The 56972-nt window shown below is 23.0% G+C and carries 73 protein-coding genes, 9 tRNA genes and 2 rRNA genes (2 of these 84 only partly in view); 20 read left to right on the top strand and 64 right to left on the bottom strand.

The window, feature by feature from the left end; translation table 11 throughout:
• A protein-coding gene (locus BCC_RS01550; RefSeq protein ID WP_236607826.1) for a nucleoside monophosphate kinase crosses the window boundary here: on the top strand, positions 1-114 show its final stretch. It extends 525 nt beyond the left edge of the window; only the last 114 of its 639 coding nucleotides appear in the window; the start codon falls outside the window, past its left edge; the stop codon is at positions 112-114.
• A gap of 14 nt (positions 115-128) precedes the next feature.
• Here BCC_RS01550 and BCC_RS01555 read toward each other — a convergent pair.
• Positions 129-203: transfer RNA gene (locus BCC_RS01555), tRNA-Arg, on the bottom strand.
• Positions 204-347: 144 nt separating this feature from the next.
• Between BCC_RS01555 and folD the strand changes: the two genes are divergently transcribed.
• Positions 348-1202: a bifunctional methylenetetrahydrofolate dehydrogenase/methenyltetrahydrofolate cyclohydrolase FolD gene (gene folD, locus BCC_RS01560; RefSeq protein ID WP_011672681.1), complete on the top strand. Its 855-nt coding sequence runs from the start codon at positions 348-350 to the stop codon at positions 1200-1202.
• Positions 1203-1212: 10 nt separating this feature from the next.
• Here the strand turns inward: folD and cysS are convergent, their stop codons facing one another.
• Positions 1213-2643, bottom strand: coding sequence for a cysteine--tRNA ligase (gene cysS / locus BCC_RS01565; protein WP_011672682.1), 1431 nt, complete (start codon positions 2641-2643; stop codon positions 1213-1215).
• 193 nt (positions 2644-2836) lie between these two features.
• On the opposite strand from cysS, the gene ybeD reads away from it, so the two are divergent.
• Positions 2837-3100 (top strand): DUF493 family protein YbeD, encoded by a 264-nt coding sequence (gene ybeD, locus BCC_RS01570; protein ID WP_011672683.1) that lies wholly within the window; start codon positions 2837-2839, stop codon positions 3098-3100.
• A gap of 88 nt (positions 3101-3188) precedes the next feature.
• On the opposite strand, the gene cspE is transcribed toward ybeD, so the two are convergent.
• From cspE to aroE, 5 genes are all read right to left on the bottom strand, one after another.
• Positions 3189-3398, bottom strand: coding sequence for a transcription antiterminator/RNA stability regulator CspE (gene cspE, locus BCC_RS01575; protein WP_011672684.1), 210 nt, complete (start codon positions 3396-3398; stop codon positions 3189-3191).
• 188 nt (positions 3399-3586) lie between these two features.
• A 5S ribosomal RNA gene (rrf, locus tag BCC_RS01580) occupies positions 3587-3702 on the bottom strand.
• A gap of 35 nt (positions 3703-3737) precedes the next feature.
• Positions 3738-6662 (bottom strand): 23S ribosomal RNA (locus BCC_RS01585).
• Between the two features lie 133 nt (positions 6663-6795).
• Positions 6796-6867 (bottom strand) — tRNA-Glu (locus BCC_RS01590).
• 136 nt (positions 6868-7003) lie between these two features.
• Positions 7004-7846, bottom strand: a complete 843-nt coding sequence (gene aroE / locus BCC_RS01595) for a shikimate dehydrogenase (protein WP_011672685.1) — start codon at positions 7844-7846, stop codon at positions 7004-7006.
• Between the two features lie 168 nt (positions 7847-8014).
• Here aroE and def point away from each other — a divergent pair, with 168 nt between their 5' ends.
• On the top strand, positions 8015-8464 hold the full coding sequence (def, locus tag BCC_RS01600) for a peptide deformylase (RefSeq protein WP_011672686.1): 450 nt from the start codon (positions 8015-8017) through the stop codon (positions 8462-8464).
• Positions 8465-8499: 35 nt separating this feature from the next.
• Positions 8500-9456, top strand: a complete 957-nt coding sequence (gene fmt, locus BCC_RS01605; RefSeq protein ID WP_011672687.1) for a methionyl-tRNA formyltransferase — start codon at positions 8500-8502, stop codon at positions 9454-9456.
• Between the two features lie 112 nt (positions 9457-9568).
• On the opposite strand, the gene rplQ is transcribed toward fmt, so the two are convergent.
• The 39 genes from rplQ to aroK form a co-directional block, all read right to left on the bottom strand.
• A complete protein-coding gene (gene rplQ, locus BCC_RS01610) occupies positions 9569-9931 on the bottom strand; it encodes a 50S ribosomal protein L17 (protein WP_011672688.1) in 363 nt (120 codons plus the stop codon).
• Positions 9932-9958: 27 nt separating this feature from the next.
• Complete coding sequence (locus tag BCC_RS01615) at positions 9959-10948, bottom strand: DNA-directed RNA polymerase subunit alpha (protein ID WP_011672689.1); 990 nt, start codon at positions 10946-10948, stop codon at positions 9959-9961.
• A 33-nt stretch (positions 10949-10981) separates the two neighbouring features.
• Entirely contained in the window at positions 10982-11602 is a 621-nt protein-coding gene (rpsD, locus tag BCC_RS01620; protein WP_011672690.1) for a 30S ribosomal protein S4, read from the bottom strand.
• A gap of 33 nt (positions 11603-11635) precedes the next feature.
• On the bottom strand, positions 11636-12028 hold the full coding sequence (gene rpsK, locus BCC_RS01625) for a 30S ribosomal protein S11 (protein ID WP_011672691.1): 393 nt from the start codon (positions 12026-12028) through the stop codon (positions 11636-11638).
• A gap of 18 nt (positions 12029-12046) precedes the next feature.
• Complete coding sequence (rpsM, locus tag BCC_RS01630) at positions 12047-12406, bottom strand: 30S ribosomal protein S13 (protein ID WP_011672692.1); 360 nt, start codon at positions 12404-12406, stop codon at positions 12047-12049.
• Between the two features lie 99 nt (positions 12407-12505).
• Entirely contained in the window at positions 12506-12622 is a 117-nt protein-coding gene (rpmJ, locus tag BCC_RS01635) for a 50S ribosomal protein L36 (protein ID WP_011672693.1), read from the bottom strand.
• Between the two features lie 35 nt (positions 12623-12657).
• Positions 12658-13953, bottom strand: coding sequence for a preprotein translocase subunit SecY (secY, locus tag BCC_RS01640; RefSeq protein WP_011672694.1), 1296 nt, complete (start codon positions 13951-13953; stop codon positions 12658-12660).
• Between the two features lie 48 nt (positions 13954-14001).
• Entirely contained in the window at positions 14002-14439 is a 438-nt protein-coding gene (gene rplO / locus BCC_RS01645) for a 50S ribosomal protein L15 (RefSeq protein WP_011672695.1), read from the bottom strand.
• 11 nt (positions 14440-14450) lie between these two features.
• Positions 14451-14627 carry a 50S ribosomal protein L30 gene (gene rpmD / locus BCC_RS01650; RefSeq protein ID WP_201763722.1) on the bottom strand — a complete coding sequence of 59 codons (177 nt, stop codon included), beginning with the start codon at positions 14625-14627 and terminating at the stop codon, positions 14451-14453.
• Between the two features lie 21 nt (positions 14628-14648).
• Positions 14649-15143, bottom strand: a complete 495-nt coding sequence (rpsE, locus tag BCC_RS01655; RefSeq protein WP_011672697.1) for a 30S ribosomal protein S5 — start codon at positions 15141-15143, stop codon at positions 14649-14651.
• 18 nt (positions 15144-15161) lie between these two features.
• The gene (gene rplR / locus BCC_RS01660; protein ID WP_011672698.1) at positions 15162-15530 is read right to left on the bottom strand and encodes a 50S ribosomal protein L18; all 369 of its coding nucleotides are present in this window, start codon (positions 15528-15530) and stop codon (positions 15162-15164) included.
• A gap of 1 nt (position 15531) precedes the next feature.
• A complete protein-coding gene (gene rplF, locus BCC_RS01665) occupies positions 15532-16071 on the bottom strand; it encodes a 50S ribosomal protein L6 (RefSeq protein WP_011672699.1) in 540 nt (179 codons plus the stop codon).
• A 37-nt stretch (positions 16072-16108) separates the two neighbouring features.
• On the bottom strand, positions 16109-16501 hold the full coding sequence (gene rpsH / locus BCC_RS01670) for a 30S ribosomal protein S8 (RefSeq protein ID WP_011672700.1): 393 nt from the start codon (positions 16499-16501) through the stop codon (positions 16109-16111).
• A 53-nt stretch (positions 16502-16554) separates the two neighbouring features.
• On the bottom strand, positions 16555-16860 hold the full coding sequence (rpsN, locus tag BCC_RS01675; RefSeq protein ID WP_011672701.1) for a 30S ribosomal protein S14: 306 nt from the start codon (positions 16858-16860) through the stop codon (positions 16555-16557).
• 18 nt (positions 16861-16878) lie between these two features.
• Positions 16879-17418: a 50S ribosomal protein L5 gene (gene rplE / locus BCC_RS01680; protein WP_011672702.1), complete on the bottom strand. Its 540-nt coding sequence runs from the start codon at positions 17416-17418 to the stop codon at positions 16879-16881.
• Between the two features lie 18 nt (positions 17419-17436).
• Positions 17437-17754, bottom strand: a complete 318-nt coding sequence (rplX, locus tag BCC_RS01685) for a 50S ribosomal protein L24 (protein WP_011672703.1) — start codon at positions 17752-17754, stop codon at positions 17437-17439.
• A 21-nt stretch (positions 17755-17775) separates the two neighbouring features.
• Complete coding sequence (gene rplN, locus BCC_RS01690; RefSeq protein ID WP_011672704.1) at positions 17776-18147, bottom strand: 50S ribosomal protein L14; 372 nt, start codon at positions 18145-18147, stop codon at positions 17776-17778.
• Positions 18148-18285: 138 nt separating this feature from the next.
• Positions 18286-18540, bottom strand: a complete 255-nt coding sequence (gene rpsQ / locus BCC_RS01695) for a 30S ribosomal protein S17 (protein ID WP_011672705.1) — start codon at positions 18538-18540, stop codon at positions 18286-18288.
• Positions 18537-18734: a 50S ribosomal protein L29 gene (gene rpmC / locus BCC_RS01700; protein WP_011672706.1), complete on the bottom strand. Its 198-nt coding sequence runs from the start codon at positions 18732-18734 to the stop codon at positions 18537-18539. Before rpmC ends, rpsQ begins: the two co-directional genes overlap by 4 nt.
• 2 nt (positions 18735-18736) lie before the next feature.
• Positions 18737-19147 (bottom strand): 50S ribosomal protein L16, encoded by a 411-nt coding sequence (rplP, locus tag BCC_RS01705; protein WP_011672707.1) that lies wholly within the window; start codon positions 19145-19147, stop codon positions 18737-18739.
• 21 nt (positions 19148-19168) lie between these two features.
• Complete coding sequence (gene rpsC / locus BCC_RS01710) at positions 19169-19876, bottom strand: 30S ribosomal protein S3 (protein ID WP_011672708.1); 708 nt, start codon at positions 19874-19876, stop codon at positions 19169-19171.
• On the bottom strand, positions 19854-20228 hold the full coding sequence (gene rplV / locus BCC_RS01715; protein ID WP_011672709.1) for a 50S ribosomal protein L22: 375 nt from the start codon (positions 20226-20228) through the stop codon (positions 19854-19856). Before rplV ends, rpsC begins: the two co-directional genes overlap by 23 nt.
• A gap of 17 nt (positions 20229-20245) precedes the next feature.
• Positions 20246-20530, bottom strand: a complete 285-nt coding sequence (rpsS, locus tag BCC_RS01720) for a 30S ribosomal protein S19 (protein WP_011672710.1) — start codon at positions 20528-20530, stop codon at positions 20246-20248.
• A 19-nt stretch (positions 20531-20549) separates the two neighbouring features.
• Complete coding sequence (gene rplB, locus BCC_RS01725; protein ID WP_011672711.1) at positions 20550-21371, bottom strand: 50S ribosomal protein L2; 822 nt, start codon at positions 21369-21371, stop codon at positions 20550-20552.
• 19 nt (positions 21372-21390) lie between these two features.
• The gene (gene rplW / locus BCC_RS01730; protein WP_011672712.1) at positions 21391-21693 is read right to left on the bottom strand and encodes a 50S ribosomal protein L23; all 303 of its coding nucleotides are present in this window, start codon (positions 21691-21693) and stop codon (positions 21391-21393) included.
• Positions 21690-22295: a 50S ribosomal protein L4 gene (gene rplD, locus BCC_RS01735; protein ID WP_011672713.1), complete on the bottom strand. Its 606-nt coding sequence runs from the start codon at positions 22293-22295 to the stop codon at positions 21690-21692. Before rplD ends, rplW begins: the two co-directional genes overlap by 4 nt.
• A gap of 20 nt (positions 22296-22315) precedes the next feature.
• Positions 22316-22942: a 50S ribosomal protein L3 gene (gene rplC / locus BCC_RS01740; protein WP_011672714.1), complete on the bottom strand. Its 627-nt coding sequence runs from the start codon at positions 22940-22942 to the stop codon at positions 22316-22318.
• 50 nt (positions 22943-22992) lie between these two features.
• A complete protein-coding gene (gene rpsJ / locus BCC_RS01745) occupies positions 22993-23304 on the bottom strand; it encodes a 30S ribosomal protein S10 (RefSeq protein WP_011672715.1) in 312 nt (103 codons plus the stop codon).
• Positions 23305-23471: 167 nt separating this feature from the next.
• On the bottom strand, positions 23472-24656 hold the full coding sequence (tuf, locus tag BCC_RS01750) for an elongation factor Tu (RefSeq protein ID WP_011672716.1): 1185 nt from the start codon (positions 24654-24656) through the stop codon (positions 23472-23474).
• A 63-nt stretch (positions 24657-24719) separates the two neighbouring features.
• The gene (gene fusA, locus BCC_RS01755) at positions 24720-26825 is read right to left on the bottom strand and encodes an elongation factor G (protein ID WP_011672717.1); all 2106 of its coding nucleotides are present in this window, start codon (positions 26823-26825) and stop codon (positions 24720-24722) included.
• A gap of 78 nt (positions 26826-26903) precedes the next feature.
• Positions 26904-27374, bottom strand: coding sequence for a 30S ribosomal protein S7 (rpsG, locus tag BCC_RS01760; RefSeq protein ID WP_011672718.1), 471 nt, complete (start codon positions 27372-27374; stop codon positions 26904-26906).
• A 20-nt stretch (positions 27375-27394) separates the two neighbouring features.
• Positions 27395-27769: a 30S ribosomal protein S12 gene (gene rpsL, locus BCC_RS01765; protein ID WP_011672719.1), complete on the bottom strand. Its 375-nt coding sequence runs from the start codon at positions 27767-27769 to the stop codon at positions 27395-27397.
• A gap of 86 nt (positions 27770-27855) precedes the next feature.
• Positions 27856-28149: a sulfurtransferase complex subunit TusB gene (tusB, locus tag BCC_RS01770; protein ID WP_011672720.1), complete on the bottom strand. Its 294-nt coding sequence runs from the start codon at positions 28147-28149 to the stop codon at positions 27856-27858.
• A gap of 12 nt (positions 28150-28161) precedes the next feature.
• On the bottom strand, positions 28162-28521 hold the full coding sequence (gene tusC, locus BCC_RS01775) for a sulfurtransferase complex subunit TusC (RefSeq protein ID WP_011672721.1): 360 nt from the start codon (positions 28519-28521) through the stop codon (positions 28162-28164).
• 22 nt (positions 28522-28543) lie between these two features.
• Positions 28544-28936, bottom strand: a complete 393-nt coding sequence (gene tusD, locus BCC_RS01780; RefSeq protein ID WP_011672722.1) for a sulfurtransferase complex subunit TusD — start codon at positions 28934-28936, stop codon at positions 28544-28546.
• A gap of 290 nt (positions 28937-29226) precedes the next feature.
• Positions 29227-30243, bottom strand: a complete 1017-nt coding sequence (trpS, locus tag BCC_RS01785) for a tryptophan--tRNA ligase (RefSeq protein WP_011672723.1) — start codon at positions 30241-30243, stop codon at positions 29227-29229.
• 54 nt (positions 30244-30297) lie between these two features.
• A complete protein-coding gene (gene rpe, locus BCC_RS01790; protein WP_011672724.1) occupies positions 30298-30960 on the bottom strand; it encodes a ribulose-phosphate 3-epimerase in 663 nt (220 codons plus the stop codon).
• 108 nt (positions 30961-31068) lie between these two features.
• A complete protein-coding gene (gene aroB, locus BCC_RS01795; protein WP_011672725.1) occupies positions 31069-32172 on the bottom strand; it encodes a 3-dehydroquinate synthase in 1104 nt (367 codons plus the stop codon).
• Between the two features lie 59 nt (positions 32173-32231).
• Positions 32232-32765 carry a shikimate kinase AroK gene (gene aroK, locus BCC_RS01800; protein WP_041749180.1) on the bottom strand — a complete coding sequence of 178 codons (534 nt, stop codon included), beginning with the start codon at positions 32763-32765 and terminating at the stop codon, positions 32232-32234.
• A gap of 196 nt (positions 32766-32961) precedes the next feature.
• Between aroK and BCC_RS01805 the strand changes: the two genes are divergently transcribed.
• Positions 32962-33048: transfer RNA gene (locus BCC_RS01805), tRNA-Ser, on the top strand.
• A gap of 85 nt (positions 33049-33133) precedes the next feature.
• Here BCC_RS01805 and BCC_RS01810 read toward each other — a convergent pair.
• Positions 33134-33715 carry an NfuA family Fe-S biogenesis protein gene (locus BCC_RS01810; RefSeq protein WP_011672727.1) on the bottom strand — a complete coding sequence of 194 codons (582 nt, stop codon included), beginning with the start codon at positions 33713-33715 and terminating at the stop codon, positions 33134-33136.
• Between the two features lie 90 nt (positions 33716-33805).
• Here BCC_RS01810 and BCC_RS01815 point away from each other — a divergent pair, with 90 nt between their 5' ends.
• Positions 33806-34594 (top strand): alpha/beta fold hydrolase, encoded by a 789-nt coding sequence (locus tag BCC_RS01815; RefSeq protein WP_011672728.1) that lies wholly within the window; start codon positions 33806-33808, stop codon positions 34592-34594.
• Positions 34595-34642: 48 nt separating this feature from the next.
• Here BCC_RS01815 and ssb read toward each other — a convergent pair whose 3' ends face one another.
• On the bottom strand, positions 34643-35188 hold the full coding sequence (gene ssb / locus BCC_RS01820) for a single-stranded DNA-binding protein (protein WP_011672729.1): 546 nt from the start codon (positions 35186-35188) through the stop codon (positions 34643-34645).
• Positions 35189-35455: 267 nt separating this feature from the next.
• On the opposite strand from ssb, the gene dusA reads away from it, so the two are divergent.
• The 6 genes from dusA to BCC_RS01850 all read left to right on the top strand — a co-directional run bounded on the left by dusA (position 35456) and on the right by BCC_RS01850 (position 41521).
• Entirely contained in the window at positions 35456-36436 is a 981-nt protein-coding gene (gene dusA / locus BCC_RS01825; RefSeq protein WP_148209412.1) for a tRNA dihydrouridine(20/20a) synthase DusA, read from the top strand.
• A 286-nt stretch (positions 36437-36722) separates the two neighbouring features.
• Positions 36723-38096, top strand: coding sequence for a replicative DNA helicase (gene dnaB, locus BCC_RS01830; protein ID WP_011672731.1), 1374 nt, complete (start codon positions 36723-36725; stop codon positions 38094-38096).
• A 356-nt stretch (positions 38097-38452) separates the two neighbouring features.
• Positions 38453-38845: a Holliday junction resolvase RuvX gene (gene ruvX / locus BCC_RS01835; protein ID WP_011672732.1), complete on the top strand. Its 393-nt coding sequence runs from the start codon at positions 38453-38455 to the stop codon at positions 38843-38845.
• Between the two features lie 78 nt (positions 38846-38923).
• Positions 38924-40060: a radical SAM family heme chaperone HemW gene (gene hemW, locus BCC_RS01840; RefSeq protein WP_041749183.1), complete on the top strand. Its 1137-nt coding sequence runs from the start codon at positions 38924-38926 to the stop codon at positions 40058-40060.
• A gap of 197 nt (positions 40061-40257) precedes the next feature.
• The gene (gene mutY, locus BCC_RS01845; RefSeq protein WP_011672734.1) at positions 40258-41289 is read left to right on the top strand and encodes an A/G-specific adenine glycosylase; all 1032 of its coding nucleotides are present in this window, start codon (positions 40258-40260) and stop codon (positions 41287-41289) included.
• A complete protein-coding gene (locus BCC_RS01850) occupies positions 41273-41521 on the top strand; it encodes an oxidative damage protection protein (protein WP_011672735.1) in 249 nt (82 codons plus the stop codon). The genes mutY and BCC_RS01850 overlap by 17 nt, the downstream gene beginning before the upstream one ends.
• On the opposite strand, the gene sbcB is transcribed toward BCC_RS01850, so the two are convergent.
• Positions 41518-42945 (bottom strand): exodeoxyribonuclease I, encoded by a 1428-nt coding sequence (sbcB, locus tag BCC_RS01855; RefSeq protein WP_011672736.1) that lies wholly within the window; start codon positions 42943-42945, stop codon positions 41518-41520. The genes BCC_RS01850 and sbcB overlap by 4 nt on opposite strands.
• Positions 42946-43015: 70 nt before the next feature.
• Positions 43016-43088: transfer RNA gene (locus tag BCC_RS01860), tRNA-Asn, on the bottom strand.
• A 173-nt stretch (positions 43089-43261) separates the two neighbouring features.
• Here BCC_RS01860 and BCC_RS01865 point away from each other — a divergent pair.
• Positions 43262-43334 (top strand) — tRNA-Ile (locus BCC_RS01865).
• Positions 43335-43420: 86 nt separating this feature from the next.
• Here the strand turns inward: BCC_RS01865 and BCC_RS01870 are convergent.
• The 6 genes from BCC_RS01870 to pgi form a co-directional block, all read right to left on the bottom strand.
• Positions 43421-43825, bottom strand: a complete 405-nt coding sequence (locus tag BCC_RS01870; RefSeq protein ID WP_011672737.1) for a hypothetical protein — start codon at positions 43823-43825, stop codon at positions 43421-43423.
• Positions 43826-43858: 33 nt separating this feature from the next.
• On the bottom strand, positions 43859-44308 hold the full coding sequence (gene rplI, locus BCC_RS01875) for a 50S ribosomal protein L9 (protein ID WP_011672738.1): 450 nt from the start codon (positions 44306-44308) through the stop codon (positions 43859-43861).
• A gap of 57 nt (positions 44309-44365) precedes the next feature.
• Positions 44366-44593, bottom strand: a complete 228-nt coding sequence (rpsR, locus tag BCC_RS01880) for a 30S ribosomal protein S18 (RefSeq protein ID WP_011672739.1) — start codon at positions 44591-44593, stop codon at positions 44366-44368.
• Between the two features lie 58 nt (positions 44594-44651).
• Positions 44652-45035, bottom strand: a complete 384-nt coding sequence (gene rpsF, locus BCC_RS01885; protein WP_011672740.1) for a 30S ribosomal protein S6 — start codon at positions 45033-45035, stop codon at positions 44652-44654.
• 201 nt (positions 45036-45236) lie between these two features.
• Positions 45237-46145, bottom strand: coding sequence for a tRNA (adenosine(37)-N6)-dimethylallyltransferase MiaA (gene miaA, locus BCC_RS01890; RefSeq protein ID WP_041749185.1), 909 nt, complete (start codon positions 46143-46145; stop codon positions 45237-45239).
• A 189-nt stretch (positions 46146-46334) separates the two neighbouring features.
• Positions 46335-47975: a glucose-6-phosphate isomerase gene (gene pgi / locus BCC_RS01895; RefSeq protein ID WP_011672742.1), complete on the bottom strand. Its 1641-nt coding sequence runs from the start codon at positions 47973-47975 to the stop codon at positions 46335-46337.
• Between the two features lie 170 nt (positions 47976-48145).
• Here pgi and orn point away from each other — a divergent pair, with 170 nt between their 5' ends.
• Together orn and BCC_RS01905 are read left to right on the top strand one after the other, a co-directional pair.
• Positions 48146-48691, top strand: a complete 546-nt coding sequence (gene orn / locus BCC_RS01900) for an oligoribonuclease (protein ID WP_011672743.1) — start codon at positions 48146-48148, stop codon at positions 48689-48691.
• 93 nt (positions 48692-48784) lie between these two features.
• Positions 48785-48857 (top strand) — tRNA-Gly (locus BCC_RS01905).
• 217 nt (positions 48858-49074) lie between these two features.
• Here BCC_RS01905 and rpmE read toward each other — a convergent pair.
• Positions 49075-49284: a 50S ribosomal protein L31 gene (gene rpmE, locus BCC_RS01910; RefSeq protein WP_011672744.1), complete on the bottom strand. Its 210-nt coding sequence runs from the start codon at positions 49282-49284 to the stop codon at positions 49075-49077.
• 226 nt (positions 49285-49510) lie between these two features.
• On the opposite strand from rpmE, the gene hslV reads away from it, so the two are divergent.
• Together hslV and hslU are read left to right on the top strand one after the other, a co-directional pair.
• Complete coding sequence (hslV, locus tag BCC_RS01915; protein ID WP_011672745.1) at positions 49511-50047, top strand: ATP-dependent protease subunit HslV; 537 nt, start codon at positions 49511-49513, stop codon at positions 50045-50047.
• Between the two features lie 13 nt (positions 50048-50060).
• Positions 50061-51395, top strand: a complete 1335-nt coding sequence (gene hslU / locus BCC_RS01920) for an HslU--HslV peptidase ATPase subunit (protein ID WP_011672746.1) — start codon at positions 50061-50063, stop codon at positions 51393-51395.
• Between the two features lie 145 nt (positions 51396-51540).
• Here the strand turns inward: hslU and zapB are convergent, their stop codons facing one another.
• Positions 51541-51783 (bottom strand): cell division protein ZapB, encoded by a 243-nt coding sequence (zapB, locus tag BCC_RS01925; RefSeq protein WP_041749144.1) that lies wholly within the window; start codon positions 51781-51783, stop codon positions 51541-51543.
• A 266-nt stretch (positions 51784-52049) separates the two neighbouring features.
• On the opposite strand from zapB, the gene BCC_RS01930 reads away from it, so the two are divergent.
• Positions 52050-52796, top strand: a complete 747-nt coding sequence (locus tag BCC_RS01930; protein ID WP_011672747.1) for a ferredoxin--NADP reductase — start codon at positions 52050-52052, stop codon at positions 52794-52796.
• Between the two features lie 117 nt (positions 52797-52913).
• On the opposite strand, the gene BCC_RS01935 is transcribed toward BCC_RS01930, so the two are convergent.
• Both BCC_RS01935 and dapF read right to left on the bottom strand, forming a co-directional pair.
• Positions 52914-53825 carry a hypothetical protein gene (locus BCC_RS01935; RefSeq protein ID WP_011672748.1) on the bottom strand — a complete coding sequence of 304 codons (912 nt, stop codon included), beginning with the start codon at positions 53823-53825 and terminating at the stop codon, positions 52914-52916.
• A gap of 538 nt (positions 53826-54363) precedes the next feature.
• On the bottom strand, positions 54364-55209 hold the full coding sequence (dapF, locus tag BCC_RS01940; protein ID WP_011672749.1) for a diaminopimelate epimerase: 846 nt from the start codon (positions 55207-55209) through the stop codon (positions 54364-54366).
• Between the two features lie 79 nt (positions 55210-55288).
• Between dapF and cyaY the strand changes: the two genes are divergently transcribed.
• Entirely contained in the window at positions 55289-55630 is a 342-nt protein-coding gene (cyaY, locus tag BCC_RS01945) for an iron donor protein CyaY (protein WP_011672750.1), read from the top strand.
• A 12-nt stretch (positions 55631-55642) separates the two neighbouring features.
• Here cyaY and BCC_RS01950 read toward each other — a convergent pair.
• The 4 genes from BCC_RS01950 to rho all read right to left on the bottom strand — a co-directional run.
• A tRNA-Pro gene (locus tag BCC_RS01950) sits at positions 55643-55716 on the bottom strand.
• 60 nt (positions 55717-55776) lie between these two features.
• Positions 55777-55849: transfer RNA gene (locus BCC_RS01955), tRNA-His, on the bottom strand.
• A 37-nt stretch (positions 55850-55886) separates the two neighbouring features.
• Positions 55887-55961 (bottom strand) — tRNA-Arg (locus BCC_RS01960).
• Between the two features lie 215 nt (positions 55962-56176).
• On the bottom strand, positions 56177-56972 hold the 3' portion of the coding sequence (gene rho, locus BCC_RS01965) for a transcription termination factor Rho (protein ID WP_011672751.1). 467 nt of this gene lie beyond the right edge of the window; only the last 796 of its 1263 coding nucleotides appear in the window; the start codon falls outside the window, past its right edge — the gene reads right to left on this strand; its stop codon occupies positions 56177-56179.

Here is a 56972-nt window from a genome sequence, read left to right on the forward strand (position 1 = left end):
TGGATAAAAAAAAAAAAAAAAATAAAATTTATTGAAATACATGCAAATCAATCAATTAAAATTGTAAATAAAAAAATTATTTATAATATAAATAATAATAATATAAATAAATAATTATATATTTTTTTTGCGCTCTACAGGATTCGAACCTGTAACCTACAGCTTAGAAGGCTGTTGCTCTATCCAAATTGAGCTAAGAGCGCTTAAAAATTATATAAATAAAAATTTATATTATTATACTAAATAAGTGATTAAATAACAATAAATAAATTTTTACTAAAAATAAGATTAATAATAAAAAATATTTCTATAAAATAGAAAGAAAAAAATTAGGTTATATAAAAAATATGGAAACAAAAATTCTTGATGGATTAAAAATTTCAAAGAAAATTATAAAAAAAATAAAAAAAAAAATAGAAAAAAGAAAAAAAAAAAGAAAAAAAATTCCTGGTTTAGCTATGATTGTAATTGGAAATAATCCAGCTTCATTAATATATGTTAATAAAAAAAGAGAAGCATGTAATCAAGCAGGATTTTTTTCTATATATTGGCATTTATCAAATCAAATAGAAGAAATAGAATTAATTAATTTAATTAAAAAATTAAACAAAAACAAATGTATTGATGGTATTTTAATTCAATTACCATTACCTATTAAAATAAATTATTTAAAAATAATTACCAGTATTGATCCGAAAAAAGATGTAGATGGTTTCCATCCTTATAATTTAGGATCTTTATGTCAAAATAATCCTCAATTTAGATCATGTACTTCTAAAGGAGTAATTACATTACTTAAAAAATATAAAATCAATATACATGGATTATATGCAGTAATTATAGGATCATCTAATATAGTTGGAAAACCTATGTATATGGAATTATTATTAGCGGGATGTACAGTAACAATTGTAAACAAAAATACAAAAAACATAAAAACATATGTTAAAAAAGCTGATTTAGTTGTGATTGCTATTGGTCAACCAAATTTTTTATATGGACATTGGATTAAACTAGGAGCTATTGTAATAGATATTGGAATTAATTATTTGTATAATAAAAACAAATATAAAATTGTTGGTGATGTACATTTTAAATCTACTTCAGTAAAAACGTCTTATATTACTCCAGTACCAGGAGGAGTAGGTCCTATGACCGTAGTATCATTATTAGAAAATACACTACAAGCGTGTATAATGTAAAAATATTTAATTATATAAATCTATAATATGAAGAATAAGAATTATCTTCTACAATAACACCTAAACAAAACAATTTTTTTCTAATAATGTCTGATAAATTCCATTGTTTTTTAGATCTATAAAAATTTCTCATATGAAACAATTTTTCAACTATAATTAATAAATCAGTTGATTTATTACAAAAATTATCTTTTAAAAAAAAATTTTTAGGATCATTTTGAAATAAACCTAAAATTTTTCCTAAATAAACTAAATCAGATGCTAAAATATTAGCTAAATAAGTATTATTTTTTTTATTTTTGTAAATTAATTTTGATATTTTTTGCAAAATACTACATGCTTTGGGTGTATTAAAATCATCATTCATTGCACTAAAAAATTTTCTTTTTATTTTATTTCTTAAATGATATTCATAATCAATTTTTGTATTAATAGTTACAACACAATCTAATAAAGATCTATAAATCTTAATAAAAATATTTTTCATCATTAATAAATTTTTTTCAGAATAATAAAGTGGGTGTCTATAATGAGTAGCAAGAAAATACCATCTAATAATTTCAGAATCATATTTTTTCAATAAATATTGAATAGAAACAGAATTAGAAAATGATTTTGACATTTTATGATTTTTATTAATAACCATACCTGAATGTATCCAAAAATTAACAGAAAAAGAATTATTCATACTTTTTAATTGTGCTATTTCATTTTCATGATGAGGAAATAATAAATCAATCCCTCCTCCATGAATATCTACTACTCCATCTTTAAAAAAATTATTAATTATAGAAGAACATTCAATATGCCATCCTGGACGACCAGCTCCCCAAGGGGAAGACCAATTTGTACATGTATCTATTGATAATTGATTACTATGTTTCCAAAGAACAAAATCATTAATGTTATTAATATAATTTTTTTCTTTACTAATAGTAGTAAAATTTTTTTCTGAACAATTAAACATTCTATTAGATAAAAATCCATATTCCTTAAAATTATTAAGTTTAAATAAAATATCTTTATTATCAGAAACATAAGCATAATTATTTTTTAATAATAACTTAATAGAAGAAATAATATTAGATATGTGTTGTGTAACTCTAGGTTCTTGATCAGGTTTAATTAAATTTAAAGATAAAAAATCTTTATGCATTAATTTAATCATACGATTAACTAGAATATGAATTGATTCATTATTTATTTTTGCTTTATTAATAATTTTATCATCAATATCAGTAATATTTCTTATATAAAAAGTATTATATCCTAAATATTGTAAATAACGTATGATAATATCAAATATAATAAATGTACGAGCGTGTCCTATATGACAAAAATCATATGTAGTGACTCCACAAACATAAATATTAATTTTCTTATTCAATAAAAAATCAAAAATTTCTTTTTTTTTTGTTAATGTATTAAAAATTCTTAACATATAAATTCTCTTAACAATTATTTATTATTTTAAGTATTTAAAATTATTAAAAAATTTTATAACAGTAGAAATTTAAAAATATTTAAAAAAATTTAATTTTTTTTAAATAAAATTATATAATTTTTTTATAAATCCAATTAAATATAATATATAATATATAAATAATATATATATATACTATTCGGATATAAAAATGACAAATAAATTAAAAAAAATGTTAAAATTCCCTTGTACTTTTACTTATAAAGTAATCGGATTAGCGCAACCAGAATTGACTAATAATATTATAAAAATTATACAAAATCATATACCTGGAGATTACGCACCTCAAATAAAATCTAGTAATAAAGGAACATATTTATCAATTTCTATAACTATTTGTGCTAAAAATTTTAAACAAATAAAAAATTTATATAATGAATTAAGCAAAATTCACTTAGTTAGAATGGTTTTATAAATTAAATTTGCGATGCGGTATCATAATATTCCGCACCGCAAAAGTACTACTAAATCAATTAGTATAATAAAACTTTTTTCGGTTTAAATTAAACACTAACAACATTAGCAGCTGACGGCCCTTTTGCGCCTTCGGTAATTTCGAACTCAACACTTTGACCTTCTGCCAAAGTCTTAAATCCGTTGCTTTGGATAGCAGAAAAATGAACAAAAACATCTTTGCTTCCATCTTCAGGAGTAATGAAACCAAAACCTTTAGATTCATTAAACCATTTTACATTACCTTTTATCTTGGACATCTATACATTACCTTAGAGTGAAAATATAAACTAAAAATTATACCTAAACATAATATATTATACATAGTAATAAAATATTTTACTAAAAAATCTTATTACTAAAAATAATTAAATTAAATAATACATTTACAGAATATAGATATAAATAAGAATATAAAAATTTTAAAAATATAATTAAAAAAAACAAAAACTGGCAATGTCCTACTCTCACACAAGGAGACCTTGCACTACCATTGGCGTTGAAATGTTTCACTTCTGAGTTCGATATGGTTTCAGGTGGTTCCAGATCACTATGATTACCAGATTTTATTTTTTTTAGAAAAACACCTCTGGTGTTGTAAGGTCAAGCCTATTGGGTAAATTAGTACTAGTTAGCTGAACATATCGCTATGCTTACACACCTAGCCTATCAACGTCGTAGTCTACAACAACCCTTCAGAAGGGTGAAAAAAACATCACTACCTTCAGGGAAAACTAATCTTGAGGCGAGTTTCGTGTTTAGATGCTTTCAGCACTTATCTCTTCCGTATTTAGCTACCGGGCAATGCCATTGGCATGACAACCCGAACACCAGGGATACGTCCACTTCGGTCCTCTCGTACTAGAAGTAGCCCCTCTCAATTTTCCTACGCCCACGGCAGATAGGGACCGAACTGTCTCACGACGTTCTAAACCCAGCTCGCGTACCACTTTAAATGGCGAACAGCCATACCCTTGGGACCTGCTTCAGCCCCAGGATGTGATGAGCCGACATCGAGGTGCCAAACACCGCCGTCGATATGAACTCTTGGGCGGTATAAGCCTGTTATCCCCGGAGTACCTTTTATTTGTTGAGCGATGGCCTTTCCATACAGAAACCACCGGATCACTAAGACCTGCTTTCGCATCTGCTCGCATTATCACGCTTGCAGTTAAACTGGCTTATGCCTTTGCACTAACCTTACGATGTCCAACCGTAATTAGCCAATCTTTGTACTCCTCCGTTACTCTTTGGGAGGAGACCGCCCCAGTCAAACTACCCACCAGACACTGTCTCTGTACCGGTTTACGGTACAAGATTAGAAAATCAATGTTTATAGGGTGGTATTTCAAGGTCGATTCCATTAATTCTAGCGAACTAACTTCATTATCTCCCACCTATCCTACACAATAAAAATCAATGTTCAATGTCAAGTTATAGTAAAGGTTCACGGGGTCTTTCCGTCTTGCCGCGGGTACACTGCATCTTCACAGCAATTTCAATTTCACTGAGTCCTGGATGGAGACAGCCTGGCCATCATTACGCCATTCGTGCAGGTCGGAACTTACCCGACAAGGAATTTCGCTACCTTAGGACCGTTATAGTTACGGCCGCCGTTTACCGGGGCTTCAGTCAAAAGCTTCAGGTTACCCCTAACTTCATCAATTAACCTTCCGGCACCGGGCAGGCGTCACACCGTATACTTCCACTTTCGTGTTTGCACAGTGCTGTGTTTTTAATAAACAGTTGCAGCCAGCTGGTATCTGCGACTAACTTAAGCTTCAAAAGTAAATTTTTACACTTACATGTTAGCGTGCCTTCTCCCGAAGTTACGGCACTATTTTGCCTAGTTCCTTCATCCAGGTTCTCTCAAGCGCCTTAGTATACTCTACCTAACCACCTGTGTCGGTTTCGGGTACGATTTATATTTTACATATAAGTTTAGAGGCTTTTCTTGGAAGCATGGTATTAGTTACTTCATTATTTACATAATTCGTATTCATATCTTAGGCTAACAAAAAATCGGATTTTCCTAATTTTTTACCCTACATATTTAAACCGAGACAACCAACACCCGGATAACCTAACCTTCTCCGTCCCCTCTTCACAGTAAAAAAAAGTACTGGAATATTAACCAGTTTCCCATCGATTACGCCTATCGGCCTCACCTTAGGGGTCGACTCACCCTGCCCCGATTAACGTTGGACAGGAACCCTTGGTCTTTCGGCGAGCAGGTTTTTCACCTGCTTTATCGTTACTCATGTCAGCATTCGCACTTCTGATACCTCCAATGTTTTTTTCAAAACATCTTCACAGGCTTACAGAACGCTCCCCTACCCAATAAAAAAAATATTTATTGCCATAGCTTCGGTACATAATTTAGCCCCGTTATATCTTCCGCGCAAGCCGACTAGACCAGTGAGCTATTACGCTTTCTTTAAATGATGGCTGCTTCTAAGCCAACATCCTGGCTGTTTATGCCTTCCCACATCGTTTCCCACTTAATTATGACTTAGGGACCTTAGCTGATGGTCTGGGTTGTTTCCCTCTCCACAACGAACGTTAGCACCCGCTGTGTGTCTCCCGTGATAAAATTTTTCGGTATTCGTAGTTTGCGTTGGTTTGGTAGGCCAGTATGGCCCCCTAGTCAAAACAGTGCTCTACCCCCGAAAATTAATTCACGAGGCGCTACCTAAATAGCTTTCGGGGAGAACCAGCTATCTCCCGGTTTGATTGGCCTTTCACCCCTAACCACAAGTCATCCGCTGATTTTTCAACATCAGTCGGTTCGGTCCTCCAGCAGGTTTTACCCAGCCTTCAACCTGCTCATGGCTAGATCACCGGGTTTCGGGTCTGTATCTTGAAACTATAAAATAATTCGCCCATTTAAGACTCGGTTTCCCTACGGCTCCCTTAACAGTTAACCTTGCTACAAAATACAAGTCGCTGACCCATTATACAAAAGGTACGCAGTCACTTATAAAAAGCTCCTACTGATTGTACGTATTTGGTTTCAGGATCTATTTCACTCCCCTAACCGGGGTTCTTTTCGCCTTTCCCTTACGGTACTAGTTCACTATCGGTCATTCAGGAGTATTTAGCCTTAGAGGATGGTCCCCCTATCTTCAAACAAGATTTCTCGTGTCCCGTTCTACTTTTTGAATACCAGAAAAAAAATACTTCATATACAGGACTATCACCTTTTATTGTTAGATTTTCCAAACTATTCTACTATATTTTTCTTCTTTTATTATTCTAGGCTGATCCCATTTCGCTCGCCGCTACTATGGGAATCTCAATTGATTTCTTTTCCTCAAGGTACTTAGATGTTTCAGTTCCCTTGGTTTGCTTTATTAATCTATTTATTCAATTAATAATGATGTTTAAACATCAGGTTTCCCCATTCGGAAATCATCGGATAATAACGCTTCATATCAACTTACCGATGCTTATCGCAGATTAGCACGTCCTTCATCGCCTCTGAATGCCAAGGCATCCACCAAATACGCTTATTTTGCTTAACCTTACAACCCACAGGTGTTTTTCTAAATTTTAATCATATTCAAATTTTTAAAGAACATAAAAACAAAACATATTTAAATTACAAAAAGATTATAACATATTTTTTTTTTTTAGTATAGAAAAATATTCAAATTTTGTCCTCTAGGGGATTTGAACCCCTGTTGCCGCCGTGAAAGGGCGGTGTCCTAACCACTAGACGAAGAGGACTAAAAATAAAAATTAATAAAAATATTAATGTATAATAATACAGAATACACAAAAAGAGTCAAGTTTTTTTATTATATTTTTAATAGATATTTTTTTATATAAAAAAATATTTAAATTATTTGAAATAAAAAAACATTTATATAATAGATTTTAATAAATTAATATTTTTTTTAATGTTTGGTAGTATGTTAAACCATATATAACATGAATATGCTGCTTGTGCTACTAACATTCCTAAGCCATCAGAATATTTTCTACTACCTAAATCTCTACAAGTAGATAAAAAAGGGGTTAATTTTTTATTTTTTGAATAAGAAATATCATAACATTTTGTATTTGGAAATATCAAATTTTTTGGAAATTTAGGAGAGAAATTATATAACCCGCATGAAGTGGCATTAATAATAATATCAAATTTTTTTGTATATAAATTTTTATCAAAAACAAAAATTTTTCCAAATTTTTTAAATTTATTTACTAAAATACATGATTTACTAATTGTTCGATTTAAAATAAAAATACAACATTTTTTTTTTAATAAATGATATACAATAGAATATACAGCTCCACCTGAACCTAATATTAAAATAAAAGAATTTTCTGTGATATATTTTAAACGATTTAAATCATAAATTAATCCAATTCCATCCGTGTTGTAACCAATAATATTATTATTTGAACTTTTTTTTAAAACATTTACCGAATTAGAAATTTTTACATATTTAGTATTTTTATTTGAAATTTGAAATGATTTTTTTTTAAAAGGAACAGTAATGTTGCATCCAAAACCACCATTTTGAAAAAAATTTTTTACTATAACAAAAAAATTTGATTTTGTACATAAAAAAGAGTTATAATTATAATTAATTTTTATCTCTTTAGAAAAATTTTTATGTATTAATGGAGATAAAGAATGCTCTATGGGATTTCCGAACAAAGCAATATGAATTTTTTTTTCACAATATTTACTATTTTGCATTTTAAATTCCTAAAAATTTTAATAAAATCAAAAACAATAATATAAAAAAAAATTATTATATTTATATTAATAAATAGTTAATTAAATATTCTGGTAAATTAACTTAAAATTTAATAAAAATATTTTATTTATATAAATATTTATAATAAAATAATATAAATAATATTTATGTCAATACGTAAAATACTACAATTTCCAGATTATCGTTTACGATTACTATCTAAACCTATTAAGATTATAAATAAAAAAACAAAAAAAATAATCTATGATATGTTTGATACAATGTATGCTAATAATGGTATTGGGTTAGCTGCTCCCCAAATAAATATTTTGAAACAAATCATTGTTATTAGTTCTCTAAAACCTACAATGTCTGAATTAGTTTTAATTAATCCAGTAATTTTAAAAAAAAATAAAAAATATATAAATACAATTGAAGGTTGTTTATCAATTCCTAAAAAAACTGCTAAAATAAAAAGATCTAGTTGTATAAAAATACAAGCAATAAATACTTACGGAAAATCATTTACATTAACAGCAAAATCATTGCTATCAATATGCATTCAACATGAAATAGATCATTTAATTGGAAAATTATTTATAGATTATATTAATTAATACCAAAATTTTCTATAATAATTATTATTAAACATATGTTAAAAAAAAAAACAAAAATAATTTTTGCTGGAAGCGATAAATTTTCATTAGCACATCTTCGATCATTATTTTTTTCCCAAAATATTATTTCAGCTGTTTTAACAAAACCAGATAATCAATATTTTAAAAAAAAAAAAAAAGCATTTTCTTCTGTAAAAAATTTTTCTATTAAAAATAAAATAAAAATATTTCAACCAAAAGATTTATATGAAGAAAAATTTTACTTAAATATTAAAAAAATAAATCCTGATTTATTAATTGTATCATCTTATGGAATGATAATTCCAAAAAAAATATTACAACTATTTCCTTTAGGAGGTATTAATGTACATGCTTCTTTATTACCAAAATGGAAAGGAGCTGCTCCTATACAACGATCTATTCTTCATGGTGATAAAAAAACTGGAATTAGCGTTATAAAAATGAATTCAAAAATGGATTCTGGAAAAATAATTTATCAATTATCTTGTCCTATATATTATAATGATAATACTAAAAAATTATCTATCAGATTGATACCTATTTCTTTACAATGTATGTATCAAGCATTAAATATTATCTTAAGTAAAAAAAAAAAAAAATTTCATAAGCAAAAAAGAAATCAAGAAACTTTTGCATTAAAAATAAAAAAAGAAGAAGCAATTATTTCATGGTCACAAACTGTTATAGAAATAGATCGAAAAATTCGAGCGTTTAGTTTATGGCCGATTTGTAAATTTTTTTTTAAAAAATTATTAATACAAATTAAAAAATCATCAATTATTTCTATTAAAAAAAATAATTTTAAAAATGGAGAAATAGTTAATATCACAAAAAAAGGAGTACAAGTAAATACAAAAACTGGTATATTAAATATAGAAAAAATTAAAATTCCAGGAAAAAAAACAATGTATATACATGAAATATTAAATTCAAGAAGAAAAATGTTTATTAAAAATAAAATATTAAAATAATTCTTCTATAATTAAAAATTATATATTTTTTTAAAAAAAAGAACGGCATAAAAATGCCGTTTTTATTTAACTAATATATTAAAAAATAAATTATTTTTATAATATAAAATTTTTAAAAATTACGACCAACTAATTCTACATAAGCAATGATAGAATTATCACCTTTTCTAAATCCACATTTTAATATACGTAAATAACCCCCTGGACGAGAATAAAAATGTGGACCTAATTCATGAAATAGTTTTTTTACTGTAAAAATATCACGAACACGAGAAAATACAATTCGACGATTAGCAATCGTATCATATTTTGCTATTGTAATAATAGGTTCTATAAAACGACGTAATTCTTTTGCTTTAGATAAAGTTGTTTTTAAATATTCATACTTTACTAAAGAACAAGTCATATTTTTAAACATAGATTTTAAATGACTTCGTGTTCTATTTAATAATCGTCCAATTTTTCTATGTCTCATAATTATTTCCTTTAAAATTTTAAAAATTTAATCTTCTAAAAGACTTTTAGGTGGCCAATTATCTAATTTCATTCCTAATGATAATCCACGTGATGCTAATACATCTTTAATTTCAGTAAGTGATTTTTTACCTAAATTTGGAGTTTTGAGTAATTCTACTTCTGTTTTTTGTACTAAATCACCAATGTAATGAATGCTTTCTGCTTTCAAACAATTAGCAGATCGTACAGTTAATTCTAAATCATCTACTGGTCGTAATAAAACAGGTTCAAATTCTGGTTTTTCTTCTTTAATTTCTGGCTCACGAACACCTCTTAAATCTACAAAAGCTTCTAGTTGTTGAGCTAAAATAGTAGCTGCTTTTCTAATTGCATCTTCAGGATCAATAGTTCCATTAGTTTCCATTTCTATAATTAATTTATCTAAATCAGTTCTTTGTTCTACCCGGGCAGATTCAACTGTATACATAATACGTTCTATTGGGCTATAAGTAACATCAAGAAAGAGTTTTCCAATAATATGTTCATTATCATAATTTTCTTTTCTAGATTTTGCTGTAATATATCCTCTTCCTCGTGTTACTTTCATTCTAATATCAATTGATGCATCCGAACAAGTAAGATTACAAATAATGTGTTTGTTATTTATAATTTCAGTAGAATTATCATGATTAATATCTTTAGCTAAAACTGGACCAATCCCGCTTTTTTTTAAATATAAAGTGACTTCATCTTTTCCAAATAATTTTATTGATAAACCTTTTAAATTTAAAAGAATATCTAATATATCTTCTTTTACTCCTTCCTTATGCATATATTCATGTAAGATTCCATCTATTTCAACCTCTGTAACTGCACATCCTGAAATAGAAGATAATAAAATTCTTCGTAAAGCATTTCCTAAAGTATGTCCAAAACCACGTTCTAATGGTTCTAAAGTAATTTTAGCATGTGTGGCACTAATTTGTTGAATATCAACTAATCTAGGTTTTAAAAAATCTTCTACAAAACCTTGCATTATTATTTCTCTCTTAATAGAATATATAAAATGTTACTTCGAATATAATTCTATAATTAAATGCTCATTAATATCCGAAGATAAATCATCACGTTCTATAGAACGTAAAAATACGCCTTCCATGTTTGGATAATCTATACTTAACCAACTAGGTTTTTCTTTTTGTTTCATAATTTCTAAAGAAGCTTTAATTCTTAATTGATTTTTAGACTTTTTAACAACTGATATTTTATCATCAATAGATACTTGAAAAGAAGGAAAAGAAACAATTTTATTATTAACACAAATAGATTTATGATTAATTAATTGACGTGCTTCTAAACGAGTAGTTCCAAAACCTAATCGATATACAATATTATCCAAACGACTTTCTAATAAAAATAATAAATTTTGTCCTGTGTTTCCTTTTAATTTTGATGCTTTCTTATAATAATTATGAAATTGTTTTTCTAATATTCCATATAAACGACGTAATTTTTGTTTTTCTCGTAATTGTTTTGCATATTCCGATAAACGCAATTTTCGAGATCCATGTTGACCAGGAGCTTGATCAATATTACATTTAGATTCAATAGTACGCACTCCAGATTTTAAAAATAAATCTGAATTTTCACGTCTACACAATTTTAATTTAGGACCCAAATATTTTGCCATATTAATATCTCTTTTAAAAACTTAAATAAAAAATTACACTCTACGTTTTTTTGATGGACGACAACCATTATGAGGAATAGGTGTAACATCTATAATATTTGTAATGCGAAAACCAGAAGAATTTAATGCTCGAATAGTAGATTCACGACCAGGACCAGGACCTTTTATCATAACTTCTAAATTTTTTATTCCATAATCTTTTACACGATCTGCACATTTTTCTGCAGCTACTTGTGCGGCAAAAGGTGTCGATTTTCTTGATCCTCTAAATCCAGAACCACCCGAAGTTGCCCAACCTAAAGTATTACCTTTACGATCTGTAATAGTTACTATAGTATTATTAAATGATGCATGAATATGAGCAATTCCATCTAAAATTTGTCTTTTAATACGTTTTTTTGGTTGATTTAATTTTTTTTTTGACATAATAAATTATTTTTCCAATTATCTACTTTTTATTAATTTTCTAGGACCTTTCCGAGTACGGGCATTTGTTTTTGTTCTTTGACCTCTAACTGGAAGATGTTTACGATGACGTAATCCTCTATAACAACCAATATCCATAAGTCTTTTAATATTAATAGTTTTTTCTCTACGCAAATCACCTTCTACTAAAAATTTTGATATTATTGAACGTAATGATTCAATTTTTTCTTTTGTTAAAGAATTAATTTTTACATCACATCTAATACCTATAGAAAAACAAATTTTTTTAGATAAAGATATTCCAATACCATAAATACTTGTTAAAGCTACTAAAATATGTTTTTTATCAGAAATATTTATTCCCGCAATTCTAGTCATTCACACTACTCCAAGAGTAAATAGCATAAAATATATACATTTAAAAAATGTATATAAAATTTTTTATAATAAATAAATTTTTTTAAAAAAAAAACATTATTATCCTTGTCTTTGTTTATGTTTTGGATCATTACTACAAATAACACGAATTATATTTTTTCTACGAATAATCTTACAATTACGACATATCTTTTTTACTGAAGCTCGAACTTTCATTACTTCTCCAAAATTAACATAAAAATATATAATTTTTAATTTTTTAAATATAAATGTGATTTTTTTAATATTTTTTTATATTGAGTTGACATCATTAATGTTTGTGTTTGCGTAATAAATTCTATTAAAACAACTACTACAATTAATAAAGAAGTACCACCAAAATTAAAAGGTACTTTAAAAAAGTAACGTACAATATCAGGAATTAAACAAATAAATACAGTATATATTGAACCAATAGTTGTTAATTTAAAAACAATATTTTTAATATATTCTGCAGTCTTTAAACCCGGTCTAATTCCAGGAAGAAAAGCTCCAGATTTTTTTAAATTATTAGCAGTATCTTGAACATTAAAAATTATATTAGTATAAAAAAAACAAAAAAATATTATTAAGATAATATTTACAATTAAATAAATACTATGTTTAAATTTTAAAAAATCAAAAAAATATATTATTTTTTTATAATCGTTAAAAACATAACGCAAATAAGTTAAAAGTATTGATGGGAAAACAATTAAACTAGATGAAAAAATAACAGGTATTACTCCAGCCATATTTAATTTTAATGGTAAATAACTATGATGCGCAGTATACATTCGTCTACCTTGTTGACGTCGAGCATAACATACAATAATTTTACGTTGACTTTTTTCTATAAAAACTACAATAAAAATTACAAAAAAAATAATTAATAGAAGAAAAAAAACATAAAGAAAACTAAAATTTTTAATTTTTATTAATTTATAAGTTCTTATAACAGAAGCTGGTAAACCAGATATTATACCTGAAAAAATAATTAAAGAAACTCCATTACCTACACCTTTAGTAGTAATAAGTTCTCCTAACCACATTAAAAATATAGTACCGGTAACTAAACTAACAACCGCAATAATATAAAAATAACAATCTGCAAAAACTATAATATTTTTCATTCCAGGAAGAAATGGTAAACTAATTACTACTCCAATTGATTGTATAATTGAAAGAAAAAATGTAATATATTTTGTATATTGATTAATTGTTTTTTTTCCTATATCTCCTTCTTTTTTTAAATTACGTAAATATGAACTAATCAATGTTAATAATTGTACTATTATAGAAGAAGAAATATATGGCATTACACCTAAAGCAAATATTGAAGCTCTATTTAATGATCCTCCTGAAAACATATTAAACATAGTTAATATAGAACTATTTTTATAAATAAAAAATTTTTCTAAAACTTGTATGTTAATACCTGGAATAGGAATGAATGAACCTATTCTAAATATCATTATTGCTATAAAAACAAAAAAAATTCTTTTTCGTAAATTATATAATGTAGACATAGTATATTTTCTATTAAAAATGAATTGTTTAAATAAATAATTATATTTTTAACTTTTAACTACTCCTCCAGCTGATTCTATACATAAACGAGCTCCCTTAGTTACAGACAAACCAGAAATTATTATAGGTCTATTAATCAATCCAGATTTGATAATCTTAACATATTTAATATTCTTATTAATTAAATTTATTTTTTTTAAAATAGATAAATTAATATATTTTAAATTATGAAAACAATCTAATTCAAATAATCTAATTTCATCAAAAAATTTTTTTTTCTTAGAACGAAAACCAAATTTTGGAATTCTTCTATATAATGGTGTTTGCCCTCCTTCAAAACTTTTTCGTATTTTTCCACCTGATCTAGATTTTTGACCTTTATGTCCACGTCCTCCTGTTTTTCCCCAACCTGAACCAATTCCTCTACATATGCGTTTTTTAGACCTTTTTTTATATACAGAATTTGATAATGAATTTAAATACATAAAGAATTCCTCTATTTAATAGATATCATATAATATACTTTCTTAATCATTCCACGAATAGCTGCTGTATCTTTTCTTTCAACAGTATCTCCAATATTACGTAAACCTAATCCTTTCATAGTTGCTTTATGTTTTGGTAAACGACCAATTTGACTTTTTATTTGAGTTATTAAAATAGTTTTCATAATAAAAATATTCTCATGTTATTTTTAAATTATTGTAATAATTTTACCTCTTTTTTTAGAAATCATTTCCGGTGATCTAATTTTTTTTAATCCGTTTAAAGTCGCCCTTACAACATTGATAGGATTAGTAGAACCATATATTTTAGCTAAAATATTTTGAATTCCCGCAACTTCAAGAACAGATCTCATAGCTCCACCAGCAATAATTCCAGTTCCTTCAGATGCTGGTTTCATAAAAATGAAAGAACCTGTATGTAAACCTGTAACTGAGTGTTGAATAGTATTTTTAAATAAAGGAATTATAATCATATTTTTTCGTGCTTTTTCCATTGCTTTTTGAATTGCAGAAGGAACTTCTCTAGCTTTTCCATAACCAAATCCTACTTTTCCTTGATTATTTCCAACAACAGTTAAAGCAGTAAAAGAAAAAATTCTTCCTCCTTTTACTGTCTTAGAAACTCTATTTACAGAAATTAATTTTTCTTTTAACTCAATTGATAACTTTTTTTCATAATGCATATTTATATTCCTATAATTTTAGAAAATTAAACCTGATACACGGGCTGATTTAGCTAATTCTTCTATTCTACCGTGATATTTAAAGCCTGATCTATCAAAAAATACTTTTTTGATTCCTTTGATTAAAGCTCGCTCTGCAATTAATTTTCCAATTATTTTTGCAGAAATTTTATTTCCTGTATAGATATTATTTATATTTAATTTTCTAAATTCTAAAGTAGATGCACATACTAAAACAAAAGAAGTTTTACATGAAATAATTTGAGCATAAATATGCTTTGAAGTACGGTGAATTACTAAACGAAAATCACGATTACTTCTTATTTTTTTACGTATTTTAGTATAACGTCTAATCCTAGTTTTTTTTTTGTTTACATAACCTTTCATTTTACTTTTTTTTTGCCTCTTTAATACGTATTATTTCATTTAAATAACGAATACCTTTACCTTTATAAGGTTCTGGTTTTCGATACGAACGTATATTAGCTGCTACCTGACCTACTAATTGTTTATTAATTCCTGATAATACGATTTCTGTTTGAGATAATAAATTTGCTGTAATTAGATTCGGTAACTGATAAGAAATAGAATGTGAAAAACCCAAATATAATTTTAAAATATTATTATTTTCTAAAATAACTCTATAACCAATTCCAAATAAAATTAATTGTTTCTTAAAACCTGTAGTTACTCCAATAATCATAGTATTAACTAAAGCACGACAAGTACCTGCTTGCATCCAACCATATGAACTTGATGAATGATTATGAGAAAAAAATAAATAACTATTCTTTTTTATAATTTTTATACATTTATGTATATTTTTTTTTAAAATACCTAATTTTCCATGAACAATCACTTTTAAATCTTGTAAACTAATATTTACATTTTGAGGAATCTTTATTGGTGATTTTGCAACACGCGACATACTTAATTTTCTCCATCATTATGAATTAAAAAAAAAATTAATCTACGTAACATATGATTTCTCCACCTAAACCTTTTTCTCTTGCTATACGATCAGTCATAACACCTCTAGAAGTCGAAATAATAGCAATTCCTAAATTATTCATAACAATAGGTAAATTACGTTTATTACAATATCTACGTAAACTTGGACGACTAATACGTTTGATATTTTCAATAACAGATTTACCATTAAAATATTTTAAAAAAATTTTTAATACTTTATTATTATTTTTTTTTATTTTATAATTTATAATATATCCTTCAAATTTTAATACTTTTACAATGTTTTCTTTTAATCTTGAAAAAGGGACTATTACAAAAATTTTATTTGAAAATTGACCATTACGAATACAAGTAATCATATCTGCTATTGGATCTTGCATACTCATAAATATACCTTATTTATAATAAATATATCTTAATTAATAATTTTTATATAAGTTTACCAACTTGCTTTAGTCAAACCGGGAATTTCACCTCTCATAGCTGCTTCTCGTAATTTCATTCTACTTAATCCAAATTTACGTAAAAAAGCATGAGGACGTCCAGTTTGTCTACAACGATTACGTTGTCTAGATGGACTAGAATCCCTAGGTAAAGTTTGTAATTTTAACATAGCATTCCAACGATCTTTTTCAGAAGAAAATTTAGATTTTACAATTTTTTTTAATTTCTCTCTAATCAAAAAATACTTTAATGCTAATTTTTTTCTTTTAAATTCTCTTGCTTTCATTGATTGTTTTGCCATATAAATACCTAAATAATTTTATTTTTGAAAAGGAAAATCAAATTCAGTTAATAAACATTCACCTTCTTGGTTAGATTTAGAATTTGTAGTTATAGTAATATCCATTCCTCTAATAGAATCAATTTTTTCATAATTAATTTCTGGAAAAATAATTTGTTCACGGATACCTAAACTATAATTCCCTCTACCATCAAAAGATTTACGTGACATACCTCTAAAATCACGAATTCTTGGTATTACAATAGTAATTAATTTATCAAAAAAATCCCATTTTCTTCTTCCTCTTAACGTTACCTTACATCCAATAGGATAACCTTTACGAATTTTAAAACTAGCAATTGATTTTTTAGCAATAGTAATAATTGGTTTTTGACCAGAAATCTTAGTTAAATCATCAATTGCATAATCTAATATTTTCTTATTTATTATAGATTTACCAATTCCCATATTTAAAGTAATTTTTATAATTTGTGGAACAGCCATTATACTAGAATAATTAAATTTTTTTATCAAATTAGGAATAACTTTATTTTTATAATATAAATATAATCTTGACATAATATATTTCCTATATTTTTACTGTATTAATTCTTTATTAGATTTAAATCTACGCTTTTTCTTACCGAGATGCCAAAAAAATTCAACTTTATCTGATTTTTTAAGTTTTTTATTAAAAATTGATACATTAGAAATATGAATAGGTAATTCTTTTGAAATAATTCCTCCACTCTGTTGCTTTTCAGGAATAGATTTTTGATGTTTTTTTACTATATTAATTCCTTCAACAATAACAGTATTATTGCTACGATATATTTTTTTTACAATACCAACTTTACCTTTATCCTTTCCAGTTAAAACAATAACTAAATCATTAGAACGTATTTTATATGACATATTAATTATCCCTTAAAAATTTTAAAGAACTTCTGGTGCTAGAGAAATTATCTTCATAAATTTTTCTACTCTTAATTCTCTTGTTACTGGACCAAAAATACGAGTACCAATTGGTTGATTTGTAGTATCATGAACAATTACACAAGAATTATTATCAAAACAAATCATAGAACCATCTGTTCTTCTAATACCTTTTTTAGTACGTACTACTACAGCTTTTACTACTTCACCTTTCTTTACTTTACCTCTAGGTATAGCTTCTTTAATAGCTACTTTTATTATATCTCCAATATTAGCATAACGTCTACGAGAACCACCTAGAACTTTTATACACATCACAAGACGAGCTCCGGAATTATCAGCAACATTTAAAATAGTTTGTACTTGTATCATATATATGTCCTGTTTATTTTATAGTAAAAAAATTTATTATAGTGTAATATAAAAGAAAATTTCATAATTATATAATAGAAGACATGAATCAAATTATTATATACGATTTCATGCCTTCGTTTATAAAAATAAAAAATTTTAAACAATAGATTTTTCTAAAATATTTACTAAAATCCAAGATTTTGTCTTTGATATAGGTCGACATTCACGAATTGTTACTATATCTCCAATATTACAAATATTTTTTTCATCATGAATACACAATTTAGTTCTTTTTTTAATAAATTTTTTATATATAGAATGTTTTATTTTACGCTCTACAATAACTACGGCAGATTTATTCATCTTATTACTTACAATATAACCATTTAAAAGATTTTTTTTTTCATTCATAAAGTATGATTAATCCTTTTATTTAAAACTGTTTTTATACGTGCAATATCTTTCTTATTTTTTTTTACTAAATGTGTTTTTTTTAATTTTCCAGAAGATAATTGAAGACGAATATTAAATTGTTCTTTCAATAAATCTAATAAATTTTTTTTTAAATGATTTTTATCAATATTGTTTTTTTCAATAATATTCATTTTTATAATACCAATTTAGAAACAAAAATAGTTTTTATAGGTAATTTAGAAGATGCTAATTTAAAAGCGAAACGACATTCTTCTTCAGAAATACCATCAATTTCATATAGTATTTTACCAGGTTGAATTAAAGCAACCCAATATTCAACATTACCTTTTCCTTTTCCCATTCGTACTTCTAATGGTTTTTGTGTAATAGGTTTATCTGGAAAAACACGAATCCATATTTTTCCTTGACGTTTTACTGATCGAGACATTGTTCTACGAGCTGCCTCAATTTGTCGAGCAGTTAATCTACCTCGTTCAATAGATTTTAATCCATAAGACCCAAAATTTACTTTATTATCACAAGATAAACCTCTATTTTTACCTTTATGCATTTTACGAAATTTAAAACGTTTTGGTTGCAACATAAATATAAATTCTCCCATTATTTATTTTCGATATTTTTGAGATACCTTTTTTACCGAAATAAATGGTTTTTTATCTTTCTTATTAGATACAACTAACATTCCATCTAATATTTCACCTTTGAAAATCCATACTTTTACTCCAATAATTCCGTATGTTGTATGAGCTTCCGAAGTATTATATTCAATATTAGCTCGTAATGTATGAAGTGGAACTCTTCCTTCTCTATACCATTCTCTTCGTGCAATTTCTACACCTCCTAATCGTCCACTTACTTCTATTTTAATACCTTTAGCACCTTGCCGCATAGCATTTTGAACTGAACGTTTAATAGCTCTACGAAACATGACTCTTCTTTCTAATTGAGAAGAAATATTATCTGCTACTAACTTTGCATCTAACTCTGGTTTACGTATTTCTGAAATATTAACTTGAGCTGGTACTCCAGTAATTTTTGCAATTTCAATTCGTAATTTTTCAACATCTTCACCTTTTTTACCAATCACAATACCAGGACGAGCAGTATAAATCGTTACTCTAATATTTTTAGAAAGTCGTTCAATAATAACTTTTGAAACTGATGCTTTAATTAATTTTTTCTTTACATAACTACGTACTTTAAAATCACTGTCTAAATAATTTGAAAATTCTTTTTTACTAGCAAACCAAATAGAATTCCAAGATTTAATAATACCTAATCTCATTCCATTAGGGTGTACTTTTTGACCCATTATAACCCTCCGGGTTTTTTTTAATATCTGATAATATTACTGTAATATGACTAGTTCTTTTTAAAATACGATCTGCTCTTCCTTTTGCTCGTGGCATCATTCTTTTCATACTAGAACCACTATTAACAAAAATTTTTGAAATAATTAATACTTCTTTATTATAACCATAATTATGTTCAGCATTAGATAATGCTGATTTTAATAATTTTTTAACTAATAATGCTGCTTTTTTTTTTACACTTGATAAGATCTGTAATGCTAATAAAGCTTTTTTACCACGAATAATATTAGCAATTAAACGTATCTTTTGTGCAGAAGAACGAACTTGATTATATTTAGCTAAGACATTCATGTTATCATCTCAAAAATTTATTTAATAGGTTTTTTAATCTTTTTATCTGCTGTATGTCCTCTATAAGTACGTGTAATAGAAAACTCTCCTAATTTATGACCAACCATTTCTTCTGTAATAAATACAGGTACATGTTGACGTCCATTATGAATAGATATTGTTAATCCGACCATATTAGGAAAAATTGTAGAACGTCTAGACCATGTACGAATTGACTTCTTATTCGTTAATTTTAATGATTTTTGAATCTTTTTTAATAAATGAATATCAATAAAAGGACCTTTTTTAAGAGAACGAGGCATATATTTTCATCCTATATAATTATTTATTTCTATGACGAACAATAAATCTTTCTGTTCGTTTATTTCTACGTGTTTTTTTACCTTTAGTTTTTAATCCCCATGGACTTACAGGATGTTTACCGAAATTTCTACCTTCACCACCACCATGAGGATGATCTACAGGATTCATTGCAGTACCACGAACAGTAGGTCGTATTCCGTATCTACGGGAAGCACCGGCTTTTCCTAAAATACGTAACATATGTTCTGAATTCCCTACTTCTCCTATAGTAGCACGACATTCAATATGAATTTTTCTTAATTCACCTGAACGTAAACGTATAACAACATATTTATTTTCTTTAGATATTAATTGCGCATAACTTCCAGCAGATCGTGCAATTTGACCACCTTTTCCAGATTTTATTTCAATATTATGTAGAATTGTTCCAATAGGAATTTTTTTTATTGGTAAAGCATTTCCTAATTTAATTGGAACTAAATTTCCAGATTCTATAATATCTCCAACTTTAATTCCTTTAGGTTCCAAAATATAACTTCTTTTACCATTCTTATATAAAATCAATATAATATTAGATGATCTATTAGGATCATATTCAATTCTTTGCACTACTGCTGGAACATTATCATAACGTCTCTTAAAATCAATACAACGATATAATTTTTTATGTCCCCCCCCTATATGACGGGTAGTAATACGTCCATAATTATTTCTTCCACCTGTTTTTACTTTTTTCTGCAATAATGATGCAATAGGTCGACCTTTATATAAATTTGGACAAATTACTTTTACTACATGACGTCTTCCAGGAGAAGTTGGCTTGCATCTTACAATAACCACGTATATCCCCCTCTCATTTTTATTTTGAATGACCTAAAAATTCTAAATTTTGACCTGTATGTAAAATAACATACGCTTTTTTCCAATTACTAAATTTACAAATTTTGTTTTTTTGACGTTTTCTTTTACCTTTTACTATTAATGTATTAATTTTATATACCCGTACTTTAAAAAATTTTTCTATAGCCAATTTAATTTCATATTTTTTTGAATTTTTTAATACTTTTAAAACAACAGTATTATTTCTTTTCATATTATCTGATGTTTTATCAGATACATGTGCGGATAAAATAATTTTTAATAATCTTTCAATATGAGTCATTTAAACATAACCTCAATTTTCTTAATTGCTGATAAAGTAATTAATACCTTTTCATATGAAATTAAAATAACCGGATTAATAGATTTTACATTTATTACACATACATGATATAAATTTCTAGATGCATATAATAAACTTGTATTTTTATGAGCAGTAATAATTAAAACACTTTTTAAATTTATTAATTCTAATTTTTTTAACAAAATTTTTGTCTTAGGAAATTCAATTATAAACTCTTTAAATAAAAAAAATCGATTTTGTCTAATTAATTCTGATAAAATACTTTTAATAGCATAACGATACATCTTTTTATTCATTTTAAGTTTATACTTTTTAGGCTTAGCTGCAAAAGTAACACCACCAGATCTCCAAATAGGACTTCTTAATGATCCTGATCGTGCTCTTCCCGTTCCTTTTTGTCTCCATGGTTTTTTACCTGATCCTGATACTTCTGAACGACTTTTTTGTGCCTTACTCCCTTGTCTTCTACGTGCTAAATAGCACACTATAATTTGATGAACTAAAGGTTCGTTAAACACTTTATTAAAAATAGATTCAGATATATTATATATTTCATTTGTATCTTGAAACATTAATTCCATTGTTTACAACTCCTTATATATTATTTAATGGAAGGTTTAAGTAATATATCACTTCCTATACTACCTGGAATAGAGCCTTTTATTAAAATTATTTTATTTATATCATCAATTTTAACAATTTTTAAATTTTGAATAGTTGTACGCTGATCACCTAAATGACCCGACATTTTTTTACCTTTAAACACATGTCCTGGAGTTTGATTTTGCCCAATAGATCCTGGAACGCGATGAGAAAGAGAATTTCCGTGAGTAGCATCTTGCATTCTAAAATTCCAACGTTTAACAGTACCAGCAAAACCTTTTCCTTTTGAAATACCAGTAATATCTAATTTTTTAATATTCTTAAAAAAATTAATAGTAATTTTTTGTCCAGATGAATAATTAGAAGAATTTTTACATTTAAATTCCCATAAACCTCTACCAACTGAAACATTAAATTTTAAAAAATGACCATATTCTGATTTTAAAACTTTTTTTTCTTTTTTAAATCCTGTAGTTAATTGAATTGATTCATAATTATCATTTTCTATTGTTTTAACTTGTACAACAATATTATCTAGTATTTCAATTGCAGTTACAGGAATAGAAGTATATTCTTCAAAAAAAATTCGTGTCATACCTAGTTTTTTACCTACTAAACCTATCATAAATTATTTACCTTAAATTCTCTAAAAATAATTAATTTAATTTCTTAAAACTACCCTAAACTAATTTGCACATCTACACCTGCAGCTAAATCCAATCGCATTAATGCATCAACTGTTTTTTCTGTTGGTTGTACAATATCAATTAATCTCTTATGCGTTCTAATCTCATATTGATCACGAGCATCTTTATTCACATGCGGTGATACTAAAATTGTAAATCTTTCTTTACGAGTAGGTAAAGGAATAGGACCTAAAACTTTTGCTCCAGTTCGTTTAGCTGTATTAACAATTTCTAAAGTAGATTGATCAATTAAACGATAATCAAAAGCTTTTAAACGAATACGAATTCTTTGATTCTGCATAAATATAGAACTCCTTATTTAATAAAATTCACTTTTATATATTTATTACATGTCAAAAATATTTTTTTAATAAGTTAATTATTAAAAAAATTATGTCAAGAAAAGAGAAAACCTCTAATCTTGACAAAATATTAAAATATTGATATATAATAAAATTTATATCTATATTATGCAATAACTTTTGTTACTACACCAGCTCCTACTGTTCTTCCACCTTCTCTAATTGCAAATCGTAATCCTTCAGCCATAGCAATTGGATGAATTAATGTAACTACCATATTAATATTATCACCCGGCATAACCATTTCTATATTTTCAGGAAGCTCAATTGAACCTGTAACATCAGTAGTACGAAAATAAAATTGAGGACGATATCCTTTAAAAAATGGAGTATGTCTACCTCCTTCTTCTTTAGATAATACATAAACTTCAGATTCAAATTTTACATGAGGATTAATAGTTCCAGGTTTTGCAAGAACTTGTCCACGCTCAATATCTTCTCGTTTTGTTCCTCTTAGTAAAATTCCTACATTTTCTCCAGCTCTACCTTCATCTAATAATTTACGAAACATTTCTACACCAGTACATATTGTTTTTGTAGTAGATTTTATACCAACAATTTCAACTTCTTCACCAACTTTTAATATACCTCGTTCAATACGTCCAGTAACTACAGTTCCACGACCAGATATAGAAAAAACATCTTCAATTGGAAGCAGAAATGGTTCATCAACAGCTCTTACAGGAATAGGAATATATTTATCTAAAGAATTAGCTAATTCAATGATTTTATCTTCCCAAATTTTTTCACCTTCTAATGCTTTTAAAGCTGAACCACGAATAATAGGAATATTATCTCCTGGAAAATCATATTGAGTTAATAAATCACGAACTTCCATTTCTACTAATTCTAATAATTCTTCATCATCAACCATATCACATTTATTTAAAAAAACAATTATATGAGGAACACCAACTTGTCTACCTAACAAAATATGTTCTCTAGTTTGAGGCATAGGACCATCAGTAGCAGCTACTACTAGAATAGCTCCATCCATTTGTGCAGCACCAGTAATCATATTTTTTATATAATCAGCATGTCCAGGACAATCTACATGAGCATAATGACGTAATTCAGTATCATATTCAACATGTGAAGTATTTATTGTAATACCTCTAGCTTTTTCTTCTGGAGCATTATCAATTTGTTCAAATGCACATGCTTTACCACCAAATCTTTTTGATAAAACTGTAGTAATAGCTGATGTTAAAGTAGTTTTTCCATGATCTACATGTCCAATAGTTCCGACATTAATATGTGGTTTAGAACGATTAAATTTTTCTTTTGACATTACTATTCCTTAATTTAATACATAATATTAATTATTTAAAATATTTATTTTTATAAAAAAATTTTATTGTGTAGAAACAATACTATCATAAATACTTCTAGGAGCTTCAGTATACTTTAAAAATTCCATAGAATAAGATGCTCTACCTTGAGTTTTAGATCTTAAATCAGTAGCATATCCAAACATTTCAGATAATGGAACAAAAGCTTTAATACTTTTTCCGCCTATCATATCATCTACCATTCCTTCAATAATTCCTCGACGTCGATTAATATCACCAATAACATCACCCATATATTCTTCCGGAGTTTCTACTTCAACATGCATAATAGGTTCTAATAAAATAGGATTAGCTAATTTAAAAGCAGATTTAAAAGCATGAGAAGCTGCTAATTTAAAAGCTAATTCTGAAGAATCAACATCATGATATGAACCATCATGCAATCGAACACCAATATCAACTACTGGATAACCAGCTAAAGGTCCAGATTTTAATTGTTCTTGTATACCTTTATCAATAGATGAAATATATTCACCTGGAATTACACCACCTTTTATATCATTAACAAATAAATATCCTGATTTATTTGGTTTTAAAGGAAAAATATCAATTACAACATGTCCGTACTGTCCTCTACCACCGGATTGTTTAATATATTTTCCTGAAACATTTTCAATTTTATTTAAAATTGTTTCACGATATGCAACTTGTGGTTTTCCTATATTAGCATCTACTTTAAATTCTCGTCTCATTCTATCGATAATAATTTCTAAATGTAATTCCCCCATTCCAGAAATTATTGTTTGATTAGATTCATGATCTATTCTCACTCGAAAAGAAGGATCTTCTTTAGCTAATCTATTTAATGATAAACCCATTTTTTCTTGATCTATTTTAGTTTTCGGTTCTACAGCAATTGAAATTACTGGTTCTGGAAAATCCATTTTTTCTAAAACAATTGGATGATTAACATCACATAAAGTATCACCAGTAGTTACATTTTTTAAACCAATTGCAGCAGCAATATCTCCTGCTCGAACTTCTCTTATTTCCTCTCTTTTATTAGCATGCATTTGCACAATGCGCCCAAATCTTTCTGTATGATCTTTTACAGAATTTAAAACTACATCACCTGAACGAACAATACCAGAATAAACACGAAAAAAAGTCAAATTGCCAACAAAAGAATCAGAAGCAATTTTAAATGCTAATGCAGAAAATGGTTGTTTATCATCTGCATATCTATAATTTTTAATAGAATCTTTTTGATTTATAAAATTTTTAGTTTTATAACTATCTTTTGGAGAAGGTAAATATTCAATAATTGCATCTAATAATGCTTGTACTCCTTTATTCTTAAAAGCTGAACCACATGTAATCAAAATAATTTCATTATTTAAAGCTCGCTTTCTTAATCCTATTTTAATATCTTTTTCTTCTAAATCATCATATTGTAGATATTTTTCCATTAATTCATCATCTGCTTCAGCAGCAACTTCGACTAAATTCATATGCCATTTATTAGCGAGTTGTAATAAATCTTTTGGAATATCATAATATTTAAAAGTAATACCTTGATCATGTTCAGACCATCTTATAGCCTTCATTTTTACTAAATCTACTATACCTTGAAAATTTTCTTCAGAACCAATAGATAACTGAATCGGAACAGAAATAACATGAAGACGAGTGCTAATTTGATTAACAACTTTTAAAAAATCTGCTCCTGTTCGATCCATTTTATTAATAAATGCAATTCTTGGAATTTTATATTTATTAGCTTGTCTCCAAACTGTTTCTGATTGAGGTTGAACACCACCTACAGCACAATAAATCATTACTACTCCGTCTAATACACGCATAGATCGTTCAACTTCAATAGTAAAATCAACATGACCAGGAGTATCAATTATGTTAATTCTATGCGATAAAAATTGTTTAGCCATTCCGGACCAAAATGTAGTAGTAGCTGCTGAAGTAATAGTAATTCCTCTTTCTTGTTCTTGTACCATCCAATCCATGGTAGCTGCACCATCATGAACTTCACCTAATTTATGATTAACTCCAGTATAAAACAATATACGTTCAGTGGTAGTTGTTTTTCCTGCGTCAATATGTGCACTAATGCCAATATTTCTATATTGAGTAATAGGTGTTATACGTGCCATAAACATCCTCTAATTAATATATTTTAATACTTATTTACTAAAATATTTATTTAAATTACTTTAAAATACTAAATAATACTACCATCTATAATGTGCAAATGCTTTATTTGCATCAGCCATTTTATGTACTTCTTCTCGTTTACGAACTGCCGCTCCTTTATTTTCTAACGCATCTAATAATTCATTTGTTAAACGAATAGACATAGATCTATCTATACGTTTTCTTGCAGCATCAATGATCCATCGCATAGCTAAAGCATTTCTTCGAACAGGACGAACTTCTACAGGTACCTGGTATGTAGAACCACCTACACGACGTGATTTTACCTCTACTACTGGTTTTACATTATCCAAAGCTGCAATAAAAATATCTAATTCTTTTTTTTTTACTTTTATTGATAATTGATGTAAAGCTGAATAAACAATATTTTCTGCAATAGATTTTTTTCCATTAATCATTAATATATTTATAAATTTTGCTAATAATTCTGAAGAAAATTTAGGATCAGGTAAAATTTTCCGCTGTCCTATTATACGACGACGTGGCATAATATTTTTTCCTTAATAATTTATACTTTTAATTTTTTAACACCATACTTAGATCTACCTTTTTTACGATCTTTTACTCCTGAACAGTCTAAAGCACCTCTAATAACATGATAACGCACTCCAGGTAAATCTTTTACTCTTCCTCCACGAATTAAAATTACAGAATGTTCTTGTAAATTATGTCCTTCTCCCCCAATATATGCTGTTACTTCATGACCATTAGTTAAACGAACACGACATACCTTTCTTAATGCAGAATTTGGTTTTTTAGGTGTAGTAGTGTAAACTCTAGTACATACTCCTCTTTTTTGAGGACATTTAGATAAAGCTGGAACATTACTTTTTGTTACTTTTCGAACTCTAGAAAAACGAACTAACTGATTAATTGTTGACATATATAATCCATCATATTTTAAATAATAATTAATATTAGAAATATTTTATATTAAATTTATTAATTTTTAAAAAAATAATTAATAAATTACCAAGTAATACTTTTATTATGTCCAGCAGTTAATAAAACAAAAACACTATAATCTGTTATAATTAAGCTGTTTTTTTTTGCTATTTTTAATAAACCTCTTGCAAATAAATCATTTTTTAAAAAATATATTAAATTAAAATTTTTATATATTTTTTTAAAAATATCGTCCTTAACTATAGTACTTAATATTACTCCATCTTGAATACAAATTAAATCATCCAATGTAGTACTTAACATTAATAATGAAGGTATAGAGATAGAGTATGGAGAACTTATTAAAATATGTAACATATTATGTGTGTATCACCATTTCAAAATATAATCAAATGAATTAATTTTTCTTCTCAAACATATATTATTTAAAAATTTTACCGGTAATAAAAAATTATCATTTTCTTTTAAACCACGTTTATATGCTGAATATTTACAAAAAAAAAAATCTTTTATATCATATAATGACAAAATTTTAAAAGAAAGAGAATAATTATAAGAATTAATATATTCTGGTTTTTGATTTAAAAATAATTGTAAAACACCATCATCAATAAAAAATAGTGCAATTTTTTTAGTAGTTAAAGAACATGAAAGAACAACATCAAGACCTTCTTTACTAATAGAATTTCCATATGGTGAATTTGAAAAAATAAATGCGATAGATTTCATAAAATTTAATATAATAAAAAATTTAAAACTGTATAATACGATCATAATCATGAATTGAATAAGATAATTCACTTAAACTCATCCATTGAAATGAAGAAGAAAAAAAATTATATTTATATCCTAACTTTAAAGTTGATGTATGTGTATTAGATAATAATCCTCTTTTATAAGCAGCACTAGGACATACACATAGCTTAAAATTATATTTTTTTTTTAAATTGATCCATTCATTTAAAATATTAAATTCATTTTCTTCAGTAGGAATCATACAATTAGCATTATAAATACCAGAAGCGTAAAAAAAAACTTTTTTTACGCGATAATTTAATAAAAATAAAGATTTAGCAAACATATAAGCAGTAATAGAATTTTGCATGCTATATGGTGGCGCACAAACAAAAATTAAATAATTCATAAATAGCCATTTTTTTAAAAAAAATTTTTTTAAAAAATTATTTAAAATTTAAAACTAAATAAAATACTTATTTTAAGTAATAAATTTATATAAAATAATAATTAATTTTATCATAAAAAAATTATTTTTAATAAACAAAAAATACATTGTTTATATTTAAAAATTATTTTTATTAAAAAAATATTAAATTTTCATTATTTAAAAATCTTTATAATATTAAAAATCTATTTATATTAAATAATTATCTAATTTAAAAAACAATTTTAATTTTTTAAAAAAAATATTTAATATTAAAATCCTAATTTTTTATAAATTTTAAATAAATTTTTTAAACTATCATTTAATGCATATTTTTTTCCTAAATTAATAATATCAATTAAATAATCTTTATTTTTTCTAAAATAAAAATATGATTTTTGTATATTAGAAATTGTATCACATACAACATCTGATAAATTTTTTTTAAAAATTGAATATTTTGTATATTTAAATTCATTTTCTAAATTAAAAATTGTTTTTTTTGTAATTGATGAAAAAATTGATAATAAATTAGAAATACCAGGTTTTTTTCGAGTATCATATATAATTTTGGCTGATTTATCTGAATCAGTTAATGATTTTTGTAATTTTAAACGTATTAAATCAATATTATCTAATAAAAAAATTGTATTCTTTATATTGACATCTGATTTTGACATTTTTTTTTTCGGTTCTTGTAACGCCATTATTTTAGATCCAATAGATTTAATTAATATTTTAGGAATAACAAAAATATCTTTATATATACGATTAAAACGATATGCAATATTTTGTACTAATTCTAAATGTTGTTTTTGATCTAAACCGATAGAAACAAAATTTGTTTTATATAATAAAATATCTGCTGCCATTAAAACTGGATAACAAAATAATGCTAAATCAATTTCTTTATTATTTAATAATTCTTTTTTTTTTTTAAATTGAGTCATACGAGATAATTCCCCGAAATAAGTAAAATTACTCAAAATCCAATATAACTGACTATGTGTATGTACTTGAGATTGAACAAAAATAATACTTTTTTTAGGATTAACTCCACATGATAAATATAAAGCAACTAAATCAAGAATTTTGTCAAAAAATTTATATTTTTTACTTGCTTTTTGAATAGTATTAAGAGCATGTAAATCTGAAATACAAAAAAAACATTTATATTTTTTTTGTAAATTATACCAATTACACATTGTTCCACAGTAATTACCTAAAGTTAAACTACCTGAAGGTTGAATTCCAGTAAACATAATTTCTTTTTCTTTAGAAAACTTCATATATAAATCCTTAATAATATTTTATTATATATTTTAATTTTTAAAAAATAAAAATTAAAAAAAAATATTTTGAAAATTTTTTATTGTTTTTAAATAATTTTTAAAATTAAAAATTGCACTTCCAATTACTAAATAATCTGCTCCAGAATCAATAATTTTTAAAATATTTGATTGATTTACTCCACCATCTACAGATAATAAAATATTACTTTTTTTTTTATTAATTAAATAACGTATAGGTTTAATTTTTTTAAAGGTATTTTTTAAAAAAACTTGACCTCCAAAACCGGGATTAACAGCCATTACTAAAATTAAATCTAATTCTTTAATAATATAATCAAGACAATTTAAGGAAGTAGAGGGATTTAAAGCTAAACCAACGTTACATCCTATTTTTTTAATTAATGGTATAGTTCTAGGTAAAGGATTGGTTGTTTCAGGATGAATAGTAATAAATTTAACATTTAAATCAGCAAATAAAGGAATTAAAGAATCACCGGAAGAAGCCATTAAAGGAACATCAAAAAAAACGGGAATATTATTATTTTTAACAGATTTTAATATCATAGGACCAATAGTAAAATTTGGAACATAATGATTATCCATTAAATCAAAATGAATTAATTGACAACCAGCACGTAAAAGCTTATGTAATTCATTTCCTAAATAACAAAAATCTGCAGATAAAATTGATGGAATAATTAAAAATTTTTTCATTTATTTTCTCTAAAATATTTATTTATTATTTTTAACAAATTTTATTTTTAAAAATATTTTTTTCTCAAAAAATAGTATAAATATTAAATTTATATTTAATTTTATAAATTAAGAAAAAAACCTTCTTTCTTGACAAGCCGTAATAGAATCTAATAAAATATTTTCTTTAATAGAAGAAATTAATTTAACTTTTCCAATTGATACTGGTATGACAAGTCGAAGATTTTTATTTATAACCTTCTTATCTCTCATCATTAATTTTAAATAATCAAGAGGTAACATAGTACTAGGTCCTATAATAGGTAAACCAATGTTATTAAATATGTTAATGATGTTTAATAACTCTGATTTTTTTAAATATTTTAAATAAAAAGATAAATAAGATGACATAATGATTCCAACAGAAACTGCATTACCATGCAACCATTTTCCATAACCAGTAAAAGTTTCTATAGCATGCGCAAAACTATGACCTAAATTTAAAAACACTCGATTACCAATTTCTTTTTCATCATTCTCAATAATTTTAACTTTTAACTCACAACATTTTTTAATACAATATAATAATTCTTTTTTTTGTAAATTTAATACTTTAAATAAATTATTTTCTAACCAAATAAAGAAAATTTTATCAAAAACAATTGCATATTTAATAATTTCTGCGATTCCTGAAAGTAATTCTTTTTTAGGTAAAGTTGATAAAAATTTTATATCTATAAATACTCCCTTTGGTTGCCAAAAAGAACCAATCATATTTTTACCTAAAATATGATTTACTCCTGTTTTTCCACCAATTGATGCATCTACTTGAGATAATAAAGTAGTTGGAATTTGAAAAAAATTTACACCTCTTTGAAATATAGAAGCAACGAATCCAGTAATATCGCCAATAACTCCTCCACCAAGAGCTATTAAATTTAGATCTCTACCATATAAATTATTTAATAAAAATGAAATAATTTTCTCTACTTCATATAAATTTTTATAATTTTCCCCATCATTAATAGAAAAATAATGAATTTTATTCAAGATTTTATAAAAATATTGATTTTTATTCTTTAAAATTTTTTTTTCTATTTTTTTATTTGTAATTAATACATTATTTTTATTTTTTAGAAAAATTGATGATATAAACATATTATTGAATATATATTCACCAATATATATATTATAACTATAATTATTTAAATTAACATGTATTGTTTCTATCATAATAAACTCAGTTTTAATATAATTTAAGAAATTTAATATTTTTAATATTAGTATTTTTTTTAAATAAAATTTAAATTTGAAATATAACTTAAAATTTTGGATAGAATAAATTTTACTTTTTTATTACTAGTATCTACTATAAAATTAGATATACTTCTATATAATGGATCTCGAATTTTAAATAATTGACTTAATAATTTTTTATTTTTATTAATATTATTTGATAATAATGGTCTATTTTTATCTATATTCGTTCTAATTAATTGTTCATCAATAGAAGTACGTAAATAAATTACAAAACCTCTATTAATTAAAAAATTTCTTGATTTTAATGATAAAATAGATCCTCCACCAGTAGCTAATACTACACCAAATTTATTAGTTAATTTATTAATCATCTTTTCTTCTCTAATACGAAATTTTGATTCGCCTTCAACATCAAAAATCCAATCTATATTTGCCCCAGCTTTTCTCTCAATTTCGATATCAGAATCATAAAATTTCATGTTTAATTGTTTAGCTAAAAAACGTCCAATAGTACTTTTTCCTGCACCCATTGGCCCTACTAAAAAAATATTTTTTTTTTTTTTTATATACATATAAATATTCCTAGAACAAAAAAATAATGATATATTTTATAATATTTTTATGTAAAAAATATTTTTAAAAATATTAATAATATCAAATATATTAAATATTAATTATATTATAATAAAAAAATTTAACAAATTAATATAAATGTTGATTTTAAAAATATTTTTTTATATCATAAAAAAAATTATATAAAATGGTGAGATGTCCGAGTGGTTTAAGGAGCATGTTTGGAAAATATGTATACTAAAAATAGTATCAAGGGTTCGAATCCCTTTCTCACCATAAAATTTAAATAATTACATTTTAATTATATAAATAATAATTTATATTTTTATAAATTTTAATTTTTTTAAAAAAAATATACATATTAATAATATGAATGTTTTCCGGAAATATGATGAGTAACATCTTCTACACTAGAAATTTCAGGAAAATTCTTAATTAGTTTTTTTTCAATTCCTTTTTTTAAGGTTATATCTATCATAGAACAACCATTACAACCTCCAGAAAATTTTAAAAAAACTACACCAGAATCAGTAATATCATATAAAGCAACAGAACCACCATGCAATAATAATTTTGGATTTATTTGAGTAGTCAAAAAATTTTTTATACTATTTTGTAATTGAGAAAAATTTTTTGATTTATTTAATATTTTTGCATATGGTGCTTTTAATGTTATCTTGGTACCTAAATCATTTTTTACCAAATCAATAATAGAATCTTTCAAAAAAGGAAGCATTAATTTATGTATATACACATCAAAAAAATCGAAAGAAAACTTATGATCATTTTTTTTGTCTATATCATTCATGTCACAATATGCCATACCACATTCAGCATACATAGTTCCAGGAGAATCTACAAAAATTCTAATATTAGTTCCCAATTCTTGTTTTGATAATAACTTAATAATATATTTTTTTGCTTTTTTAGAAATTTTTATCATAGAAACTCTCTATATAATATGTTATTATTATTTTTAAAAAAATAAATTTATATAAAAAATTATATTTATATCATTTTACAAATTTTATATATGAATCAAAAAAAAAAAATTAATTTATTTACTATTGAAAAAGGAAAAATTCACTTAGTATTTTTTCATGGTTGGGGATTAAATTCTCTTATATGGAAAAAAATTATTCCAATTTTAAAAAAAAAATTTACTCTGTATTTTCTTGATTTTCCAGGATATGGTAAAAATATTGATTTTCCAATAATGAATTTTAATCAATTATCTGATTATTTATTTAAAAAAATAAAAAAAAAAGTTATTTTAATAGGTTGGTCTTTAGGTGGACAATTTGCACATTATTTAAGTTTCAAATATCCAAATTTTATTTTAGCTGTTATTTATATAACTTATACACCATTTTTTATGAAAAAAAAAAGAAAAAAGAAAAAAATATTTAAAAAAATAAAAAATGATATAATTTTAAATTATAAAAAATTTTTATATGATTTTATTAATCTACATATTTTATATAAAAAAAAAAAAAATCTTTTATATTTTAAAAAAAAATTTTCTTTTTTAAAAAAATATCCTAATCCAAAAAAAGAAGCAATTGAAATAGGATATAAATGGTTAACTAAAATTGATCAAAGAAAAAAAATACTATCTAAAAATATCCCTACATTAAAAATATATGGTGAATTAGATAATCTTATATCAATTAGAATATATAAAAAATCAAATAATTTAAATAATTTAAATAAAATTAAAAAAAATTATTATTATATAATTCCTAAAGCTAGACATGCACCATTTTTATCTCATCCTAAGATTTTTTGCAAAATAATTAATAAATTTATCAAAAAATTATAAAATAATATACCAAAATATAGTAATTAAAAAAAATTATTTACTGCAATATCAAAAAGGAATATCTTCATCATCAAAATCAATTTTAGATGTAGAATCTACTAAATGAGATTTTTGTTGTTGATATTCATTTTTTAATAAATTATCATCAGACAATTTTTTTTTATGTATACTTCTAGATGTATTTTTATCATTTAAAAAATCATCTTGAGAATTTTTAACTGAAGATTTAAAAGAATTATTAGTATTACGAGATCCTAACATTTGCATAGAACCAGTAACACTAACCACTATCTCCGTAGTATAACGATCTAATCCATTTTGATCTTTCCATTTACGTGTTTGTAATGATCCTTCTATATAAACTTGTGAGCCTTTTTTTAAATATTGACCGGAAATTTCAGCAATTTTACCAAATAAAACAACTCGATGCCATTCGGTTTTTTCTTTATTTTCACCCGTATGTTTATCTTTCCATGTATCTGACGTAGCTAAAGTAATATTAACTACAGTACCACCATTAGGCATATACCGTATATCAGGATCCTGCCCTAAATAACCAATTAAAATAACTTTATTTACACCTCTACTTGCCATACTTTTAATCCAAATTTTATTAATATAAAAAATATAATTAATAAAAATTATATCATAAAATTAAATTATTAAATAACTTTTAATATTCTAATTTAATTAAATTGATATTAATATTAAAATATTAAATACACTTTTTTTTTATATATTAATTTTTATATTTTAATAAAATTAAAAATTTAAATTTATTTAAAAATAAAAAATATGATATTCTTATATATTATAAATATATTATATCATATTCACTATATTAAAATTAATAATATTAAAATGAAAAAAAAATATTCAAATAAATTCTCAGTTGCTCCAATGTTTAAATATACTGATCAACATTGCTTATATTTTTATAGACAACTAACAAAAAAAACATTTTTGTATACAGAAATGATAACTATACAAAAAATGTTATTTTCTAAAAAATTATTTAAAAAAAAACAAATCAAAAAAAATAATCCTATAGCAATACAATTAGCAGGAAATAACCCACTATTTCTTTCATTATGTGCAAAAAAAGCATATTTTCTAGGATTTAAAGAAATAAATTTAAATATTGGTTGTCCATCTAAAAAAGCTAAATCTGGAAATTTTGGTATATATTTAATGAATAATCCTATTTTAGTATATAATTTAATTAAAGCTATATATTTAACTGTACCTATACAAATTAGTATAAAAATTAGATTAGGTACTAATGAAAATAAAAATTATAGATTTCTTAAAAATTTTATTCAATTAGTTTCAAAAAATAATTACTGTATAAAATATATTATACATGCAAGAATTGCTAATTTGCAAATAAATAGTCCAAAAAAAAATCGAAATATTCCGTTACTAAATTATTCATATGTGTATAAAATAAAAAAAGATTTTCCACATTTAATAATTATTATTAATGGAGGGATAAAAACAATTAATGAAATTAATGAACATTTAAAAAATGTTGATGGAGTAATGATGGGAAGGGAAATATATAAAAATCCATTATTTTTAAGAAAAATTGATAAAAAGATTTTTTTTCAAAAAAAACAAATAAAAATAAAAAAATTCATAAAAAAAATGTCAAATTATATTAAAAAAAAAATTATTAAAGGTGTTCCTGCAATAAAAATTATAAAACATATGCTAAACATTTTTTATAAACTACCACAAGCAAAAAAATGGAAACATGAATTAATACAAAAAACAATTTATAAAAATCAAATAGATGATATATTTAATAAAATACATAAATTATTTGATAAAAAATTTTAATCTTAATTATTTAAAATTTAAAAAATAAAAAATCACTTAAATATTATAAGAAAATATTTAAAAAAATTAAATCAAAAAAAAAAAATTTTAAAAATATTTGTATTATTCTAAACTTTACATTTTCTACATATTACTATTATTTTAAATTTTTTAAAATATCTGAAATATATAATTTTTATTAAATATAAAAATTTTTATAAAATATCAATTTTAAATGCCAAAAAAATTATTTTATATAATAATTTTATATATATTTTAAAAATTTATATAAGAGAATCAATTATTTATGATAGAATCAATAATAAATAAAAAAACAGAACTCAAAATACCTCCATATTCACTAGAAGCTGAACAATCAGTGTTAGGAGGATTAATGTTAGATAATCAAAAATGGGATATAATTTCTGAATATATTGTTATGGAAGATTTTTATAATCGACAACATCAGTTAATATTTTGTGAAATGAAATATCTAATTGAAAAAGGATCTCCCATAGATTTAATCACATTATCAGAACCATTAGAACAAAAAGGAGAATTAAATAATGTTGGGAGATTTTCTTATTTAGCTGAAATTTCAAAAAACACACCAAGTATTACAAATATATTAGCATATGCAGAAATTATTAGAGAAAGAGCTATTATTAGAGAAATTATTTTAACAGCAAATAATATAGCAAATGCAGGGTATTACCCAAAAGGAAGAAAAAGTACGGAATTATTAGACTATGCTGAATCTAGTATTTTTAAAATTTCAGAAATACGTTCAAAAAATAATAATGGACCTAAAAATATAGAAACAATTCTTGATTCAACTATTCAATCTATTGAAAAACTTATTAAACAGCCAAATAATGGAATTACGGGATTAAATACTGGATATCATGATTTAAATAAAAAAACATCTGGATTACAACAATCTGATTTAATAATAATTGCTGCAAGACCATCCATGGGAAAAACTACATTTGCTATGAATTTATGTGAAAACACAGCTATGTTATATAAAAAACCAATTTTAATATTTAGTTTAGAAATGCCTGGAGAGCAAATTATGATTCGTATGTTGGCTTCATTATCACGTGTTAATCAATCAAAAATTCGAACAGGAAAATTAAATAATGAAGAATGGAGTCGAATATCTAGTACTATGCAAATTTTATTAAAAAAAAAAAATATTTATATTGATGATTCTTCAGGTCTTACACCTAATGAAGTTCGTTCACGTTCACGGAAAATATATCGTGAAAATAATGGACTAAGTTTAATTATGATAGATTATCTTCAATTAATTAAAATACCATCATTATCAGGAAATAGAACCTTAGAAATGCAGAATTTCAGAACATTAAAATCATTAGCAAAAGAATTAAATATTCCAATTATTGCTTTGTCTCAATTAAATAGATCATTGGAACAAAGATCAGATAAAAGACCGGTAAATTCAGATTTAAGAGAATCTGGTTCATTAGAACAAGATGCAGATTTAATCCTATTTATTTATAGAGATGAATTATATCATGAAAATAGTGAATTAAAAGGAATTGCTGAAATTATTATTGGTAAACAAAGAAATGGTCCAACTGGAACAATACGATTAATATTCAATGGTCAATGGTCTAGATTTGATAATTACGCTCATACGAAATATCATTGTTAATAAAAATAAAAAAGCATTTATATTGAATAATAATATTAATATAAGTAAAATACTTATATAAAAATATAAAAAACTAATTATATAAACTATCAATTATTTTAAAAATTTTTATTATATTTTTAAAATACTATTTTGTATTTATAAATTTTATGTATGTTAATTAATAATTTTAAAAATTTTTCTATCATTATATTAATAATGTAATAAATATATAATATATTTATTATATAATGATAGATTAAATTATATTAAAATAATAATGATATAAATTTACTATATAAAAATTATATAATAATAAAATATATACTAAAAATATACATAAATTTTATAAAATAAATACTTTCTTACATTAAAAAATGATTATTTTATGTTTTGATTATGGAATTAAAATTATTGGTATTGCTATTGCTGAAACAAAATTAAATTATTCAACACCTATAAAATCTATTTTTAATAATAAAAAAAAAAATTTTTGGAATCAAATTAACATAATAATTAATATGTGGAAGCCAAAATATATTGTTATAGGATATCCTTATAAAATAAAAAAAAAAATCAATAAAAAAATAAAAAAATTTGCTAAAGAAATAAAAAAAAAATTTAAAATAAATTTTTTTTTATGTGATGAAAATTATTCAACTACAGAAGCTTTATTATTCTTAAAAGAAAAAAAAAAAAAAAAAAAATATTGCTTACATTCAATATCAGCTAAAATAATTCTTGACAGCTGGATAAGAAAAAACATATAAAAAATTTATAAAAATTTATTATTTATTGTATATCAACTATTATTTATATTGAACTAATTAAAAATGAATAAAAAAAAAATATATAAATTACCACCAATCAGTTTATATATCCATATACCCTGGTGTATAAAAAAATGTCCATATTGTGATTTTCATTCATATAAAAAATCTAAAAAAATATTTGAAAAAAAATATATAAAAAACTTATTTCAAGATTTTAAAAATGATAAAAAAAAAATTTCAAAAAGAAAAATTTTATCTGTATTTATAGGAGGTGGAACACCTAGTTTATTAAAATTATCTTCTATAAAATATTTTATAAAAAAAATAAAAAAAAAAATAATAAAATCTAAAAAAACAGAAATAACCATAGAAATAAATCCAGATACAATAAATTCTAATCAATTAATAAAATATTATAATTTTGGAATTAATAGAACATCTATAGGAGTTCAAACTTTAAATAATAATTTACTAAAAAAAATTGAAAGAACTCATAATAAAAAAAAAACAATAAAACTAATAAAATCAACAAATAAAATAAAAAACAGAAATTTAAATATTGATATTATATACGGATTACCAGAACAATCTATTCAAGATTCTTTAAATGATTTAAAAATAATTATAAATTTTAAACCCGAACATATTTCATGGTATTTATTAGATATAGAACCTAATACACCATTTTATACAAAAAATATTAAATTACCATCTCTTAAAAAAACAAGAAAAATGCAAAAATTAGGAAAAGAATTATTAATAAAATCAGGATATCAACAATATGAAATATCTTCTTTTGCAAGAAAAAAAAAATATAGATGTATACATAATTTAAATTACTGGAATTTTGGAGATTACATTGGTATTGGGTGTGGTGCACATGGAAAAATAACTAAAAAAAACAAAGATATTGTAAGAACAATCAAAACTAAACAAGATAGTCAATATATAAAAAAAAAATATATACAAAAAAAATATATAGTTTCTAAAAAAGATATTCCATTTGAATTTTTTTTAAATAAATTTAGATTATTGAAACCTATATTACATCAAGATTTTGAAAATACAACAAATATAAAAAAAAGAAAAATAAAAAAAAAAATTTCTATAGCTGAAAAACATGGATTTTTACAAACAAAAAAAAAATCATGGATTATTACTAAACATGGAAAAAAAAAACTAAATTCTTTATTATCAATTTTTTTAAAATAAATCAAAATTTAAAAAATTTCTATTTTTATATAAAATTAATATTTTATTTAAAAAACAATCATGTTATTTCTTCAAAAAATGTTTTATAAATAATTAAATATTAATTTAATTATTAAATATTTAAATAAATATGAATTTTTTTATTTGTATAATTTAATATCTATAAAAATTTATCAATAATAAATATTAGGTATACTATGTTCTTTTCACAAAAAATACTTAACTGGTACCATTTTAATGGAAGAAAAAACTTACCTTGGCAAAAAAAAAATATCTATTATATTTGGATATCTGAAATTATGTTACAGCAAACACGTGTTCAAACTGTAATTCCATATTTTCAAAAATTTAAAAAAAAATTTCCTACAATAAAAAAATTAGCTGATTCTAACATTAATAAAGTATTATATTTATGGAGCGGATTAGGATATTATCAAAGAGCACATAATCTGCATAAAACAGCAAAAATAATAAAAAAAAAATATTATGGAATATTTCCTACAAATATAAATGAGATAATAAAATTACCTGGAATCGGAAGATCAACTGCTGGTGCAATTTTATCATTTACCTATAATTATAGATATGCTATTTTAGATAGCAATATAAAAAGAGTATTAATTAGATTTCATTTAATAAATATTAATAATTTTAAAAAAAATCAATTAGAAAATAAATTATGGAATATTATTGATCAATACATTCCATTACATAATGCTAGAAAATTTAATCAAGCTATGATGGATTTAGGTTCCTTAATTTGCAAAAATAAAAATCCAAATTGTTTTTCTTGTCCATTAAAAAATAATTGCAATTTTTTTAAAAAAAAAATTATTTTTTTTAAAAAAAAAGAAAAAAAAAAAAAAATTGGTATATTTTTTTCAATTATAAAATATAAAAATTCAGTAATTTTAATAAAACAAAAAAATATTTCTATATGGAAAGGATTATTCTATTTTCCGTTAATAACTTTTAAAATATCAAAAAAAAAATGGGAAAAAATAAAAAAAAAAAATACTTCTAAAACAAAAAAATTATTTTTTACACATTGTTTAAGTCATATAAAATTATTTATTATTTGGCAAATTATTAGAGTTAAAAAAAAAAAAAACTATAAAGAAAAAATATGGATGAATATAAATTCAAAAAAAAAAATAGGAATACCTACTCCAATAAAAAAAATATTATTACAATTAAAAAAAAAAAAAAAAAATGAAAAAAAAACGTAAAATTTTTTGTTCTTTTTTAAAAAAAGAAACGGAAGGATTAGAATATCAATTTTTTCCTGGAAAAATTGGACAACAAATTTATGAACAAATATCTAAAAAAGCATGGAATATATGGCTAGAAAAACAAACAAAAATAATAAATGAAAAAAAATTAAATATGTTTATTGAAAAAGATAGAATATTTTTAGAAAAAAAAATGAAAAATTTTTTTTTCAAAAAAAAAAAAAATTAAATTAAATTATTTATATAATTAATATTTCTTTTTATATATTTAAATAAATCTTCCAGTAGAATAAAATTCTTATCATTTTTATTAAATTTTAATTGAAATTTTTTAATCTTTTCAAAATATTCTTCTAATTTAATAAAATTAATTTTATTTTTACAATAAAATTGCCATTTTTTTATTTCATTAAAATTTAATAATTTAATAAAATTTCTTGCTTTTAAACGAAAAAATAATTTTTTAATTCTGTTATCTAAAAAATTAGCACTCCAGCCCATCCATTTTTTAGGTTCATTTTTATGAATAAAAGATAATAAACAACGATCAGAATTTAAAAAAAAATTATTATATAACATTAAATCAATATCATTTATTTTTTCTTTTTTCTTATATGAAAAACACGATATAATCCAATTTTTTATTAAAAAATTATTTTTTAATAAAAAAAAATTTTTTTGACATTTTAAATAATCAATATTTAATCTAATACAATGTTTCAAGGAAACTGAATTATAAGAAAAAAAAAGAGGTGATTTGCTTATTGAAACAACTTTAATACCAACATTAAATAATTTTTTTATTGAAATTAAACATGTAGAATATTTTTTATATAAATTAAATATTTTTTTAAAATCACTAGATAAATCAAAAATAACTATATTATTCTTATATAAAGGATGTAAACCAATATACATTATACAACCAAAATTATAATTAATAGATCCGAAAAAACTAGAAATATAAAAAAATGGTTTATTTATATTATTCAATAAAAAAGAAGATATATATTTTTTTTTAGAAATCATATATAAATATAAAAAAAAATTTTTATATTTAGAAAATAAATATTTTGTAATTAAAAAAGTTGCATATACATCAGAATATGCATCATGAATATGAATATGTTTGATATTATTAACTAACGTAATATCAGATAATTTAAAACTAACTGTTCCATTACTATTATAATACCAACACATAGATTTTGGTAAAAAAATATAAAACGCACGTAAAATATTTAATATATCCCAACTAAAATTATTATTTTTCCAACTCCATTCATAAGGATCAAATAAATTTCTATAAAAAATATTACGAGTAATTAAATTATCAAAATTAATATTATTATATCCAATAATACATATATTTTTTTGTGAAAAAATATCATGTATTTTTTTAGAAAGAAAATACTCATTTAAACCATATTTATAAGTATACTGAGGTAAAATTTTTGTAATTAAAATAGCTTCTGGATCAGGTAAATAATCAATAGGGGGGTAGCAAAATAAAATGGTTTTTTTTATAATATAAGAAAATTTATTATCTGTTTCAATACTACAAAATTGAGAAACTTTATCTAAAGCAACGTTTTTTCCGAAAGTTTCATAATCATAAAATATAATTTTTTTTTTTGAAAAATATTCACAAATTTTTTATTATCCTTAATATCAAGAAATATTAACTAAGTAACTTATAATAAAATTACATATAATATTTTTTCTCCCCCGACTGGACTCGAACCAGTGACATACGGATTAACAGTCCGCCGTTCTACCAACTGAACTACAGAGGAATAAATAATTATATATCACGTAAAAATTTTTATGTCAACAAAAATATTATTTTTTAGTAGAAAAAAAAAAAAAAGATTAATTTATATAATTTTTATAAAAAAAACATAGATAAGTATGTAAATTTGTTTTATAATATATTTTAAATTAAAAAATATTTTTTATAAAAAATAAAGGCCTTTTAGCTCAGTGGTTAGAGCAAACGACTCATAATCGTTAGGTCGCTGGTTCAAATCCAGCAAGGGCCATATTATTATGTTTTTCATATATAAATATTTATTATTAATAATATATATATCCTTATTTCATAAATATTTTATATTAAATTTTATTTTTATAAATATATAAATTTAATTTTTTTATTTGAAAAAATAAATACTTTTGCAATTTTATCTCCAGGTTTAATACAAATTTTTTTTTTACTACAATTCCAAAAAGAAATCTTTAATTCTCCAGGATTAAAAAAATTTATAAAATTATAAAAATTTCCTAAAACTATTTTTTTATTATTTTTACATTTAAAAAAAGATTTAATATTAATATTAATATTATTTTTAAATATATATAATAATATTCCAGTTGGAATTAAAAAAGTTTGATTAATATCAATATATATTTTTTTTTTTATACATGCTCGTAAAAAAAAACCTGATATATCACCAGATATAATTTCAGGAAATGGAAAAACAGTACCAATTCTGGTATCAAAAATTTTAACATTAATATTTAATTTTTTCATACTTATTTAAAAAAAAATTTTAAATTAAAAAATCTATTTTGATAGAATAACTACTTTAAATTCTGTAGAAATATTTTTATATGGTGTAAATAAAACTGTATGAGACCCCAAATAATGTAATAAACCATTAGGTAATTTAATTTCATTTTTTTTAATCAATAATCCAAGAGAAATTAATTGTTTTGAAATATCTTTTACACCAATAGAACCAAAAATTTTTCTTTTTTTACTAGATTTCATAAAAAAAATAATAGCTCCAATAAGTTTAATAGCTTTAATTCTACTATTAGCATAATCAATTTTTTTAGCTTCTTGTTGTTCTTCAAAAAGTCGTTTTTTTTCAAAAATTTTAATATTTTCTGAAGTAGCTAATAATGCTTTTTCAAGAGGTATCAAATAATTTCTTGCATATCCATTTTTTACAGTAATTAATTGACCCTTTTTACCTAATTTTTCTAATGCATGTAATAGAATTACTTTCATAATATATAAACCTTAAAAATCAAATATTTTAATAAAAAAGTCATTAAAATTAATTATTTACTTATGTTGATCAGTATAAGGTATAAATCCAAGAAAACGAGCTATTTTAATAGCACGAGATAATTGTCTTTGATATTTTGCTTTAGTTCCAGTAATCCTACTAGGAACTATTTTTCCATTTTCAGTAATATAATTTTTTAATATCATAATATCTTTATAATCTATTTTTTTAATACCTTCAGCAGTAAATCTACAAAATTTTCTACGACGAAAGTAACGAACCATAATATTAATTTCCTGATTAAAATAATAATATTAATTTTTAATATAAAAAAAAATTAAATTATTTTTTTTTTATATTTTTATTTATTTTTATTACAGAAGAATTTAATTCTTTTTTATTTTCTTCTTTATTTTTAAGAATAGGAGAAATCTTTTTGTGTGCCTTAGTACGAGTAAGAATAAAATATCGAATAATATTTATATTAAATTTAAAACTATTTTCTAATTCTTTAATACATTCACTAGATACTTCTATGTTCATCAAAAAATAATGTGCTTTTTTTAAATTTTTAATAGTATAAGATAATGATCGTTTTCCCCAATCTTCAAAACGATGTATAATTCCTTTATACATATGTATTAATTTATTGTATTCTTCAATAATGATAAAAATTTTCTTGTTTTTTTCCGGATTAATCATCAAAATTATTTCATAATGACGCACAAATAAAACTCCTTTAAAATAAATATACCTAAAAACATCTATTTTAAATAAACATAAAAACCATTTTTATTTAAATGTTTATTAAAAATTTTAATTCTTAAATTATATCATTAATATATTACTTTTTATAAAAAAAAATATATTTTTTAAAAAATAATTTATAAATTTAAAATTTTTAAAAGAATACCCAACTATTTCATTTTATAAATTTCTATTTAATATTTTATATATTTTAGTAATTAATAAATCTTTTTTATTGTCTTTAATAAAAATAATATTTGGCCATTTTTTCAACCATGTTAATTGATGTTTTACTAATTTATGAGTAGATTTAATTGTTTCTTTAATCATTTGAAAATATGTATATTTATTTTTTAAATATAATAACATTTGTTTATAACCAATACTATTCATTGATGGTAATTTCGGATCTAAAAATTTCTGATTATATAAATTTTGTACTTCTTTTTTAAATCCACTTTTTAACATAAAAAAAAATCTTTTTTCTATTTTTTTATATAAATGCTCTTTATTATCTGGAATTAAACCAAACTGAAAAACTTTATATGGTAATTTATTATGAAAAAATTTAATTAATTCACTTAATGGAAAACCACCAGATACAAAAAAAACTTCAACTGCTCTTAAAACACGTTGAACATCATTAATATGAATTTTTTTACTAGAAATCGGATCTATTTTTTTTAATAAATTAAATAAATTTTTTTTTTTTTTTAAACAAATATTTTTAAATATATATTTTCTAATTATAGAATTAGAAGGAGGTAAATTAGCAAATCCGTTTAATAAAATTTTAAAATATAACATGGTACCACCCACCAATAGGGGAATTTTTCCAGATTTTAATATATTTTTTATTTCTTTTAAAACATCATTATAAAAATTTATTACAGTATAAATATTTTTAGGTTTTACAATATTAACTAATTTATAAGAAAAATTTTTTAAATCAGATTTATTTGGTTTATCAGTACCAATATTTAATCCTTTATATACTAATTTAGAATCTACACTAATTAATTCTATTAAAGGAAATTTTTTTTTAATTTCTAAAGCTAATGAACTTTTACCTATTGCTGTAGGACCCATTAAGAAAAACAAAAATTTTTTTTTATTCATATCTTTATATATTCTTTTAATACTGAATATTTATTAAGTATTTTAAAAATTAATTAATAATTTAATTAAAATTTAATTATTAATTAATATTTTATTAATTTAAAAAATATTATTAATTAATAATTATTATATATTATATATTATAAAATAATTATAGAATTAAATTCTATTCCAATATTTATATAAATTAATCAAACCTATAGTAGAACAATCATAAACATTTATTTTTTTTTTTTTAAATAAATTATTATAAATATTATTTGCTACAGTTTTTCCTAATTCTACTCCCCATTGATCAAAACTAAAAATATTTAAAATAACACCTTGAACAAAAATTTTATGTTCATATAAAGCTATTAAAGACCCTAAAGAAATAGGAGTAATTTTTTTTAAAAAAATTGAATTACTAGGTTTGTTGCCAAAATAAGTTTTATGAGAAAAAATAAAATTTTCTGAAGAATATTTTAAATTCATATTCATAATATCTTTATTAATATTTCCAAATGCTAAAGAAGCTGTTTGTGCTAAGAAATTTGATAATAGTTTTTTATGATGATCATTAATCAAATTATGACTAATTGCTGGAATTATAAAATCACATGGAACCATTGTAGTTCCTTGATGTAAAAGCTGAAAAAATGAATGTTGTCCATTAGTACCTGTACTACCCCAAATGATAGGACAAGTATTCCAAGTAACTAATTTTCCATTACGATCAATAGATTTACCATTAGATTCCATATAACTTTGTTGTAAATATTCTGGTAAAACATGCAAATATTTATCATACGGAAATATAGCCTCTGTTTCTGTATTAAAAAAATTAGTATACCAAATACTAATTAAAGCTAATATAATAGGAATATTTTTAGAAATCTTTGTATGTAAAAAATGTTGATCCATTAAATATGCGCCGTATAATAATGATTCAAAATTCTTAAAACCTATTGATAAAACAATAGATAATCCGGAAGAAGACCATAAAGAATATCGACCACCTACCCAATCCCAAAATTTAAAAATATTTTCATATTTTATCCCAAAATTTATAGCAGTTTTTATATTTTCACATAAAGCAAAAAAATGTTTAGAAAAATATTTTTTATAATTTGTTTTTAAAATACACCATTTTTTTAAATAATTTGCATTACTAATTGTTTCATCTGTGGAAAAAGATTTAGAAGCTATTAAAAATATAGTAGTTTCTAAATTAATTTTTTTTAATACTTCAGAAATTTCTGTACCATCTATATTCGAAATATAATGAATATTTAAATGATTTTTATAAATTTTTAATGCTTCAGTAATCATATAAGGACCTAAATAAGAACCACCTATTCCAATATTAACTACGTCAGAAATAGATTTTCCAGTAAAACCTTTCCAAGATCCATCAATGATTGATTCAGAAAAACATTTTATCTTTTTTAATTCTATTTGAATTTCATTCATAATATCAATATTATTTAAAATAATTTTATTATTTAATCGATTACGTAAAGCTACATGTAAAACTGGACGATTTTCTGTTTTATTAATTATTTTTCCTAAAAACATATTTTTTATAGCATCATCTAAATAACATTCTTGGGCTAATTGAAACAAAAGTTTTAATGTTTGAGAAGAAATTCTATTTTTCGAAAAATCTATTAACATAAAATCTTTAAAAAAAACAGAAAAATTTGCAAATCTATTTTTATCTAAACAAAAAAAATCTTTTATATAAATATTTTTAACATCAAAAAAATGATTTTGTAATTTTTTCCATGCATGTGTTTTCATAGGATTAATATTTTTCATAATCTACCTCTCTTAGTTTTAAATTATTTTTACAACTAACTAAACTTCATATATAATAAATATAAAAATTTTTTATATTTATTAAATAAAATAATTAATTTTAAATTTAAATTACTTATTTATTAAAAATAAATATCATTTAAAAATAAATATACTTTTAAAATATAAAAATGAACCAAAAAAATGAAAATCTAATTTGGGTTGATTTAGAAACGACAGGATTAAACCCAAAAATCCATAAAATTATAGAAATTTCTACCATTATTACAGATAAAAATTTAAATATTTTAGAAATCGGACCTAATATTATTATTTTTCAAAAAAAAGAATTTTTAAGAAAAATATGTCATAATTTTTTCCAAATACATAAAAAAAATGGATTAATGAAAGAAATTAAAAATAGTAAAGAAGATGAAAAAAGCGCAGAAAAAAAAACACTAAAATTTTTAAAAAAGTGGATTCCAAAAAATATTTCTCCTATATGTGGAAATACTATTTCCTTAGATAGGAATTTTCTATTATATCATATGCCAAAATTAAAATCATATTTTTACTATAGAAACATAGATGTAAGTTCTATTAATGAATTAATAAAACGATGGAAACCTAAAATTTTAAATAAAATTAAAAAAAAAAAAAATCATCGAACAAAATCAGATTTAATTGAATCAATACAAGAATTAAAATTCTATAAAGAAAATATCTTTATATTATAAATAATATTTTATTAATTAAATAATAACAAATACTATTAAAATATTTCTTGCAAAAAAAAAAAAATTTTTATATAATTAAAATAATAGTTTATTGCGGGAATAGCTCAGTTGGTAGAGCACAACCTTGCCAAGGTTGGGGTCGCGAGTTCGAATCTCGTTTCCCGCTTAAAATTATTAATATATAACTATTCAAAAATCAAATAAAAAATGTAATTTTTAATTTATTTTTAATAATTATATTTATATTTTATTAAAAAAAATTTTAAATCTTTCATATTTTAAAAATTAAAAGATAAATAATTTAATTTTAAATAAATATCCTTATTTTCTAAATATAATATATGTATATTATATACATTTTTTAAAAAAAAATATTCTTATATTTATATTTCAGAAAAATTAAAACGCTTCTTAAATCTTTGTATACGTCCTTTTTTATTCATTGTTCTTTGTTTACCAGTATAAAAAGGATGACATTGAGAACATACATCTAAAGACATATCACTACTTTTTGTAGAAAAAATCGGAATTGTATATCCACATGAACAAGTAGCAAAAATTTTTTTATATTCAGGATGAATATTTTTTTTCATTACATATTCTCTAATTAAAATACTACATACTAGATTAAATAAAAATTGAATTTCTTTAAAAAATTTAATTTATAAAATAAATTTAAAAAATATTATTTTTAATACTTTATATTATATATAATATATGCAATATTTTTTAAAATCAATATTTTATTGAATAAAATATATATACATTTTGTACAATTATTTCTTTAAAATAAAAAGAATATATTTAAAAAGGTTGTTTATGACTACTATATTAAGTGTGAGAGTACAAGGAAAAGTAGTTATTGGTGGGGATGGACAAGCTACTTTCGGACATACTGTTATGAAAAGCAACGTAAAGAAAGTTCGTTCAATTTATAAAAATCAAGTTATTGCTGGTTTTGCTGGAGGAACAGCCGATGCTTTTACTTTATTTGAATTATTTGAAAAAAAACTAGAAAAATATCAAGGACAATTACAACGATCTGCAATAGAATTAGCGAAAGATTGGAGAACTGATCGTTTATTAAGAAAACTTGAAGCGCTATTAGCAGTGGCAGACAAAAAAAATTCTTTAATTATTACAGGAACTGGTGATGTAATACAACCTGAAAATGATATTATTGCTATAGGTTCCGGAGGACCATATGCTCAAGCAGCAGCTTATGCTTATGCTTTAGTATATAATACAAATTTAAAAGCATCGAATATAGTAAAAAAATCACTGCAAATCGCTTCAAACATTTGTATCTACACTAACCAATCATTTACTATAAAAGAAATAAAATCAGAAAAGTAATAAGGATACTTACATGTCAGAAATGACTCCAAGAAAAATTGTAAAAGAACTAAACAAATACATTATTGGACAAAATAATGCTAAACGTGCAGTAGCTATTGCTTTAAGAAATCGATGGAGAAGAATGCAATTAAATTCAGAATTACGTAATGAAATTACTCCTAAAAATATTTTAATGATCGGACCTACAGGAGTAGGTAAAACAGAAATTGCACGTAGACTAGCAAAACTAGCTAACGCACCTTTTATTAAAGTAGAAGCAACAAAATTTACTGAAGTAGGATATGTAGGAAAAGAAGTTGATTCTATAATTCGTGATTTAACAGATTTAGCAATAAAAATGATTCGTTTACAAATAATTAAAAAAAACAAAAAACATGCTAAAAAAAGAGCAGAAGAAAGAATATTGAAAATATTAATTCCTGTACCGAAAGATAATTGGAATGAAGAAAATTTAAAAGAAAAGCCAGAAAAAACAATTCAAATTTTTAGAAAAAAACTACAAGAAGGAAAATTAGATAATAAAGAAATAGAAATACAAATTGCTGCAACACCAATTGGAATTGAAATTATGTCTCCTCCGGGAATGGAAGAATTAACTAATCAATTACAATCTTTATTTCAAAATTTAAGTGGAAAGAAAAAAAATTTACGAAAATTAAAAATAAAAGATGCAATGAAAATTATTATTGAAGAAGAAGCAGCTAAATTAATTAATTTAGAAGAATTAAAAGAAAAAGCAATTTATTCAGTTGAACAAAATAGTATAGTTTTTATTGATGAAATTGATAAAATTTGTAAACATCATTCTTCAGCATCAAATTCTGATGTATCACGAGAAGGTGTGCAAAGAGATTTACTACCATTAATTGAAGGATGTACTGTTTCAACTAAACATGGATCAGTTAAAACTGATCATATATTATTTATTGCATCAGGAGCTTTTCAAACGTCTACTCCTTCTGATTTAATTCCAGAATTACAAGGAAGACTTCCTATACGTGTAGAACTAAATGCTCTTACTGTAGATGATTTTGAAAGAATTCTAACTGAACCAAACGCGTCTATTACTACACAATATAAAGCATTAATAAAAACGGAAGGAGTAGATATAATTTTTACAAAAAAAGGAATACGAAAAATTGCAGAAGCTTCTTGGAAAATAAATGAATCTATGGAAAATATTGGAGCACGAAGATTATATACTGTATTAGAAAAATTAATGGAAGATATTTCTTTTAATTCTAATGAAAAATTTGGACAAAAAATTTATATTGACGAAAAATATGTTAATCTACATTTAGATAAACTAATAGAAAATGAAGATTTAAGTCGATTTATTTTATAATAAATATACTTTCAAATATATATATATATATATTTAAATGATTACCTATCTTAGACTAATTTATCTATGATAGGTAATCATTTAATTAGAATTAAATATTTTAATATTTATTAAAAGTAAAAATAATATCTTTATAAAAATAATACTAATTTAGATTATTAATTTTTTTTAATAAAGATTTTAATTTATTTTTCCATTTTATTCTTTCTTCTTGAATCATAATATTTTTTTTTTCTATATTTTCTTTTAAAGAGCTAACTGTTTGTAATTTATTTTTTAATTTTCTATTTTTTAATTTTAAATCATTTATTTCTGATTTTAGTAATTTAATATAATTTACTGATTCTTTTACTTTTTTTTCTAAATCAGAAAATGCTTTTAAAACCATAATAATACCATTTTAAATATTTAATATTTATTAAATCTATATAATATATATTATATATGTATTTTATAAAAATAAACTTATAAATAATTACAATTTATTAAAATAAAAATTAATAAAAAAAAATATTTATAAAAAATTTTTAAAATTTATATATAATAAAATTATTTAATTGTATATATTTAAAATTAAAAAACAATATAATAATGAAAAACTATTTATAAAAATATTTTTATAATATAAGTATCTTTATTCTGGAAAAATTTTATATGAATCCATGGTTAGAAATAAAATTAATTGCTATAAAAAAATGGAAAAACAATTTATTTTCATTAATTGTACAAGCACCTATTAATAAATTTATAGCCGGACAATTTACTAAACTTTCTTATATAAAAAAAAATAAAAAAAGAATACAAAGAGCGTATTCATTTGTTAATAGTCCAAATAGTAAAAATTTAGAATTCTATATCTTATTAATTAAAAATGGGTTATTAACACCAAAATTATATGATATAAAAAATAATAAAATTTTTATTTCAAAAAATTCCTTTGGTTTTTTTACTATTTCAGAATTACCTAAAAAAGAAAATTTATGGATGATTGCTACTGGTACAGCAATAGGTCCTTATTGTTCTATTTTAAAATATGAAAATATATTAAAAAAATTTAAAAAAATCATATTAATACATGCAGTTAAATATAGTATTGATTTAAATTATTTAAATTTATTTAAAAAAATAAAAAAAAAATATAAAAAAAACATAAAAATAAAAATAATATTAAGTCAAGAAAAAAGAAAAGATTATTTATTTGGTCGTATACCGAATTTAATTGCATCTGGAGAATTAGAAAAATCAGTCAAAGAACCATTAAATTCTAAAAATTCACATGTAATGTTATGCGGAAATCCTAATATGATTAAAGATACACAAAAAATATTATTACAGTATAAAAAAATGAAAAAACATTTCCGTAGAAATCCTGGACATATAACTAGTGAAAATTACTGGTAATTTTTTAAAATTATATTTATTAAATATTCTTTAGGAATTGATTCCCGTACAATACAGGAATCAATTCCAAATACATGCAAAAAAACAAAAATAATTTTTTAAAATTAAATTAAATTTTTATTGCACAAAAAATGAATATCTCATTTCTGGATTAAAGTTTGCAGTAATAATCATAGCTGCACGCATACCATGCGTATGAATTTCATTAATATCACCGGAATATGAAGGCTGCAAATCTGTTATTTTAGTTATTGCAACTTTATACATTTCAGGACTTATTTCATCAATTTCATAAGTATAATGTTCATTATCTACTGTTCTATTTATCACTCCGGGATGACGCTTAGATAAATTTTCCCAAGCTACATCTAAAACTTCTGGATGAACATATGTTGAAATTAATTGTTGTGTTTGAAATTCTGGTACAGACTCTCGAAATGCATTCATTATATCTGGAGCTTGATCAGAAAGAACTTTTTTACCATTTAAATAAACTGTTTTTCCATGCAAATGATCTAAAAATTTTTGTTCCAATTTTCCACTATCAAGCAATTCATGAAATGTTTCCTGTAATTGTTTTGAACGTGCAATTGTTTTAGGTGAAAAATTTACTGAACGTAAAATATTCCATCGAACATCAGGATTATTAATAGGAAAATTTTTTGAAATATTATTTAAATCATCACAACATTCTGTATTAAATGATTTTAATTCATTAATTTCATTATTAGAATATTCATCTTCAAAAGGAATTGTATCAAATTCACTTAATTCTTCTTCTTGATCATCTTCTACACACGGATAATCATAGTTAACTTCATTATTAATATTTGAAGAAATCATATTTTCTTGATTATAAGAAGTATTATATGGAATAATATGTGCTATAAATTCTTGATTAGCATTATTAATAATTGCAACATCAACATTTTTTAAATTTTTATTATGTAAAACACTGATACTATCAGCTTTTTTTATAATTTCTGAGTTAAGAAATGAATTAGATCTTATTGAAGAAACTGATGACATAATGTTTTTTCCTTCTATATTTATTAAATAAAAAATATTAATAAAATTAATTTATAAAAAATGTTTTTAAGAAAAAAATCACAAAAAAATAAAGTAATCAAAAAAATTAAATTTTAATTATAATAAAAACTATAAATAAAATATATAAAATATTTTTATAAAAATTGAAATAATTTAATATATTTTTATTTTTTAAAAAAAATTTTAAAATTTTTATTACATTTCATTTGATAAAATCAATATATTTATTTTTAATTATAAAAACAATCTTATACATTAAATTATTTTTTATACTAACTTTATATTACTTATATACTGCACCCTATTCAAAAAGTCAAACAATAAATTCATTTCAAAAAAAAAAAATATAAAAAATATTAAAAATAATAAGTTAATTAATGTTTTTTTTAAAAGAAAAATCAAATTTTTTTTAAAAAAACTAATATCAGAAAATCTTTAATAAAAATTTTTAATATAAAAATATAAATAAAATATTTTTTTTATATTAAAATTAAATAAATTTTTAAATTTAATAAAATTAATACTTAATATAACCATCATATACATGTGAAGCTTTACCTGACATATATAATGTATCTCCTAATATTCCATTCCAAAAAATTTTTAATTTTCCATATAATAATTTAACTACTACATGATTAGATAATAATTTATTTCGTATACCTATAGCAACCGCAGCACATGCTCCGCTTCCACATGCATTAGTTTCTCCTACATGTCTTTCATATACACGCAATAAAATTTTTTTTTTTGAAATAATCTGCATAAAACCAACATTCACGCCTTCTGGAAATAAAATGTTATTCGAAATATAAGAACCCACTTTTTTTACTGGGAAATTTTTTAGATTATTAACTTGAATAACACAGTGTGGATTACCTAATGTTACAACACTAAAAAAATATTTTTTTTTATTAAAAATAATAGAATAAAAAAATTTTTCAGTCTTTGTTATAAAAGGAATATTTTTAGGAGTAAAAATAGGCGTACCCATATCAACTTTAAAAATATTTTTTTTAATATGTTCTAAAAATAAATATCTATTATTTGTACTCACACAAATTTTTTTTTCTTTAATTTTTTTTTTTAAAAACAAATAATATGCAACACATCTTGCTCCATTACCACATTGTTCTACTTCTATTCCATTTGAATTAAATATTCTATAATAAAACTGAGCTTTATTATTCTTTTTTTTTTGAATTAATAATAATTGATCAAAACCAATACCTAAAAATCTATTTGACCATTTTTTTATTAATTCTGAAGAAAATAAAAGATATTTTTTAGAATAAATTAAAACAAAATCATTACCTAATCCATGCATTTTAAAAAAAAAAATAAATTTTTTTCTTAATAACATAATAAATATCCTTATATAAAAATAAATGATATAATTTAATTTTAAAAATGTTTATAAAATATTTATATTGGATATTATTATGAATAATACATTATTATTTAATCATGTATTTAAAAAAACATTATCTATTATAGATAATGAATTAAACAGATTTGTTCAATATGTAGATATAGATTATATATACCAAAATAATATGATTAATATCATATTTGAAAATAAAAAAAGAATTATTATTAACGCGCAAGAATATTTAAATCAATTATGGATGGGTACATCAAAACAAGGATATCATTTTATATTTAAGAAAAAACAATGGATATGTATAAAAACAAAAAAAAAATTTAGAGATATTCTTAAAAAAGAATTTTTAAAACAAACTAATAAAAAAATTAATTTTTTAAAATTAAAAAAAATAAATTAAAAATAAATTTAATCGGCGAAAGAGGATTTGAACCTTTGACCCCCTGGTCCCAAACCAGTTGCGCTACCAAGCTGCGCCATTCGCCGATATGTATATAAATAAAATTAAATTTTATATAAAAAATTTTCTTAAAATTAATATTTTTGGGTGGTCAATGGGATTTGAACCCATGACCGCTGGAATCACAATCCAGAGCTTTACCAACTAAGCTATGACCACCAAAATAAAATAAAAATTAACAAAAAAAATATAAAATTGCGTCTGACAGGAATTGAACCTGAAACCTTTACTTTCGGAAAGTAATGCTCTATCCGTATTAAGCTACAGACGCAAGAATTTATATATTTTCATAAAAAAAAATAAAAATATTTACTATATAAATAAATTTTATTATCTATTTATTATATATATAATAAAAAAAAAATCTAGTATTTATTTTTATTTATAAAAACAAAATTTAAAAAATTATATAAAAAGATTTTTAAATTAAATTATTTACATTTATTTTACATATTTAAAAAAAAATCTAGAAAAAAAATAAATATATTATTTTGAACGTTTCATCATATTAAAAAATTCATTATTTGTTTTTGTCATGGACAATTTATTTATTAAAAACTCCATAGCATCAATTTCTCCCATAGGATGAATAATTTTTCGTAAAATCCACATTTTTTGTAGTTCTTCAGGAACAGTTAATAATTCTTCTCTTCGTGTACCAGAACGATTATAATCAATTGCAGGAAAAACACGCTTTTCTGCTATTTTTCTTGATAATGGTAATTCCATATTACCTGTACCTTTAAACTCTTCATAAATAACCTCATCCATCTTAGAACCGGTATCTATTAAAGCAGTAGCTATAATTGTTAAACTACCACCTTCTTTAACATTACGCGCTGCACCAAAAAATCTTTTAGGACGATGTAAAGCGTTAGCATCTACTCCTCCAGTTAAAACTTTCCCAGAAGCTGGAACAACAGTATTATATGCTCGTGCTAATCTAGTGATAGAATCTAATAAAATAATTACATCTTTTTTATGTTCTACTAATCTTTTAGCACGTTCAATAACCATTTCTGCAACTTGTACATGACGTGATGCTGGTTCATCAAAAGTTGATGCAACAACTTCACCATTTACTAATCTTTGCATTTCTGTCACTTCTTCTGGTCGTTCGTCAATTAATAAAACCATTAATACACAATCAGGATGATTATATGCAATACTTTGAGCTATGTTTTGTAATAACATAGTTTTTCCAGCTTTAGGCGGAGCTACAATTAGTCCTCTTTGACCACGACCTATAGGTGAAGCTAGATCTAAAACTCTGGCAGTTAAA

It is taken from the genome of Buchnera aphidicola BCc (assembly GCF_000090965.1).
GTDB classification, from domain to species: domain Bacteria; phylum Pseudomonadota; class Gammaproteobacteria; order Enterobacterales; family Enterobacteriaceae; genus Buchnera_F; species Buchnera_F aphidicola_F.

Bases quoted from the DNA above. Each gene is read 5' to 3' on its own strand.
- folD (WP_011672681.1), top strand. From the start codon at position 348: ATGGAAACAAAAATTCTTGATGGATTAAAAATTTCAAAGAAAATTATA.
- cysS (WP_011672682.1), bottom strand. From the start codon at position 2,643: ATGTTAAGAATTTTTAATACATTAACAAAAAAAAAAGAAATTTTTGAT.
- ybeD (WP_011672683.1), top strand. From the start codon at position 2,837: ATGACAAATAAATTAAAAAAAATGTTAAAATTCCCTTGTACTTTTACT.
- cspE (WP_011672684.1), bottom strand. From the start codon at position 3,398: ATGTCCAAGATAAAAGGTAATGTAAAATGGTTTAATGAATCTAAAGGT.
- aroE (WP_011672685.1), bottom strand. From the start codon at position 7,846: ATGCAAAATAGTAAATATTGTGAAAAAAAAATTCATATTGCTTTGTTC.
- def (WP_011672686.1), top strand. From the start codon at position 8,015: ATGTCAATACGTAAAATACTACAATTTCCAGATTATCGTTTACGATTA.
- fmt (WP_011672687.1), top strand. From the start codon at position 8,500: ATGTTAAAAAAAAAAACAAAAATAATTTTTGCTGGAAGCGATAAATTT.
- rplQ (WP_011672688.1), bottom strand. From the start codon at position 9,931: ATGAGACATAGAAAAATTGGACGATTATTAAATAGAACACGAAGTCAT.
- BCC_RS01615 (WP_011672689.1), bottom strand. From the start codon at position 10,948: ATGCAAGGTTTTGTAGAAGATTTTTTAAAACCTAGATTAGTTGATATT.
- rpsD (WP_011672690.1), bottom strand. From the start codon at position 11,602: ATGGCAAAATATTTGGGTCCTAAATTAAAATTGTGTAGACGTGAAAAT.
- rpsK (WP_011672691.1), bottom strand. From the start codon at position 12,028: ATGTCAAAAAAAAAATTAAATCAACCAAAAAAACGTATTAAAAGACAA.
- rpsM (WP_011672692.1), bottom strand. From the start codon at position 12,406: ATGACTAGAATTGCGGGAATAAATATTTCTGATAAAAAACATATTTTA.
- rpmJ (WP_011672693.1), bottom strand. From the start codon at position 12,622: ATGAAAGTTCGAGCTTCAGTAAAAAAGATATGTCGTAATTGTAAGATT.
- secY (WP_011672694.1), bottom strand. From the start codon at position 13,953: ATGTCTACATTATATAATTTACGAAAAAGAATTTTTTTTGTTTTTATA.
- rplO (WP_011672695.1), bottom strand. From the start codon at position 14,439: ATGTATTTAAATTCATTATCAAATTCTGTATATAAAAAAAGGTCTAAA.
- rpsE (WP_011672697.1), bottom strand. From the start codon at position 15,143: ATGCATTATGAAAAAAAGTTATCAATTGAGTTAAAAGAAAAATTAATT.
- rplR (WP_011672698.1), bottom strand. From the start codon at position 15,530: ATGAAAGGTTATGTAAACAAAAAAAAAACTAGGATTAGACGTTATACT.
- rplF (WP_011672699.1), bottom strand. From the start codon at position 16,071: ATGTCGCGTGTTGCAAAATCACCAATAAAGATTCCTCAAAATGTAAAT.
- rpsH (WP_011672700.1), bottom strand. From the start codon at position 16,501: ATGAGTATGCAAGATCCAATAGCAGATATGATTACTTGTATTCGTAAT.
- rpsN (WP_011672701.1), bottom strand. From the start codon at position 16,860: ATGGCAAAACAATCAATGAAAGCAAGAGAATTTAAAAGAAAAAAATTA.
- rplE (WP_011672702.1), bottom strand. From the start codon at position 17,418: ATGTCAAGATTATATTTATATTATAAAAATAAAGTTATTCCTAATTTG.
- rplX (WP_011672703.1), bottom strand. From the start codon at position 17,754: ATGTCATATAAAATACGTTCTAATGATTTAGTTATTGTTTTAACTGGA.
- rplN (WP_011672704.1), bottom strand. From the start codon at position 18,147: ATGATACAAGTACAAACTATTTTAAATGTTGCTGATAATTCCGGAGCT.
- rpsQ (WP_011672705.1), bottom strand. From the start codon at position 18,540: ATGAATGAAAAAAAAAATCTTTTAAATGGTTATATTGTAAGTAATAAG.
- rpmC (WP_011672706.1), bottom strand. From the start codon at position 18,734: ATGAATATTATTGAAAAAAACAATATTGATAAAAATCATTTAAAAAAA.
- rplP (WP_011672707.1), bottom strand. From the start codon at position 19,147: ATGTTGCAACCAAAACGTTTTAAATTTCGTAAAATGCATAAAGGTAAA.
- rpsC (WP_011672708.1), bottom strand. From the start codon at position 19,876: ATGGGTCAAAAAGTACACCCTAATGGAATGAGATTAGGTATTATTAAA.
- rplV (WP_011672709.1), bottom strand. From the start codon at position 20,228: ATGAATGTCTTAGCTAAATATAATCAAGTTCGTTCTTCTGCACAAAAG.
- rpsS (WP_011672710.1), bottom strand. From the start codon at position 20,530: ATGCCTCGTTCTCTTAAAAAAGGTCCTTTTATTGATATTCATTTATTA.
- rplW (WP_011672712.1), bottom strand. From the start codon at position 21,693: ATGACTCATATTGAAAGATTATTAAAAATTATTTTATCCGCACATGTA.
- rplD (WP_011672713.1), bottom strand. From the start codon at position 22,295: ATGGAATTAATGTTTCAAGATACAAATGAAATATATAATATATCTGAA.
- rplC (WP_011672714.1), bottom strand. From the start codon at position 22,942: ATGATAGGTTTAGTAGGTAAAAAACTAGGTATGACACGAATTTTTTTT.
- rpsJ (WP_011672715.1), bottom strand. From the start codon at position 23,304: ATGCAGAATCAAAGAATTCGTATTCGTTTAAAAGCTTTTGATTATCGT.
- tuf (WP_011672716.1), bottom strand. From the start codon at position 24,656: ATGTCAAAAGAAAAATTTAATCGTTCTAAACCACATATTAATGTCGGA.
- fusA (WP_011672717.1), bottom strand. From the start codon at position 26,825: ATGGCACGTATAACACCTATTACTCAATATAGAAATATTGGCATTAGT.
- rpsG (WP_011672718.1), bottom strand. From the start codon at position 27,374: ATGCCACGTCGTCGTATAATAGGACAGCGGAAAATTTTACCTGATCCT.
- rpsL (WP_011672719.1), bottom strand. From the start codon at position 27,769: ATGTCAACAATTAATCAGTTAGTTCGTTTTTCTAGAGTTCGAAAAGTA.
- tusB (WP_011672720.1), bottom strand. From the start codon at position 28,149: ATGTTACATATTTTAATAAGTTCTCCATACTCTATCTCTATACCTTCA.
- tusC (WP_011672721.1), bottom strand. From the start codon at position 28,521: ATGAAATCTATCGCATTTATTTTTTCAAATTCACCATATGGAAATTCT.
- tusD (WP_011672722.1), bottom strand. From the start codon at position 28,936: ATGAATTATTTAATTTTTGTTTGTGCGCCACCATATAGCATGCAAAAT.
- trpS (WP_011672723.1), bottom strand. From the start codon at position 30,243: ATGAAGTTTTCTAAAGAAAAAGAAATTATGTTTACTGGAATTCAACCT.
- rpe (WP_011672724.1), bottom strand. From the start codon at position 30,960: ATGAAAAAATTTTTAATTATTCCATCAATTTTATCTGCAGATTTTTGT.
- aroB (WP_011672725.1), bottom strand. From the start codon at position 32,172: ATGATAGAAACAATACATGTTAATTTAAATAATTATAGTTATAATATA.
- BCC_RS01810 (WP_011672727.1), bottom strand. From the start codon at position 33,715: ATGATAAAAATTTCTAAAAAAGCAAAAAAATATATTATTAAGTTATTA.
- BCC_RS01815 (WP_011672728.1), top strand. From the start codon at position 33,806: ATGAATCAAAAAAAAAAAATTAATTTATTTACTATTGAAAAAGGAAAA.
- ssb (WP_011672729.1), bottom strand. From the start codon at position 35,188: ATGGCAAGTAGAGGTGTAAATAAAGTTATTTTAATTGGTTATTTAGGG.
- dusA (WP_148209412.1), top strand. From the start codon at position 35,456: ATGAAAAAAAAATATTCAAATAAATTCTCAGTTGCTCCAATGTTTAAA.
- dnaB (WP_011672731.1), top strand. From the start codon at position 36,723: ATGATAGAATCAATAATAAATAAAAAAACAGAACTCAAAATACCTCCA.
- ruvX (WP_011672732.1), top strand. From the start codon at position 38,453: ATGATTATTTTATGTTTTGATTATGGAATTAAAATTATTGGTATTGCT.
- mutY (WP_011672734.1), top strand. From the start codon at position 40,258: ATGTTCTTTTCACAAAAAATACTTAACTGGTACCATTTTAATGGAAGA.
- BCC_RS01850 (WP_011672735.1), top strand. From the start codon at position 41,273: ATGAAAAAAAAACGTAAAATTTTTTGTTCTTTTTTAAAAAAAGAAACG.
- BCC_RS01870 (WP_011672737.1), bottom strand. From the start codon at position 43,825: ATGAAAAAATTAAATATTAATGTTAAAATTTTTGATACCAGAATTGGT.
- rplI (WP_011672738.1), bottom strand. From the start codon at position 44,308: ATGAAAGTAATTCTATTACATGCATTAGAAAAATTAGGTAAAAAGGGT.
- rpsR (WP_011672739.1), bottom strand. From the start codon at position 44,593: ATGGTTCGTTACTTTCGTCGTAGAAAATTTTGTAGATTTACTGCTGAA.
- miaA (WP_041749185.1), bottom strand. From the start codon at position 46,145: ATGGGTCCTACAGCAATAGGTAAAAGTTCATTAGCTTTAGAAATTAAA.
- pgi (WP_011672742.1), bottom strand. From the start codon at position 47,975: ATGAAAAATATTAATCCTATGAAAACACATGCATGGAAAAAATTACAA.
- orn (WP_011672743.1), top strand. From the start codon at position 48,146: ATGAACCAAAAAAATGAAAATCTAATTTGGGTTGATTTAGAAACGACA.
- rpmE (WP_011672744.1), bottom strand. From the start codon at position 49,284: ATGAAAAAAAATATTCATCCTGAATATAAAAAAATTTTTGCTACTTGT.
- hslV (WP_011672745.1), top strand. From the start codon at position 49,511: ATGACTACTATATTAAGTGTGAGAGTACAAGGAAAAGTAGTTATTGGT.
- hslU (WP_011672746.1), top strand. From the start codon at position 50,061: ATGTCAGAAATGACTCCAAGAAAAATTGTAAAAGAACTAAACAAATAC.
- zapB (WP_041749144.1), bottom strand. From the start codon at position 51,783: ATGGTTTTAAAAGCATTTTCTGATTTAGAAAAAAAAGTAAAAGAATCA.
- BCC_RS01930 (WP_011672747.1), top strand. From the start codon at position 52,050: ATGAATCCATGGTTAGAAATAAAATTAATTGCTATAAAAAAATGGAAA.
- BCC_RS01935 (WP_011672748.1), bottom strand. From the start codon at position 53,825: ATGTCATCAGTTTCTTCAATAAGATCTAATTCATTTCTTAACTCAGAA.
- dapF (WP_011672749.1), bottom strand. From the start codon at position 55,209: ATGTTATTAAGAAAAAAATTTATTTTTTTTTTTAAAATGCATGGATTA.
- cyaY (WP_011672750.1), top strand. From the start codon at position 55,289: ATGAATAATACATTATTATTTAATCATGTATTTAAAAAAACATTATCT.